The 55,606-nt window shown below is 72.9% G+C and carries 49 protein-coding genes and 5 tRNA genes (1 of these 54 only partly in view); 17 read left to right on the forward strand and 37 right to left on the reverse strand.

All coding sequences use genetic code 11. From position 1 onward, the window contains the following. Together thiD and ACF08D_RS30585 are read right to left on the reverse strand one after the other, a co-directional pair. Positions 1-157 carry the beginning of a bifunctional hydroxymethylpyrimidine kinase/phosphomethylpyrimidine kinase gene (gene thiD, locus ACF08D_RS30580; RefSeq protein ID WP_392227348.1) on the reverse strand. 638 nt of this gene lie to the left of the window's left edge, so 157 of the gene's 795 nt are visible here — the first part of the coding sequence; the start codon lies at positions 155-157; its stop codon lies off the left edge, out of view. Then, positions 154-1,116: a thiamine-phosphate kinase gene (locus tag ACF08D_RS30585; RefSeq protein ID WP_392227350.1), complete on the reverse strand. Its 963-nt coding sequence runs from the start codon at positions 1,114-1,116 to the stop codon at positions 154-156. The genes thiD and ACF08D_RS30585 overlap by 4 nt, the downstream gene beginning before the upstream one ends. Positions 1,117-1,328: 212 nt before the next feature. On the opposite strand from ACF08D_RS30585, the gene ACF08D_RS30590 reads away from it, so the two are divergent. Beyond that, positions 1,329-1,562 carry an Lrp/AsnC family transcriptional regulator gene (locus ACF08D_RS30590; protein WP_028802415.1) on the forward strand — a complete coding sequence of 78 codons (234 nt, stop codon included), beginning with the start codon at positions 1,329-1,331 and terminating at the stop codon, positions 1,560-1,562. Between the two features lie 20 nt (positions 1,563-1,582). Then, positions 1,583-2,083, forward strand: coding sequence for a DUF3515 domain-containing protein (locus ACF08D_RS30595; protein WP_392227352.1), 501 nt, complete (start codon positions 1,583-1,585; stop codon positions 2,081-2,083). A gap of 33 nt (positions 2,084-2,116) precedes the next feature. Here the strand turns inward: ACF08D_RS30595 and ACF08D_RS30600 are convergent, their stop codons facing one another. The 3 genes from ACF08D_RS30600 to ACF08D_RS30610 form a co-directional block, all read right to left on the reverse strand. Continuing rightward, positions 2,117-3,265, reverse strand: coding sequence for a D-alanine--D-alanine ligase family protein (locus tag ACF08D_RS30600; RefSeq protein WP_392227353.1), 1,149 nt, complete (start codon positions 3,263-3,265; stop codon positions 2,117-2,119). Positions 3,266-3,328: 63 nt separating this feature from the next. Further along, on the reverse strand, positions 3,329-4,366 hold the full coding sequence (locus ACF08D_RS30605) for an NAD(P)H-dependent glycerol-3-phosphate dehydrogenase (protein ID WP_392227355.1): 1,038 nt from the start codon (positions 4,364-4,366) through the stop codon (positions 3,329-3,331). Further along, positions 4,363-5,115 (reverse strand): lysophospholipid acyltransferase family protein, encoded by a 753-nt coding sequence (locus ACF08D_RS30610; RefSeq protein WP_392227357.1) that lies wholly within the window; start codon positions 5,113-5,115, stop codon positions 4,363-4,365. Before ACF08D_RS30610 ends, ACF08D_RS30605 begins: the two co-directional genes overlap by 4 nt. A 259-nt stretch (positions 5,116-5,374) precedes the next feature. Here ACF08D_RS30610 and cofC point away from each other — a divergent pair, with 259 nt between their 5' ends. Both cofC and ACF08D_RS30620 read left to right on the forward strand, forming a co-directional pair. Further along, entirely contained in the window at positions 5,375-6,013 is a 639-nt protein-coding gene (gene cofC, locus ACF08D_RS30615) for a 2-phospho-L-lactate guanylyltransferase (protein ID WP_392227451.1), read from the forward strand. 10 nt (positions 6,014-6,023) lie between these two features. Continuing rightward, positions 6,024-6,227 carry a hypothetical protein gene (locus ACF08D_RS30620; RefSeq protein ID WP_392227359.1) on the forward strand — a complete coding sequence of 68 codons (204 nt, stop codon included), beginning with the start codon at positions 6,024-6,026 and terminating at the stop codon, positions 6,225-6,227. A gap of 131 nt (positions 6,228-6,358) precedes the next feature. On the opposite strand, the gene ACF08D_RS30625 is transcribed toward ACF08D_RS30620, so the two are convergent. From ACF08D_RS30625 to leuC, 4 genes are all read right to left on the reverse strand, one after another. Then, positions 6,359-7,033: an HU family DNA-binding protein gene (locus ACF08D_RS30625; protein ID WP_392227361.1), complete on the reverse strand. Its 675-nt coding sequence runs from the start codon at positions 7,031-7,033 to the stop codon at positions 6,359-6,361. Between the two features lie 140 nt (positions 7,034-7,173). After that, entirely contained in the window at positions 7,174-7,401 is a 228-nt protein-coding gene (locus ACF08D_RS30630; RefSeq protein WP_392227363.1) for a hypothetical protein, read from the reverse strand. A gap of 410 nt (positions 7,402-7,811) precedes the next feature. Continuing rightward, entirely contained in the window at positions 7,812-8,405 is a 594-nt protein-coding gene (leuD, locus tag ACF08D_RS30635) for a 3-isopropylmalate dehydratase small subunit (protein ID WP_392227365.1), read from the reverse strand. 6 nt (positions 8,406-8,411) lie between these two features. Then, positions 8,412-9,836 carry a 3-isopropylmalate dehydratase large subunit gene (gene leuC / locus ACF08D_RS30640; protein ID WP_392227367.1) on the reverse strand — a complete coding sequence of 475 codons (1,425 nt, stop codon included), beginning with the start codon at positions 9,834-9,836 and terminating at the stop codon, positions 8,412-8,414. 187 nt (positions 9,837-10,023) lie between these two features. Between leuC and ndgR the strand changes: the two genes are divergently transcribed. Further along, entirely contained in the window at positions 10,024-10,737 is a 714-nt protein-coding gene (ndgR, locus tag ACF08D_RS30645) for an IclR family transcriptional regulator NdgR (RefSeq protein WP_392227369.1), read from the forward strand. 161 nt (positions 10,738-10,898) lie between these two features. Here the strand turns inward: ndgR and ACF08D_RS30650 are convergent. The 9 genes from ACF08D_RS30650 to ACF08D_RS30690 all read right to left on the reverse strand — a co-directional run bounded on the left by ACF08D_RS30650 (position 10,899) and on the right by ACF08D_RS30690 (position 14,786). After that, positions 10,899-10,971, reverse strand: a tRNA-Glu gene (locus ACF08D_RS30650). Positions 10,972-10,989: 18 nt separating this feature from the next. Continuing rightward, positions 10,990-11,061 (reverse strand) — tRNA-Gln (locus ACF08D_RS30655). A gap of 18 nt (positions 11,062-11,079) precedes the next feature. After that, positions 11,080-11,155 (reverse strand) — tRNA-Glu (locus tag ACF08D_RS30660). Between the two features lie 61 nt (positions 11,156-11,216). Then, positions 11,217-11,289 (reverse strand) — tRNA-Glu (locus ACF08D_RS30665). A gap of 40 nt (positions 11,290-11,329) precedes the next feature. Beyond that, positions 11,330-11,401, reverse strand: a tRNA-Gln gene (locus ACF08D_RS30670). Between the two features lie 89 nt (positions 11,402-11,490). Continuing rightward, positions 11,491-12,210: an HAD family hydrolase gene (locus ACF08D_RS30675; protein WP_392227371.1), complete on the reverse strand. Its 720-nt coding sequence runs from the start codon at positions 12,208-12,210 to the stop codon at positions 11,491-11,493. 59 nt (positions 12,211-12,269) lie between these two features. After that, positions 12,270-13,742 (reverse strand): glutamate--tRNA ligase, encoded by a 1,473-nt coding sequence (gene gltX / locus ACF08D_RS30680; RefSeq protein ID WP_392227372.1) that lies wholly within the window; start codon positions 13,740-13,742, stop codon positions 12,270-12,272. After that, positions 13,735-14,523 (reverse strand): fumarylacetoacetate hydrolase family protein, encoded by a 789-nt coding sequence (locus ACF08D_RS30685; RefSeq protein ID WP_392227374.1) that lies wholly within the window; start codon positions 14,521-14,523, stop codon positions 13,735-13,737. The genes gltX and ACF08D_RS30685 overlap by 8 nt, the downstream gene beginning before the upstream one ends. A gap of 80 nt (positions 14,524-14,603) precedes the next feature. Beyond that, positions 14,604-14,786 carry a hypothetical protein gene (locus ACF08D_RS30690; protein ID WP_392227376.1) on the reverse strand — a complete coding sequence of 61 codons (183 nt, stop codon included), beginning with the start codon at positions 14,784-14,786 and terminating at the stop codon, positions 14,604-14,606. Positions 14,787-15,374: 588 nt separating this feature from the next. Here ACF08D_RS30690 and ACF08D_RS30695 point away from each other — a divergent pair. The 8 genes from ACF08D_RS30695 to ACF08D_RS30730 all read left to right on the forward strand — a co-directional run bounded on the left by ACF08D_RS30695 (position 15,375) and on the right by ACF08D_RS30730 (position 26,084). Beyond that, on the forward strand, positions 15,375-19,163 hold the full coding sequence (locus tag ACF08D_RS30695) for a nitrate- and nitrite sensing domain-containing protein (protein ID WP_392227377.1): 3,789 nt from the start codon (positions 15,375-15,377) through the stop codon (positions 19,161-19,163). A gap of 9 nt (positions 19,164-19,172) precedes the next feature. Next, on the forward strand, positions 19,173-19,586 hold the full coding sequence (locus ACF08D_RS30700; RefSeq protein ID WP_392227453.1) for a roadblock/LC7 domain-containing protein: 414 nt from the start codon (positions 19,173-19,175) through the stop codon (positions 19,584-19,586). 118 nt (positions 19,587-19,704) lie between these two features. After that, a complete protein-coding gene (locus ACF08D_RS30705) occupies positions 19,705-20,112 on the forward strand; it encodes a DUF742 domain-containing protein (protein WP_392227379.1) in 408 nt (135 codons plus the stop codon). Further along, on the forward strand, positions 20,093-20,680 hold the full coding sequence (locus tag ACF08D_RS30710) for an ATP/GTP-binding protein (protein ID WP_392227380.1): 588 nt from the start codon (positions 20,093-20,095) through the stop codon (positions 20,678-20,680). The genes ACF08D_RS30705 and ACF08D_RS30710 overlap by 20 nt, the downstream gene beginning before the upstream one ends. Before the next feature lie 341 nt (positions 20,681-21,021). Continuing rightward, positions 21,022-24,429: a nitrate- and nitrite sensing domain-containing protein gene (locus ACF08D_RS30715; RefSeq protein ID WP_392227382.1), complete on the forward strand. Its 3,408-nt coding sequence runs from the start codon at positions 21,022-21,024 to the stop codon at positions 24,427-24,429. Between the two features lie 10 nt (positions 24,430-24,439). Continuing rightward, positions 24,440-24,853 (forward strand): roadblock/LC7 domain-containing protein, encoded by a 414-nt coding sequence (locus ACF08D_RS30720; RefSeq protein ID WP_030980891.1) that lies wholly within the window; start codon positions 24,440-24,442, stop codon positions 24,851-24,853. Positions 24,854-24,949: 96 nt separating this feature from the next. Continuing rightward, entirely contained in the window at positions 24,950-25,522 is a 573-nt protein-coding gene (locus ACF08D_RS30725) for a DUF742 domain-containing protein (RefSeq protein ID WP_392227384.1), read from the forward strand. Next, positions 25,503-26,084, forward strand: coding sequence for an ATP/GTP-binding protein (locus ACF08D_RS30730; RefSeq protein ID WP_069978110.1), 582 nt, complete (start codon positions 25,503-25,505; stop codon positions 26,082-26,084). Before ACF08D_RS30725 ends, ACF08D_RS30730 begins: the two co-directional genes overlap by 20 nt. A 150-nt stretch (positions 26,085-26,234) precedes the next feature. On the opposite strand, the gene ACF08D_RS30735 is transcribed toward ACF08D_RS30730, so the two are convergent. From ACF08D_RS30735 to ACF08D_RS30750, 4 genes are all read right to left on the reverse strand, one after another. Continuing rightward, on the reverse strand, positions 26,235-26,429 hold the full coding sequence (locus tag ACF08D_RS30735) for an acyl-CoA carboxylase subunit epsilon (RefSeq protein ID WP_392227385.1): 195 nt from the start codon (positions 26,427-26,429) through the stop codon (positions 26,235-26,237). An 11-nt stretch (positions 26,430-26,440) separates the two neighbouring features. Continuing rightward, positions 26,441-28,039, reverse strand: a complete 1,599-nt coding sequence (locus ACF08D_RS30740; RefSeq protein WP_392227387.1) for an acyl-CoA carboxylase subunit beta — start codon at positions 28,037-28,039, stop codon at positions 26,441-26,443. Positions 28,040-28,193: 154 nt separating this feature from the next. Next, on the reverse strand, positions 28,194-30,581 hold the full coding sequence (locus ACF08D_RS30745) for a polysaccharide lyase 8 family protein (protein WP_392227389.1): 2,388 nt from the start codon (positions 30,579-30,581) through the stop codon (positions 28,194-28,196). A 181-nt stretch (positions 30,582-30,762) separates the two neighbouring features. Then, on the reverse strand, positions 30,763-33,837 hold the full coding sequence (locus ACF08D_RS30750) for an endo-alpha-N-acetylgalactosaminidase family protein (RefSeq protein ID WP_392227390.1): 3,075 nt from the start codon (positions 33,835-33,837) through the stop codon (positions 30,763-30,765). A 278-nt stretch (positions 33,838-34,115) separates the two neighbouring features. Here ACF08D_RS30750 and ACF08D_RS30755 point away from each other — a divergent pair, with 278 nt between their 5' ends. Further along, entirely contained in the window at positions 34,116-35,366 is a 1,251-nt protein-coding gene (locus tag ACF08D_RS30755) for a serine hydrolase domain-containing protein (protein WP_392227391.1), read from the forward strand. Between the two features lie 69 nt (positions 35,367-35,435). Here the strand turns inward: ACF08D_RS30755 and ACF08D_RS30760 are convergent, their stop codons facing one another. The 5 genes from ACF08D_RS30760 to ACF08D_RS30780 form a co-directional block, all read right to left on the reverse strand. Continuing rightward, entirely contained in the window at positions 35,436-36,863 is a 1,428-nt protein-coding gene (locus ACF08D_RS30760; protein WP_392227393.1) for a hypothetical protein, read from the reverse strand. Between the two features lie 73 nt (positions 36,864-36,936). Further along, positions 36,937-38,418: a VWA-like domain-containing protein gene (locus ACF08D_RS30765; RefSeq protein WP_392227395.1), complete on the reverse strand. Its 1,482-nt coding sequence runs from the start codon at positions 38,416-38,418 to the stop codon at positions 36,937-36,939. Further along, entirely contained in the window at positions 38,415-39,647 is a 1,233-nt protein-coding gene (locus ACF08D_RS30770; protein ID WP_392227396.1) for an AAA family ATPase, read from the reverse strand. Before ACF08D_RS30770 ends, ACF08D_RS30765 begins: the two co-directional genes overlap by 4 nt. A gap of 102 nt (positions 39,648-39,749) precedes the next feature. Then, positions 39,750-41,120: a hypothetical protein gene (locus tag ACF08D_RS30775; protein ID WP_392227398.1), complete on the reverse strand. Its 1,371-nt coding sequence runs from the start codon at positions 41,118-41,120 to the stop codon at positions 39,750-39,752. Between the two features lie 86 nt (positions 41,121-41,206). Then, entirely contained in the window at positions 41,207-41,719 is a 513-nt protein-coding gene (locus tag ACF08D_RS30780; RefSeq protein ID WP_392227400.1) for a hypothetical protein, read from the reverse strand. A 212-nt stretch (positions 41,720-41,931) separates the two neighbouring features. Here ACF08D_RS30780 and ACF08D_RS30785 point away from each other — a divergent pair, with 212 nt between their 5' ends. Continuing rightward, entirely contained in the window at positions 41,932-42,549 is a 618-nt protein-coding gene (locus ACF08D_RS30785; RefSeq protein ID WP_392227402.1) for a YceI family protein, read from the forward strand. On the opposite strand, the gene ACF08D_RS30790 is transcribed toward ACF08D_RS30785, so the two are convergent. The 3 genes from ACF08D_RS30790 to ACF08D_RS30800 form a co-directional block, all read right to left on the reverse strand. Continuing rightward, positions 42,533-43,306 carry a class I SAM-dependent methyltransferase gene (locus tag ACF08D_RS30790; protein ID WP_392227404.1) on the reverse strand — a complete coding sequence of 258 codons (774 nt, stop codon included), beginning with the start codon at positions 43,304-43,306 and terminating at the stop codon, positions 42,533-42,535. The two genes, ACF08D_RS30785 and ACF08D_RS30790, sit on opposite strands and share 17 nt — an antisense overlap. Before the next feature lie 4 nt (positions 43,307-43,310). Next, positions 43,311-43,715: an ATP-binding protein gene (locus ACF08D_RS30795; protein WP_392227406.1), complete on the reverse strand. Its 405-nt coding sequence runs from the start codon at positions 43,713-43,715 to the stop codon at positions 43,311-43,313. A gap of 144 nt (positions 43,716-43,859) precedes the next feature. After that, positions 43,860-45,065, reverse strand: coding sequence for an acyltransferase family protein (locus ACF08D_RS30800; protein WP_392227408.1), 1,206 nt, complete (start codon positions 45,063-45,065; stop codon positions 43,860-43,862). Positions 45,066-45,313: 248 nt separating this feature from the next. Between ACF08D_RS30800 and ACF08D_RS30805 the strand changes: the two genes are divergently transcribed. Next, positions 45,314-46,072 carry a transglutaminase domain-containing protein gene (locus tag ACF08D_RS30805; protein WP_392227410.1) on the forward strand — a complete coding sequence of 253 codons (759 nt, stop codon included), beginning with the start codon at positions 45,314-45,316 and terminating at the stop codon, positions 46,070-46,072. Here the strand turns inward: ACF08D_RS30805 and ACF08D_RS30810 are convergent. The 7 genes from ACF08D_RS30810 to ureA all read right to left on the reverse strand — a co-directional run bounded on the left by ACF08D_RS30810 (position 46,050) and on the right by ureA (position 54,005). After that, positions 46,050-46,454: a nuclear transport factor 2 family protein gene (locus ACF08D_RS30810; RefSeq protein WP_392227412.1), complete on the reverse strand. Its 405-nt coding sequence runs from the start codon at positions 46,452-46,454 to the stop codon at positions 46,050-46,052. The genes ACF08D_RS30805 and ACF08D_RS30810 overlap by 23 nt on opposite strands. After that, positions 46,438-47,784 (reverse strand): hypothetical protein, encoded by a 1,347-nt coding sequence (locus ACF08D_RS30815; protein ID WP_392227414.1) that lies wholly within the window; start codon positions 47,782-47,784, stop codon positions 46,438-46,440. Before ACF08D_RS30815 ends, ACF08D_RS30810 begins: the two co-directional genes overlap by 17 nt. Positions 47,785-47,925: 141 nt before the next feature. Beyond that, entirely contained in the window at positions 47,926-49,584 is a 1,659-nt protein-coding gene (cimA, locus tag ACF08D_RS30820) for a citramalate synthase (RefSeq protein ID WP_392227416.1), read from the reverse strand. Positions 49,585-49,864: 280 nt separating this feature from the next. After that, the gene (locus ACF08D_RS30825) at positions 49,865-50,437 is read right to left on the reverse strand and encodes a TetR/AcrR family transcriptional regulator (protein ID WP_392227456.1); all 573 of its coding nucleotides are present in this window, start codon (positions 50,435-50,437) and stop codon (positions 49,865-49,867) included. 115 nt (positions 50,438-50,552) lie between these two features. Then, the gene (locus ACF08D_RS30830) at positions 50,553-51,569 is read right to left on the reverse strand and encodes an agmatine/peptidylarginine deiminase (RefSeq protein WP_392227418.1); all 1,017 of its coding nucleotides are present in this window, start codon (positions 51,567-51,569) and stop codon (positions 50,553-50,555) included. Positions 51,570-51,579: 10 nt separating this feature from the next. Continuing rightward, positions 51,580-53,301 carry an urease subunit alpha gene (locus ACF08D_RS30835; protein WP_392227420.1) on the reverse strand — a complete coding sequence of 574 codons (1,722 nt, stop codon included), beginning with the start codon at positions 53,299-53,301 and terminating at the stop codon, positions 51,580-51,582. Then, entirely contained in the window at positions 53,298-54,005 is a 708-nt protein-coding gene (ureA, locus tag ACF08D_RS30840) for an urease subunit gamma (protein ID WP_392227422.1), read from the reverse strand. The genes ACF08D_RS30835 and ureA overlap by 4 nt, the downstream gene beginning before the upstream one ends. 133 nt (positions 54,006-54,138) lie before the next feature. Here ureA and ACF08D_RS30845 point away from each other — a divergent pair, with 133 nt between their 5' ends. Then, the gene (locus ACF08D_RS30845) at positions 54,139-55,575 is read left to right on the forward strand and encodes a cytosine permease (RefSeq protein WP_392227424.1); all 1,437 of its coding nucleotides are present in this window, start codon (positions 54,139-54,141) and stop codon (positions 55,573-55,575) included. The last annotated feature ends 31 nt before the right edge of the window (positions 55,576-55,606 follow it).

Raw genomic sequence — 55,606 nt, forward strand, 5'->3', positions numbered from 1 at the left:
GGACGCCGAGGGAGTTCTGCGCGGTGACGGCGGTGATCACGCTCATGCCGTGGACGCCGAGCGCGAGCATGGTCTTCAGGTCGGCCTGGATGCCGGCGCCGCCGCCGGAGTCGGAACCGGCGACGGTGAGGACGTTGGGGAGCGGGCGGTGGGTCACTCGCCCTCCCCGAAGTGGTCCCAGCCGCCCTGGGTGTGCCAGGGCGCGCCGTCGACGGTCACCTGGGGCAGGGCGGAGGGGTTGAGCACCTCGCCGATCACCTTCCAGCGGGCGGGGAGCTTCACGTCGGGCGGGAAGGTGGCGACGATGGCGTGGTCCTCGCCGCCGGTGAGGACCCACTGCATGGGGTCGACGCCGACGGCCTGGCCGATGTCGTTCATCTGGGTGGGGATGTCGATGAGCCCGGAGCGCAGGTCGATGCGGACCTTGCTGGCCTCGGCGATGTGCCCGAGGTCGGCGATCAGGCCGTCGCTGACGTCGCACATGGCGGTGGCGCCGAGCCCGGCCGCCGCGGGGCCCGCGTGGTAGGGCGGTTCGGGGCGGCGGTGGGCCTCGACGAAGGCGCGGGGCGAGCGGAACCCCCGGGACAGCACCGCGTATCCGGCGGCGGACCAGCCGAGCCAGCCGGTGTACGCGACGACGTCGCCGGAGCGGGCGCCGCCCCGGGTGACGGGTTCGTGGTTGCGCAGGTCGCCGAGGGCGGTGATGGAGACGGTGATGGTCTCGCCGCGGACGACGTCGCCGCCGACGACGGCCGCTCCGGCGACCTGGCACTCGTCGCGCAGGCCGTCCATCAGCTCCGTGGGCCAGGTGACGGGGAGTTCGGCGGGGACGACCAGGCCGAGCAGCAGCGCGGTGGGGACGGCGCCCATGGCGGCGATGTCCGCGAGGTTCTGCGCGGCGGCCTTGCGGCCGACGTCGTACGCGGTGGACCAGTCGCGGCGGAAGTGCCGTCCCTCCAGCAGGATGTCCGTGCTGGCGACCACGCGCCGGTCGGGTGCGGCCACGACCGCGGCGTCGTCGCCGGGGCCGATCCGTACCGCCGGGGTGGAGGTGAGCCGGGAGGTGAGCTCCCTGATCAGCCCGAACTCCCCCAACTCGCCGACAGTGCCCTTCATCGCTGTGCCCCTTCTGCCCCAGTGCGGCCGCGGTCGCGCACCGTCACTGCTGTAGGTACCGTCAAGTGGACCGTCCACACCGCCGGCCCGGTGCTTCGTGCGGCGGCCTCGCGCGCCACCGGCCGCGAGGGTCTCCCCGCCGCCCGCGGCGACGCGGTACCGTGGCGTCCCTTTCTTCCCCACAAGATCCTCGTGGCCGCCCTGGAGGTTCCGTGGTACAGGCGTACATCCTCATCCAGACCGAGGTGGGCAAGGCGTCGACGGTCGCCGAGACCATCTCCAAGATCCCGGGGGTGATCCAGGCCGAGGACGTCACGGGTCCGTACGACGTGATCGTGCGGGCCCAGGCCGACACGGTCGACGAGCTGGGCCGCATGGTGGTCGCCAAGGTCCAGCAAGTGGACGGGATCACACGGACCCTGACCTGCCCGGTCGTACACCTGTAGCCCCCGTCTACCCTGGGCCGGTGACGTCTTCGCCCCGGCCTCGCCGCCTGTCAGCCCCGCTGCTCCCCGCCGTGGCCGCCCTGGCCGCCGCCGTCCTGCCGGTGGTCGCGGGCTGTTCCACGACGGACGCGCGGGCCTCCGTCCCGGTTCCCAGCCCGCCGTCGGAGGAGGCGGCCCTGTGCGGCGCACTGCACGAGGAGCTTCCCGGGACCGTCGCGGGACTCGGCCGGAGTGATCCGGAGCCGGGTTCCGATCTGACCGCCGGCTGGGGGGACGGGGCGATCGTACTGCGCTGCGGTGTCCCCCGGCCCCCCGCGATGAGCGACGTGAAGGCGCTCGGCGCGGAGGTGGGCGGTGTGGAGTGGCTGACGGAGCTGCGCGAGGGCGACGGGCCGCGGTTCACCTCCACGTACCGCAAGGCGTACGTGGAGGTGTCGCTGGACGAGCGGTTCGCGCACGACGCCACCCCGCTCACGGATCTCGCCGCGGCCGTGAAGAAGGCCGTCCCCCCAAGTCTCTGAGTCGTCGCCCGGGGCCCGGGGGGCGCGGCGGTGTCAGCGCAGCCCGGTGGGGCGGCGCAGCGCGGCCTGGATGAGGCGGTCGACCAGCTCGGGGTAGGCGACGCCGCTCTCCTGCCACATGCGCGGGAACATGGAGATCGGCGTGAAGCCCGGCATGGTATTGATCTCGTTGATGACGAACTCGCCGTCGTCGGTGAGGAAGAAGTCGGCCCGGACCAGGCCCTCGCAGGACGCCGCCTCGAAGGCCGCGACGGCGAGGCGCTGCACCTCGGCGGTCTGCTCGGGGGTGATGGGCGCGGGGACGACGCCGGAGGCCGAGTCGATGTACTTGGCCTCGAAGTCGTAGAAGTCGTGGTCGGTGACGGGCGGGATCCAGGCGGGTACGGAGGCGCGCGGGCCGTCCTCGAACTCCAGCACGCCGCACTCGATCTCGCGGCCGGTGAGCAGCGACTCGACGATGATCTTGGGGTCGTGGCGGCGGGCCTCCTCGATCGCGGCCTCCAGGCCGGAGAGGTCGTCGACCTTGGTGATGCCCATGGAGGAGCCGCCGCGGGCCGGCTTCACGAAGAGCGGCCAGCCGTGGTCGGCGGCGAAGCCGACGATCCGCTCGCGGGCGGCGGAAGGATCCTGCTCCCACTCGCGGGGGCGGATCACCTCGTACGGGCCGACGGGCAGCCCGAAGGAGACGAAGACCCGCTTCATGTACTCCTTGTCCTGGCCGACGGCCGAGGAGAGCACCCCGGCGCCCACGTAGGGCACTCCGGCGAGCTCCAGCAGCCCCTGGAGGGTGCCGTCCTCGCCGTACGGGCCGTGCAGCATCGGGAAGACGACGTCCACGTCGCCGAGGACCTTGGGGACCGTGCCGGGCTCGCTGTAGACGACCTCGCGGCTGCCGGGGTCGACGGAGAGGACGACGCTGCCCTCGTCGGACTCGGCGAGGTCGGCGACGGTCGGCAGCGCGCGGTCGGCGATGGCCATCCGCTCCGGTTCGTCGGCGGTCAGCGCCCAGCGGCCGTCGGTGGTGATGCCGATGGGCAGCACGTCGTACTTGGTCCGGTCGATGGCGCGCAGGACGGCGCCGGCCGTGACGACGGAGATGGCGTGCTCGGAGCTGCGGCCGCCGAAGACGACGGCCACGCGCGGCTTGCGCCCGGTGCTGGTGGGGAGGTTCTCGCTGCTCATATCGCGATGAGCGTACCTGCTCCCCCGGGCCGCGTCAGCGACCGAGTGGTCGTCTGTTCGGTGTCATCGCCGTTCGGGCTTGGCGGCGCGCGACATCAGCTCCTTGAGGGCGACCATGGGCGGCTTGCCCTCGTGGACGATGCCGACGACGGTCTCGGTGATGGGCATGTCGACGCCGTGCCGGCGGGCCAGATCGAGCACCGACTCGCAGGACTTGACGCCCTCGGCGGTCTGCCGGGTGACGGCGATGGTCTCCTGGAGGGTCATGCCCCGGCCGAGGTTGGTGCCGAAGGTGTGGTTGCGGGAGAGCGGCGAGGAGCAGGTGGCGACGAGGTCGCCGAGGCCGGCGAGGCCGGAGAAGGTGAGCGGGTCGGCGCCCATCGCCAGGCCGAGGCGGGTGGTCTCGGCGAGGCCGCGGGTGATGAGGGAGCCCTTGGCGTTGTCGCCGAGGCCCATGCCGTCCGCGATGCCGACGGCGAGCCCGATGACGTTCTTCACCGCGCCGCCCAGTTCGCAGCCGACGACGTCGGTGTTGGTGTAGGGGCGGAAGTAGGGGGTGTGGCAGGCGGCCTGGAGGCGCCGGGCGACGTCCTCGTCGCTGCAGGCGACGACGGCCGCGGCGGGCATGCGGGCGACGATCTCCTTGGCGAGGTTGGGTCCGGTGACCACGGCGACGCGTTCCCCGGGGACCTCGGCGACCTCCCGTACGACCTCGCTCATCCGCTTGGCGGTGCCCAGTTCGACGCCCTTCATCAGGGAGACGAGGACGGTGCCGGGGGCGAGCAGCGGCTTCCAGGCGGCGAGGTTGCCGCGGAGGGTCTGCGAGGGGACGGCGAGGACGGTGAAGTCGGCGTCCCGCGCGGCCTCGGCCGGGTCGGTGGTGGCGCGCAGCGACTCGGGCAGCCGGGTGCCGGGGAAGTAGTCCGGGTTCTCGCGGGTGGTGTTGATGGCGTCGGCCAGTTCCTGGCGCCGGCCCCAGAGCGTCACCCGGCAGCCGGCGTCGGCGAGCACCATGCCGAAGGCGGTGCCCCAGGACCCGGTGCCGAAGACGGCGGCCTTGACGGGCCGGCCCTCGGGGCCGGACGTGTCGGGGCGTGTCACTTCGCTTCCTCCCCTGCGGCCTTGCGCCGCTGCTCCAGGCGGGCCTTGCGGTGGTCGTACGGCTCGACCGGGGCCTGCTCGCCGCGGATCTCCTCCAGCAGGGAGGTGATCGCGGCCATGATGACCTCGGTCGCCTCGCGCAGCACCTCGGGTGTCGGCTCCTCGCCGTAGAAGCGGCTGAGGTCGACGGGCGGGCCTGCCTGCACGGTCAGGGTCTTGCGCGGGAGGAGGCGGACCTTGTTCTCCTTGGCGTACGGCGGCATCGCCAGGTTGGCGCCCCACTGGGCGACGGGGATGACGGGCGCCTTGGTGAGGAGCGCGACGCGGGCGGCGCCGGTCTTGCCGGCCATGGGCCACATCGCGGGGTCGCGGGTGAGGGTGCCCTCGGGGTAGAAGGCGACGCACTCGCCCCGCTCGATGGCGGCGACGGCGGCGCGGAAGGCGTCCAGCGCGTTGGTGGTCTCCCGGTAGACGGGGATCTGTCCGGTGTTGGTCAGCATCATGCCGACGAACGAGCTCTTGAACAGGGCGGCTTTCGCCAGGAAGCGCGGGACCCGTCCGGTGTTGTACTGGTAGTGCGCGTACGACAGCGGGTCGAGGTACGAGTTGTGGTTGACCGCGGTGATGAATCCGCCGTCGGCCGGAATGTGTTCCATTCCCCGCCAGTCCCGCTTGAACAGAACCACCAGCGGCGGTTTTGCGATGACCGCCGCCAGGCGGTACCAGAAGCCGATTCTGCGGCGGGACACTCGGACACCTTCCTCTGGGACTGGCTTGCCGGGGGTCAAGTGTCGCCCCGGGCCCCTGGTCTGTCGAGAACACCGTACGCCCCGCCAGGGACGGCGTGGCCACGGGTCGCGCCGGTGCCGCGCCCGGGCGGTGCCCGCGCCGCGCCACAATGGGGCCCGCGGGCGCGGTCCGCCACAGGTACCGCCGGGGCAGCCGGGACCCCGGCGCCGCACGGAAGGAGAGCCCGCCACGAACGCCGATCCGACCGGCGGCTGGTCGCTGGTCGTTCCGTTGAAGCCGCTGGGCAGGGCCAAGAGCAGGCTGGCCGGTGCCGCCGAGCCGCCGGTGCGGCGGCGGCTGGCGCTGGCGTTCGCCGAGGACACGGTGGCGGCGGCGCTGGCCTGCCCGGCGGTGCGGGATGTGTCGGTCGTCACGGACGACCCGGTGGCGGCGCGGGCGCTGGGGGCGCTGGGCGCGCTGGTCGTGCCGGACGCCCCGGCCGCCGGGCTGAACGCCGCGCTGGCGTACGGGGCGGCGGCGGTACGCGGGCGGCGGCCGGGTGCTCCGGTGGCGACGCTGAACGCGGACCTCCCGGCGCTGCGGCCCGGGGAACTGGCGCGGGTGCTGGCGGTGGCCGGGGAATTCCCGCGGGCTTTTCTCGCGGATGCCGCGGATATCGGGACGACATTGCTGTCGGCGGGGCCGGGGACGGAATTGCGGCCCGCTTTCGGCGGGGCGTCGCGGCGCCGGCATTTGTCGTCGGGCGCGGTGGAAATCCGGCTGGGCGGTGTCCGCTCGGTACGGCTGGACGTGGACACGGGGGACGATCTGCGGGCGGCCGGGGAGCTGGGCCTGGGGCCGCGGACGGCCGGGCTGTGGGCGGTGGACGCGCCCGCGGCGGGCGGGGCGTGCGGATAAGCTGCGGTGCATGCAGGCCACCGCGTACACCTACGATCCCGACTCCCGCAGCGGGAGCGTGCTGCTCGACGACGGGACCCCGGTGGACTTCTCCGCCGACGCCTTCGACGCGGGCGGGCTGCGGCTGCTGCGGCCCGGGCAGCGGGTGCGGATCGAGACGGAGGGACGCGGCGAGTCCCTGCGGATCACGCTGGTGACGCTGCAGACGTTCTGACGGCTGCTCTCTCCGGTGCGCCGAGGTGGACCTGAGGCGTACTGGGACGGGCCGGCGCGCGCCGCGGGCCGGGCTCCCCCGCGGTGGGGAGCCCGGCCCGGCGTGTGAGTGGCCCTGGGGCCCCGTGCCGCTTACTTGCTGCGCGAGGCGGTCTTCTTGGCGGTGGTCTTGCGCGCCGTGGTCTTCTTGGCGGGCGCCTTCTTCGCCGTGGCCTTCTTCGCCGGCGCGGTCTTCTTCGCGGTGGTCTTCTTGGCCGCCGTGGAGGTGGCCTTCTTGGCCGGCGTGGCCTTCTTGGCGGTGGTCTTCTTGGCCGCGGTGGAGGTGGCCTTCTTCGCCGTGGTCTTCTTCGCGGCGGTGGTGGTCTTCTTCGCCGGGGTGGCCTTCTTGGCGGTGGCCTTCTTCGCCGCGGCGGCGGTGGTCTTCTTGGCGGCGGCCTTCTTGCCGACGGCCTTGGAGATGGTGGCGGGAGCCCCCGAAAGGCTGCCCTTGGGCGCCTTCTTGACGGCGACCTCGCCGCCCTTCGGCAGCTTCTTCGAGCCGCTGACCAGGTCCTTGAAGCCCTGACCGGCACGGAAGCGCGGCACGGAGGTCTTCTTGACCCGCACGCGCTCGCCCGTCTGCGGGTTACGGGCGTAGCGGGCCGGACGGTCGACCTTCTCGAACGAGCCGAAGCCGGTGACCGAGACCCGGTCACCACCGACCACGGCACGGACGATCGCGTCGAGCACCGCGTCGACAGCATCGGCGGCCTGCTGGCGGCCGCCCATCTTGTCGGCAATCGCTTCTACGAGCTGCGCCTTGTTCACGTCTTCCCCTTCGGAGACATTGCCGGAACGAAAGTGTTCAAGCTTTTCGCACGTTAGGCAGATATATACCGCAAATCAAACACGAAACGGGCTAATCACCCTAGTGCCGCAACGAAGTCGGCCGTCACGGAGTTCGAGTGTCAGTCGCCATCAGGGAATCGGCCCTCGTCGAGGTCCTTCATCAACCGGTCCAGCCGCGTTGCCGCGCCTGCGAGATCGTGCTTCGCCACGGCCGTGACGGCCAGCAGCTTCCGGGACAGCGCCATCCTTACGCCCTCCGGGACTTGCAGTGCGCGCACTCGGGTGTGCGCTTCTTTCAGTCGGGCTGCGACGGCCTGATAGAGCTCGAGTTGGCTGTCGCGTTCCATGCACCGATTGTGCCATCTGGGGCGAGTTGTCGCCTCCGTAGGGGGCAACTGGCGTGCGGCGGAGGGCTGTAGGGGCCGTCGTACAGCCTCCCCACCCCAGGAGCCCCGAAACCACAAAACCCCAGCTCGCCGGGCGAGTTGGGGTGTCCGTACGCGGGTGGCGGGGCCGCCGGGAAGGGGGCGCCGAGAAGGCCGAACAGCGTCAGCCGGATGGCCCCTTGGGGTCCCCCGAGACGCCGGGCAAGGGCACTTTCGGCCATCGTCCCCGCCCGCGGCACGCGGCAGCCGCCGGGCCCCGGACGGCGGTGCCCCGCAGTACGGCGGCGCCGCACAGCACGACGGTGCCCCCGGCCGGGGATCGGCCGGGGGCACCGGATGGTGGAACGCGGAGAGGCGACCTGCCAGACGTGTCAGACCTGGAGGGTGCGGGGCTTGTGGGCCGGGCGCTTGGCCTCGTAGGCGGCGATGTCGGCTTCGTTCTGGAGGGTGATGCTGATGTCGTCGAGGCCGTTGAGGAGCCGCCAGCGGGCGTTCTCGTCGAGTTCGAAGGCAGCGGTGACGCCCTGGGCGCGGACCTCGCGGGTGGTGAGGTCGACGGTGATCTCGGCCTGGGGGTCGGTCTCCGTCAGCGCCCACAGGGCGTCGACGACATCCTGGTCCAGGACGACGGTGAGCAGGCCGTTCTTCAGTGAGTTGCCGCGGAAGATGTCGGCGAAGCGGGAGGAGATGACGGTTTTGAAGCCGTAGTTCTGCAGGGCCCAGACGGCGTGTTCGCGGGAGGAACCGGTGCCGAAGTCGGGTCCGGCGACCAGGACCGTGGCGCCCTGCCGCTCGGGACGGTTGAGGATGAAGTCGGGGTCCTTGCGCCATGCCTCGAACAGGCCGTCCTCGAAACCGTCGCGGGTGACCTTCTTCAGCCAGTGCGCGGGGATGATCTGGTCGGTGTCGACATTGCTGCGGCGCAGCGGGACGGCGCGGCCGGTGTGGGTGGTGAAGGCTTCCATGATGGCTCAGACTCCGGCGGTCGCGGGGGCTTCGGTCAGGTCGGCGGGGGAGGCGAGGTGGCCCAGGACCGCGGTGGCGGCGGCGACCTGGGGGGAGACCAGGTGGGTGCGGCCGCCCTTGCCCTGCCGGCCCTCGAAGTTGCGGTTGGAGGTGGAGGCGGAGCGCTCGCCGGGGGCGAGCTGGTCGGGGTTCATGCCCAGGCACATCGAGCAGCCCGCGTGCCGCCATTCGGCCCCGGCCTCCTTGAAGACCTTGTCCAGACCCTCTTCCACGGCCTGCAGGGCGACCCGGACGGAACCGGGGACGACCAGCATCCGTACGCCGTCGGCGACTTTGCGGCCGTCCAGGATGCCGGCTGCCGAGCGCAGGTCCTCGATGCGGCCGTTGGTGCACGAGCCTACGAAGACGGTGTCGACGGTGATGTCCCGCAGCGGCTGCCCGGCGGTCAACCCCATGTACTTCAGGGCGTTTTCGGCGGCCAGGCGCTCCGATGCGTCTTCGTACGAAGCGGGGTCGGGGACGTTCGCGGAAAGCGGCGCGCCCTGGCCGGGGTTGGTGCCCCAGGTGACGAAGGGCGCCAGCTCGGCGGCGTCGATGACCACCTCGGCGTCGAAGACGGCATCGTCGTCGGTGCGCAGGGTCTGCCAGTAGGCCACGGCCGCGTCCCAGTCCGCGCCCTCGGGCGCGTGGGGGCGGTCCTTGAGGTAGGCGAAGGTGGTGGCATCCGGGGCGATCATGCCCGCCCGGGCACCGGCCTCGATCGACATGTTGCAGATCGTCATCCGCGCTTCCATCGACAGCTTCTCGATCGCGCTGCCGCGGTACTCCAGCACATATCCCTGGCCGCCGCCGGTGCCGATCCTCGCGATGATCGCCAGGATCAGGTCCTTGGCGGTGACGTCCTCGGGCAGCTCACCCTCGACGGTGATCGCCATCGTCCGGGGGCGGGCCATCGGCAGCGTCTGCGTCGCCAGCACATGCTCCACCTGCGAGGTACCGATACCGAAGGCCAGCGCCCCGAACGCACCATGCGTGGACGTGTGCGAGTCACCGCACACCACCGTGGTACCCGGCTGGGTCAGCCCCAGCTGCGGCCCCACAACGTGGACGACACCCTGCTCGACGTCGCCCAGCGGGTGCAGGCGGACACCGAACTCGGCGCAGTTCTTGCGCAGCGTCTCCAGCTGCGCGCGGGAGACCGGGTCGGCGATGGGCTTGTCGATGTCGAGGGTGGGGGTGTTGTGGTCCTCGGTCGCGATCGTGAGGTCGAGCCGCCGCACCTGCCGGCCGCTCTTGCGCAGACCGTCGAAAGCCTGCGGGCTGGTCACCTCGTGCAGCAGGTGCAGATCGATGAAGAGCAGGTCGGGCTCGCCTTCGGCGCGCCGGACGACGTGATCGTCCCAGACCTTCTCCGCGAGAGTCCTACCCATCGCTTTCCCTCCGGCCGACGTGGTGTGCCGGCTCCTCTAGAGATCTGTGGGCCCACGCCCGTAATCCCACGTTTCACGTGCTGGACGTCGACATCGGACCCGGTGTCGTCGGTCCGTACGTACAGGGTGGCAAGTTCCTGGAGAAATTGAACTTGCGTTTCACAGAGTGAGACGTGAGTATCGTTGCATGGACAACTCTAGCGGCGTCGGCGTTCTCGACAAGGCTGCTCTGGTATTGAGCGCCCTGGAGTCCGGTCCGGCCACCCTCGCCGGGCTGGTCGCGGCGACAGGGCTCGCACGACCCACGGCACATCGCCTTGCCGTGGCACTGGAACACCACCGGATGGTGGCGAGGGACATGCAGGGCCGGTTCATCCTGGGCCCGCGGCTGGCGGAGCTCGCCGCCGCGGCCGGCGAGGACCGGCTGCTGGCCACGGCAGGACCGGTACTGACACATCTGCGGGACGTGACCGGCGAGAGCGCGCAGCTCTACCGGCGCCAGGGCGACATGCGCATCTGCGTCGCCGCGGCGGAGCGGCTGTCCGGTCTGCGGGACACCGTGCCGGTCGGCTCCACGCTCACCATGAAGGCCGGCTCGTCGGCCCAGATCCTGATGGCCTGGGAAGAGCCGGAGCGGCTGCACCGGGGCCTCCAGGGGGCGCGCTTCACGGCGACGGCCCTGTCGGGCGTGCGGCGCCGCGGCTGGGCCCAGTCGATCGGTGAGCGCGAGCCGGGCGTGGCCTCCGTCTCGGCGCCCGTGCGGGGCCCCTCGAACCGCGTGGTGGCCGCCGTGTCGGTCTCCGGGCCGATCGAGCGCCTGACCCGTCACCCCGGCCGGATGCACGCCCAGGCGGTCATCGACGCCGCCGGCCGCCTGTCGGAGGCGCTGCGGCGCGGCTGATCTCCCCCGTACCTGCTGCCGACTCCCGGCCCACCGCTTCAACGCCGCAGCGGTGGGCCGGAGTTGTGTCCCCCGTCCCCCCGCCCCCGTCCCCACGCACTCGCGCATGCTTCGCGCACACGAAGAAGCCCTCCCCTGCTGGGGAGGGCTTCTTCTTCGCGTACCCCCGACCGGATTCGAACCGGCGCTACCGCCTTGAGAGGGCGGCGTGCTAGGCCGCTACACAACGGGGGCAAGATCAGTGAAGATCCGCTGGCCTACCAGGACTCGAACCTAGACTAACTGAACCAGAATCAGTCGTGCTGCCAATTACACCATAGGCCACTGGTGGTTTAGACCAGTTGGTACCCCCGACCGGATTCGAACCGGCGCTACCGCCTTGAGAGGGCGGCGTGCTAGGCCGCTACACAACGGGGGCCCTAGCGATCCTGCATCGTGTTCATCGGGAGCGACCCTGATGATCACGCGGGAAGGATCTGTACCCCCGACCGGATTCGAACCGGCGCTACCGCCTTGAGAGGGCGGCGTGCTAGGCCGCTACACAACGGGGGCTTCGCGGATGCCATCCGCGAGTGCAGATAAGCTCTGCGAGCTGGCCTACCAGGACTCGAACCTAGACTAACTGAACCAGAATCAGTCGTGCTGCCAATTACACCATAGGCCACCAAAACGCAACCCCCGGTGGGGATTTTGTTCGGGTTACGCTTCCGGGTTCCGGCCTTTCGGCTTGCTCCCCTCGGCGCAGGAAGAACATTACCCGAAGGAGTCCGGGGCTCCAAAACGGGTATCGCCGCGCAGCAGTCCGGGGAGCTGGTCGAGGCCGGTGATCCGGGTCAGCTCGGGCCGGCCGCCCGCACCGGCGCGGTCCAGCCAGATGCCGGTGAGCCCCGCCTCCACGGCGCCCCGGGCGTCGATGTCCGGCTGGTCGCCGACGTACGCCACCTCGGCGGGGCGCAGCCGGAGGGCGTCGCAGGCGGCGTGGAAGGCCGCGGGGTCGGGCTTGGCCACGCCCAGCTCGGCCGCGCAGAGCAGCGCCTCGAACCGGTCCCGTACCCCGAGGACCCGCAGCTTGCGGTCCTGGTTGTGGACGGAGGAGTTCGACAGGGCGGCGTGCCGGTAGTCGGCGGCCAGCAGCTCCAGGGCGGGCAGGGTGTCGGGGAACAGCTCCCACGCGGCCTCGTAGTGCCGCAGGTACCGCTGGAACCAGGCGTCGGCCTCGGGGTCGGTCAGGGGTACGCCCAGGAAGTCCCGCACCCGGTCCCGGCGCTGCTCCTCGAAGCCGACGCCCCCGGCCTCGAAGCGCCGCCAGTGCAGGAGGGTCAGCTCCTTCCACCGCGTGAGGGCCTGGTCGACGGATACGTATCCGTCGGCCAGGCCCTCGGCCCGCAGGTGGTCCCGCATGCCGGCGCGGTCGGCGCTGGCGTAGTCGAAGATCGTGTCATCGATGTCCCAGAGGACGGCGCGGATCGGCATGGGGCGACCGTACCGCCGGGTGACCGGCGGTGGCCGCCCCTTTCCCTGCGTACGCGGTGTTACGCGGCCAGCCTGGCCAGCGCGGCGTCGATGCGGGCGAGCGTGCGGTCCTTGCCGAGGATCTCCAGCGACTCGAAGAGCGGCAGGCCGACCGTACGGCCGGTGACGGCGACGCGGACCGGTGCCTGGGCCTTGCCGAGCTTGAGTCCGTGCTCCTCGCCGGCCGCGAGGACGGCGCCCTTGAGGGACTCGGGGCTGGTCCAGTCGGCGTCCTCCAGCTTGGCGCGGGCCGTGCGCAGGAGGGCGTCGGACCCCTCCTTCATGGCCTTCTGCCAGGAGGCGTCGTCCTGGACCGGCTCCTTGAGGAACAGGAAGTCGACGTTGGCCGTGATGTCGGAGAGGACGGTCAGCCGGGTCTGGGCGTGCGGGGCGATGGCCTCCCACGCGGTCCGGTCGAAGTCCTCGGGCGCCCAGGGGGCGTGCGGGGCGCGCAGCCAGGGCTCGCAGGCGGCGGTGAACGCCTTCACGTCGAGCATGCGGATGTGGTCGGCGTTGATCGCCTCGGCCTTCTTGAGGTCGAAGCGGGCCGGGTTGGCGTTGACGTCGGTGATGTCGAACGCGGCGACCATCTCGGGGATCGTGAAGACGTCCTGGTCGGCGGAGAAGGACCAGCCGAGGAGCGAGAGGTAGTTGAGCAGGCCCTCGGGGAGGAAGCCGCGCTCCCGGTAGAGGTTGAGGGAGGACTGCGGGTCGCGCTTGGAGAGCTTCTTGTTGCCCTCGCCCATCACGTACGGCAGGTGGCCGAAGGACGGGATGTCCTTGGCGACACCGAGTTCGATCAGCGCCTTGTAGAGGGCGATCTGGCGCGGGGTGGAGGAGAGCAGGTCCTCGCCGCGCAGGACGTGGGTGATCTCCATCAGCGCGTCGTCGACGGGGTTGACGAGCGTGTAGAGCGGGGCGCCGTTGGCGCGGACGATGCCGTAGTCCGGGACGTTGTCCGGGGTGAAGGTCAGCTCGCCGCGCACCAGGTCGGTGAAGGTGATCGGCTCGTCGGGCATGCGGAAGCGGACGATGGACTCGCGGCCCTCCGCCTCGTACGCGGCCTTCTGCTCGTCGGTGAGGTCGCGGCAGGTGCCGTCGTAGCCGGAGGGGCGGCCGGCGGCACGGGCGGCCTCGCGGCGCTCGTCCAGCTCGGTGGCGGTGCAGTAGCAGCGGTACGCGTGGCCGCCGGCGAGCAGCCGGTCGGCGACGTCCTTGTAGAGGTCCATGCGCTGCGACTGGCGGTAGGGGGCGTGGGGGCCGCCGACCTCGGGGCCCTCGTCCCAGTCGAGGCCGAGCCAGCGCAGCGAGTCCAGGAGCTGCTGGTAGGACTCCTCCGAGTCGCGGGCCGCGTCGGTGTCCTCGATGCGGAAGACCATGGTGCCCTGGTGGTGCCGGGCGAAGGCCCAGTTGAACAGGGCGGTGCGGACCAGGCCCACGTGGGGGTTGCCGGTCGGCGAGGGACAGAAACGTACGCGGATCGCGTTAGCCACGCTTGATCACCTTGTTGGTGAGAGTGCCGATGCCTTCGATGGTGACGGCGACCTCGTCGCCGACGTTGAGCGGTCCGACTCCGGCGGGGGTGCCGGTGAGGATGACGTCGCCCGGGAGCAGGGTCATGGCCTCGGTGATGTGGACGACCAGGTCCTCGACGGACCGGACCATGTCGCTCGTACGACCCAGCTGGCGCTGTTCTCCGTTGACGGTGCACTGGATCGTGACGTCGGCGGGGTCGAGGTCGGTCTCCACCCAGGGGCCCAGGGGGCAGGAGGTGTCGAAGCCCTTGGCGCGGGCCCACTGGTTCTCGCGCCGCTGGACGTCGCGGGCGGTGACGTCGTTGGCGCAGGTGTAGCCGAGGACGACGTCCTTGACGCGCTCGCGGGGGACCTCGCGGCACATGCGCCCGATCACGACGGCGAGCTCCGCCTCGTGGTGGAGCTCGGTCGAGAAGGAGGGGTACTCGATGGCGTCGCCGGAGCCGATCACCGAGGTGGTGGGCTTGAAGAAGGCGACGGGGGTGTCGGGGACCTCGTGGCCGAGCTCCGCGGCGTGCTCCGCGTAGTTGCGGCCGATGGCCACGACCTTGTTGGGGAGCACGGGCGGGAGCAGCCGGACCTTGCTCAGCGGGACCTTGGTCCCGCTGAGTTCGAAGTCGCCGTACGGAATACCCTTGATGATGTCGAGGACGAGGCCGCCCTCGTCGCCGGGGGCGTCATGGCCCTCGACCGCGCCGAAGGCGACGTTGCCGTCGATGGAGAACCTGGCGATGCGCACGGGATGCCGTGCCCCTTACTTCCGCTGGCTGGAGTCTGACGCTCCAGGCTAACGCGGGAGGCGCACGCCGTCCGCCGAGGTCAGCGCGCGGCCTGGACCGGGGCGTCCATCAGGGTCGTACGGCGCGGGTTGGCGGTGCTGGCGGGGAGGTCCGCGGGGTGCTCCGGCCGCACGCCCTGGTCGAGCTCACCGGCGTCGGCCAGGTGCATCAGGGTGGTGCGGCGGGGGTTGGCGATGCTGCGCATGGTCATCGTCGTCTTCATCGGTGGTGGCAGACCTCGGGGTGCGGGCGCCGCCTGGGCGCCTGGTTGACGTTTCTTCCTTGTTTGTAAAGCGTCAGGCTAAACATGTGATTCCCCGCGAATGACGGTGGATGGCAACGATCTATATGTGAGTTTGCTCACGAAGGTAGGGATGTTTTCGACAAACCGGACGTCCGGCAGGGGCCCGGGAATCGGACATTGCGTACCTGAACGCTAGATTCCGCTGCTGATCATCGCTACTGGGACACCCCCCACCCCCAGGGGGCTCACCAGCGACTCGTAGGCGAACGTCCGTTTCCTCCCCGATCCTCTTCTACGGCGGGTGACACGCCCTTCACATCACGTCACCGGTGCGGGGGCCGTGCCTGTCGGCCTTGTTGGAGATCCGGCACTGTGCTGGAATTCCACGCACCGCCGCGGATTCCAGACCGGCGCGCTGGGGCGCGACACAGCGCCGGGCGGCGGTGAGGAAGGGGGATCTGCGCCGGTCACTCACGACCACCACTGGAGCGCGCTCGCGCTCCACGACGCCGACACCGTCCTCACCGTTCACGCGGGAGGACGCCTGGTCCAGAGGTTGCGACGCTAGTGCAGGGACGTTTCAAGAGGGATGGCAACGGGTCTCCCCAGACCCGCCAGGGCCGAGGGGATGCTGCGGCGGAGCAGGAGCCGCTCGGCGGGACCGACCACGGCTCCTCGCCCCAGCACACCCAGAGCCAGGGCCCGGCCGCCGGTGGCGGCGACCGCGCGGGACGCCCGGGAGCGGGGAAGGGCGGCGACGCCGGTTCCCCGGCCGGCAGGTCCCGGACGGTGAGGGGCGCGCGGAGCACCAAGGGCGCCTCGTCCGGCAAGGACGCGCCCGCCGCGCCGTCCGCCGCCAAGGGCCCCACCGACGTCGGGTCGCGAATAGCCCTGCGCAACTGGCGCATCTCCACGCGTCTGGTCTCGCTGCTCGCCCTCCCCGTGGTCGCCGCGACCACCCTGGGCGGCATCCGTATCAACGAGTCCATGAACGACATGGAGCAGCTGGACCACATGCAGCTGCTGACCAAGCTGACCCAGGAGGCGACCAACCTCGCCCAGGCGCTCCAGGACGAGCGCGACCTGACGGCCGGTCCCCTCTCCAACAAGCTCCCCCCGACCCACCCCCGGGTCGACCAGCCGCGCAAGGAAGTCGACACGGCGCAGAAGGCCTTCCTCGACGCCACCAACGACATCGGCGACACCCAGGGCGACGAGGCCCTCACCAGCATCCGCTCCAACGTCGAGCAGATCGCCCGGCAGGTCGTGACCATCGGCGAGATCCGCACCGGCGCGTACCGGGACGGCTCGCAGGACTTCCAGACGATCGAGCGCTACAGCCGTCTGATCAACTCGCTGCTCAGCCTCTCCCAGGACATGGCGCAGGCGACCAGCAACCCCGAGATGATCAAGCGGACCCGCGCGCTGTCGGCGTTCTCGTCCGCCAAGGAGTACGCCTCCATCCAGCGCGCGATCATCGCGGGCGCCCTGCCCGCCACCAGCCGTGAGAAGGGCGCGCTCGACACCAACGACCGCGAGTACGGCGCGGCGGCCAAGGAGAACGAGCGGGTGGCCCTCGACTCGTTCACCCGGAGCTACGCCTCCCTCGGCGGTGACGCGACGGAGCTGCTGGCGCCGCTGACCAGCGAGAGCAACCCCACCATCACCAAGGCCGACTCGTACGCCGACGTCGTCCTGCGCACCGACAAGGGCATGGAGCAGGAGAAGCCCCGCGGCTACCTCGAGTGGACCGACGCCTACGCGCCCAAGATGCAGGTGATGAACACCATCGAGGCGACGCTGCTGGGCGACATGGACAGCACCGCCCGCGAGCTGCGCCAGGAGGAGCAGCGCGACGCGATCATCAACGGTGCCCTGATCCTGCTCGTCCTCGGTGTCTCCCTCGTCGGCGCCTTCGTGGTGGCCCGCTCCATGATCCGGTCGCTGCGCCGCCTCCAGGACACGGCCACCCGGGTCGCCCAGGACCGGCTGCCCGAGCTGGTCAAGCAGCTCTCCGAGGCGGACCCGCAGGACGTGGACACGTCCGTGGAGTCCGTGGGCGTGCACTCCCGGGACGAGATCGGCCAGGTGGCCGCGGCCTTCGACGACGTGCACCGCGAGGCGGTCCGCCTCGCCGCAGAGCAGGCCCTGCTCCGGGGCAACGTCAACGCGATGTTCACCAACCTCTCGCGCCGCTCCCAGGGCCTCATCCAGCGCCAGCTGTCGCTGATCTCCGAGCTGGAGTCCCGCGAGGCGGACCCCGACCAGCTCGCCTCGCTGTTCAAGCTGGACCACCTCGCCACGCGTATGCGCCGTAACGGTGAGAACCTGCTCGTCCTCGCGGGTGAGGAGCCCGGCCGCCGGTGGACCCGGCCCGTGCCGCTCGTCGACGTGCTCCGTGCCGCCGCCTCCGAGGTGGAGCAGTACGAGCGCATCGAACTCGCCTCCGTGCCGGCGACCGAGGTCGCGGGCCGCGTCGTCAACGACCTCGTGCACCTGCTCGCCGAGCTGCTGGAGAACGCCACGTCGTTCTCCTCGCCGCAGACCAAGGTCCGGGTCACCGGTCACGCCCTGCCCGACGGCCGGGTGCTCGTCGAGATCCACGACACCGGCATCGGCCTGTCCCCCGAGGACCTGGCCGCGATCAACGAGCGGCTCGCCTCGCCGCCCACCGTGGACGTCTCGGTGTCCCGCCGCATGGGTCTGTTCGTGGTCGGCCGCCTGTCCCTGCGGCACGGCATCCGCATCCAGCTGCGCCCCTCCGACTCGGGCGGTACGACCGCGCTGGTCATGCTCCCGGTGGACGTCGCCCAGGGCAACAAGAAGGCCCCCGGCAAGCCCGGTCCGGGCGGGCAGGGCGCTCAGGGCGCCGTCCCGCAGGGCCCCGCGGGCTCCGGCGGCCGGCTGACCGGCGGGCCCGGCGCGGCCGGTGGCGGCCGCCCCGGCCTGGCCGGCGGCCCCGGTGGCGGCGGTCCGGGCGGTGCGCCCGGTGGCCGTCAGGGTCTCGGCGCGGGCGCCGGTGCGCGCCCGGCGCTGCCCGGCACCGGCCGGGACGGCGCGGCGAACCGTCAGGGCGCCCCGGGTGCGCAGGGCGGACCGCAGGGCGGCGCCCAGGGGCCGCAGGGCGGCGGGCAGCAGGGCCGCCAGGGTCAGGGTGGTCAGGGCCAGGGCGCCCTGGCCGGCCGGCCCCAGCAGCCGGTGCCCCCGCAGGGGCGGCAGCCCCAGGGCGCCGGTGTCGCGGGCGCCTTCGGCGGTGGCCCGCGCCCGACGCAGGACAACGGCATCCCCACCCGCTCGGACGTCTGGCAGAACGGCCCCGACGAGCGCGGCGCCCGCCCCGGCGCGCAGGTCCCGCCCTCGGGCGGCCCGCGGGCCGAACTGCCCGGCGCCGCACCGCAGCAGCGCGGTCCCGCCCGGCAGCAGCCCGCACCGCAGCAGCCCGGGCAGGGGCAGGACGCCCGGCGCCGGCCGGCTTCCGCGCCGCAGCAGCCGCAGCAGCCGGGACAGCCCGGCCGGCCGCAGCGCCCGCAGACCACCAGCTGGGGCGCCGACGCGCCGCGCGGCCACGAGGAGCCGGACACCACCGGGCAGTACGCCCGCCCCGGGACCGGGCAGCAGGGCCGGAGCCAGGGCCACGGCGGCCAGGGGCACCAGGACCCCGCGTCCACGGCGCAGTTCGCCCGCCCCGACTACGACGCCGGGCGCCCGCAGGCCGAGGCGCTGCCTCCGGCGCCGGACGCCGGGGACGGCCGTACGCCGCTGTACGACACGCTGGAGACCAACTGGTTCCACCAGCAGAACGGGCAGGCCCAGCAGCCGCAGCAGCAGCCGCAGGCCCCGTCCGGACAGGGCGCCGGCGGCCCGTACCCGGCGCACGACCAGACCGCGCCGCTGCCGGCCGTGTCGCAGCAGCCCGCGCAGCCGTCCCGGCCCGCCCCGGCCCGCCCCGCCCCGTCGCTGCCCTCCCGGCGCGACGGCCAGGGTGCCGGACAGGGCCCGGCCAGTGGCCAGGGTGCCGGACAGAACCCGGCCGGTGGCCAGGGGGACCCCGCCACGACCGGCTCGTGGCGCACCTCCCCCAACGACGAGCTGGTGCGCCAGGCCGAGCGGGTCCGCAAGCCCGCCGCGGGCGGCATCACCACCTCCGGGCTCCCGCGCCGGGTGCCGCGCGCCAACCTGGTGCCCGGGACCGCGCAGGAGGCCGGCAGCCAGTCCGGTCCGCAGGTCTCGCGCGCGCCCGACGACGTGCGCGGCCGCCTGACCAACCTCCGCCGCGGCATCCAGCAGGGACGCCAGGCGGGCAGCTCCGCCACGGGCAGCTTCCCCACCGGCCCCACTCACCAGCAGGAGCGTTAGTTGAGACCGATGAGCCAGGCGGCCCAGAACCTGAACTGGTTGATCACCAATTTCGTGAGCAACACCCCCGGGGTGTCGCACACAGTGGTGGTCTCCGCCGACGGACTCCTGCTCGCCATGTCCGAGGGCTTCCCCCGCGACCGCGCCGATCAGCTCGCGGCCGTCGCGTCCGGGCTGACCTCGCTGACCGCGGGCGCGTCCCGGATCTTCGAGGGCGGCACCGTCGCCCAGACCGTGGTGGAGATGGAGCGCGGCTTCCTCTTCATCATGTCCATCTCGGACGGTTCCTCACTGGCCGTGCTCGCGCACCCGGACGCGGACATCGGCCTCGTCGGATACGAGATGACGCTGCTCGTCGACCGCGCGGGCAGCGTGCTCACTCCGGACCTGCGTGCGGAGTTGCAGGGAAGTTTGCTCCACTGAGGCGGTACGCCCCATCCGTACCTCCCCTCATCGCCTTGTTCATCGTCGGCCGCCCCTCCGGCCCCCCACCGGCCCAGTCAGACGACAGGCAGACCACCTGCTGTCACTGGAGGATCAAATGACCCCGCCCCCCGCCTCTCATGATCCATACGGCGTCCCCGTGGACGCCGGGTACGGCTATGAGGGCGACCAGCCGCTGGTCCGGCCCTACGCCATGACCGGCGGCCGGACCAGGCCGCGCTACCAGCTCGCCATAGAAGCGCTGGTCAGCACCACGGCCGACCCGGCCCACCTGGGCACACTGCTTCCCGAGCACCAGCGGATCTGCCACCTGTGCCGTGAGGTGAAGTCGGTGGCGGAGGTGTCGGCACTGCTGTCGATGCCGCTGGGTGTCGCCCGGATCCTCGTCGCCGACCTGGCGGAGGCCGGCATGGTGGCGATCCACCAGCCGGGCAATGGAGAGGCCGGCGGAACGCCGGACGTGACGCTGCTCGAAAGGGTGCTCAGTGGACTTCGCAAGCTCTAGCGGCGGTTCGGGAGCCGGGCGCTCGACCACCTCGGCCAAGATCGTGGTGGCGGGCGGGTTCGGCGTGGGCAAGACCACGTTCGTGGGCGCCGTCTCGGAGATCAACCCGCTGCGTACCGAGGCCGTGATGACGTCCGCTTCGGCGGGCATCGACGACCTCACCCACACCGGCGACAAGAAGACCACCACGGTCGCCATGGACTTCGGCCGCATCACGCTGGACCAGGACCTGATCCTGTACCTCTTCGGTACGCCCGGTCAGGACCGCTTCTGGTTCATGTGGGACGACCTGGTCCGCGGCGCGATCGGCGCCGTCGTCCTCGTCGACACGAGAAGGCTCGCCGACTGCTTCCCGGCGGTCGACTACTTCGAGAACAGCGGCCTGCCGTTCGTCATCGCCCTCAACGGCTTCGACGGCCACCAGCCGTACACGCCCGAAGAGGTCCGCGAGGCCCTCCAGATCGGTCCCGACGCCCCGATCATCACCACCGACGCCCGCCACCGCGCGGACGCCAAGAGCGCCCTGATCACGCTGGTGGAGCACGCGCTGATGGCCCGTCTCAAGTAGTCCGGGCCGTACGGCAGTTGCCACCGGAGATCACTCCGGGCCGGGTGTGTCCTGCGACACGGCCGGTCCGGGGGTTCATAACATTTCGACAGAGAATTACGGGGTCTCGGACACGAGACGCATCCGTACGGTGCCACTGTGCTCACATGAGCCCCGCCTTTTGGCGGGGCTCGCTCTTTATGCCCGTTTTATCTGAGGTCTGAACCACTGGTACCGCCCCGAACGGGGGGTTTGGAACGCGGCCGCTTCACGTGCTGCAATGCGACGAACTCCCGAGTAGTACGGCCCCTGAAAGAAAAACGGCACAACGTAGGTGCCGGCGCCGAGAGGTTGTTGGTCGAGTGAGGCGAAGCACGAAAAGCGCCGCAGAGCAGCAGGCGCGGGGCAATTTCACCCCGCCCGCGCGCACAGCGGCGCCGCCTGCCGATACGCCCGGAACACCGTCGCCCGCCTCCGGCGGCAGCGGTGCCGCGGGCAGCTCCAGCAAGCTGTCGCCACGCAACTGGCGTGTGGCGACCCGCCTGAACGCGATCCTCCTCATACCCGTGCTCGTCGGGCTCGTCATGGGCGGCTTCCAGGTGAAGACGTCCATCGACACCTGGCGAGAGGCCCAGGACGCCGAGAAGACGGCGCTCATCGTGCGCGCCGCCTCGGAGTACGGGCAGGCGCTGCTCAACGAGCGGGACCTCACGGCGGAGCCGCTGCTGAAGGCGCAGTCCGCCTCCGTCCGGGAGTCCGACAAGGTCACCAAGTACTACGAGGCGACCGAAGCCGCCAAGAAGAAGTTCGACGAGGCCGTCAGGGACCTGCCGTCCGGGCAGGGCCTGGAGCGCCGGCTGAAGCTGTTCCGGGCCGAGGAACCGAACCTGGAAAAGGTCCGCAGGTCCGCCTACGCCAAGGCGAAGGACCCGATGGGTACTCAGGACGAGTACACCAGGGTCCAGCACTACCTGATGGAGTTCGCCAACGAGCTCGGGCTCGGCACCGGCAACGTCACCTCCTACGGCCGCATGGTCTACGCCGTCCAGCTCGCCCAGGCCGCCCAGTCGCTCCAGCGCTCGCTCGGCACGCACATGCTGGTCCGGCCGAGCCGGGACGAGGCGACGTTCACCCAGCAGTCCAAGGCGTTCAACTCGTACAACTACCTGGAGCAGATCGCCCTCGGCGAGTTCCGGTCCGCGGGCAGCGACGAGGACGTCAACAACCTGCTGGCGGTGATGGAGAGGCGCGCCCTGGAGGGGGACAAGAAGCTCCAGGCCAAGGGCATCACCCTGAAGAAGGACGAGAACGGCTCGGTCCTCGGCCCGATGGCCGTCGCCATCGGCACCGCCGAGGACGCCGACGCCATGGAGGGCCTGGCGGAGAAGGGCACCACGGTCGACACCTTCCTGCCGGCCTCCTCCTCCAAGTACGACGGGTACGGCGAGGTCAGCAGCGACCTGGTGAACAAGGCCGTGACCGAGGCCGCCGAGATCTCCGGCGACGCCAAGACCGACGCCATCATCAACGGCGCCATCGTCGTCGTCGCCCTGCTCGCCGCGTTCATCCTGGCCGGGATGATGGCCCGGCAGATGAGCACCTCGATGAGCCGGCTGCGCACCGCCGCCTTCGGCATCGCCGAGCAGCGCCTGCCGATGCTGGTCGACCAGCTCTCCCGTACCGACCCGGGCCGGGTCGACACCCGGGTGCAGCCCATCCCGATCGACTCCCAGGACGAGATCGGTGAGGTCGCCCGCGCCTTCGACCAGGTGCACCGCGAGGCCGTCCGGCTCGCCGCCGAGCAGGCCCTGCTGCGGGGCAACGTCAACGCGATCTTCACCAACCTCTCGCAGCGCAACCAGTCGCTGATCGAGGGCCAGCTGACCCTGATCACCGAGCTGGAGAACAACGAGGCCGACCCGGACCAGCTGGAGAACCTCTTCCGGCTGGACCACCTGGCCACCCGTATGCGCCGCAACGGCGAGAACCTCCTGATCCTCGCGGGCGAGGAGCCCGGCCGCCGCTGGAACCAGCCGGTGCCCCTGGTGGACGTGCTGCGCGCCGCCTCGTCCGAGGTGGAGCAGTACGAGCGCATCGAGCTGACCGGCGTACCGGAGTCGGAGATCCACGGCCAGGCCGTGACCGACCTCGTGCACCTGCTGGCCGAGCTGCTGGAGAACGCCACCACGTTCTCCTCGCCGCAGACCAAGGTGCGGGTGACCGCGACCCGGCTGCCCGACGGCCGCGTGATGGTGGAGATCCACGACAAGGGCATCGGCCTCACCGCCGAGGACTTCGCCGACATCAACCACAAGCTGGCCAACCCGCCGACCGTGGACGCCGCGATCTCGCAGCGCATGGGCCTGTTCGTGGTCGGCCGGCTGGCCGACCGGCACGGCATCCGGGTCCAGCTCCGCCCCTCGGGCGAGCAGGCCGGTACGACGTCGCTGGTCATGCTGCCGGACGCGATCACCCACGGTGGTGGTGGCGAGCCGGGCATGGAGGACGACTTCACCGTCTCGCAGATCATCCCGGAGCAGCAGCAGCAGGCGTTCGAGGCCGCTCCGATGCGGACGGCGGCGGAGCTGGGCTTCGACGACTCCCGCTACGAGCAGCCGTCCGGCGACGGCACCACGATGGACCCGGTGGGCCGCTCCCGGATGCGCGAGGAGCGCCGTGCGGCGCTGGGCGCGCAGCTCCAGGGCGCCCAGGGCGGGGCGGAGGCCGAGCGGCCGCTGTTCCGCGACGAGGCGGCCCAGGAGCAGCGGGACGGCGCGTACGAGGGCCGGGGCGGCCAGGAGCAGTACGGCTACGAGCAGCCCGCGTACGAGCAGCAGCAGGCGCCGTACGCCGAGGACGGCTACGAGGGCTACCAGCAGGGGTACGCGGGCGGCGACTACGCCACGGGCGAGTACGCGACCGGGGAGTACCCGAACGGCGAGCGGGCCGGTGACGGCCATGCGACGGGCGAGTACGCGAACGGCGACTACGCGACCGGCGAGCACCCGGCGGGCGAGTACGCGACCGGGGAGTACGCGACGGGCGAGCACCCGGCGGGCGAGTACGCGACCGGGGAGTACGCGACGGGTGAGTATGCCACCGGCGAGTACCCCGAGCCCGGCTATGCGGAATCCGGTTTTCCGGCTCAGGAGACCCAGCAGCCGCGCTACGACAACCAGTTCGACGCCCAGCCCCACCAGGGCGAGTGGGCCGAGCAGGGCTCGTACGAGGGCGGTTTCCAGCCCGGTTTCGGGACGGAATCGGAATCTTCGCAGGGCGCTCCCGCGAACGGCTCGGAGCGCGTAGGCTTCTCCTCGGGCCCCACCCCGAGCACCGGTCATGAGCTGACCGACGCCGGTCTGCCGCGCCGTGGCAGCCGGCAGCAGGCTCCGGCCCCGCAGCAGCAGGTTCCTCAGGCGGAGCAGACGCAGCCGGTCCGGCGGGACTCGCCGGGCAGCGGTGAGGACGGCGGTTCCGAGGGCTGGCGCTCGACCAACGACGAGCGCTGGCAGCGGGCCGAGAAGCTCCGCGAGCCGAAGGCCGGCGGGGTCACCCCGTCCGGACTCCCGCGGCGGGTGCCCAAGGCCAACCTGGTCGAGGGTACGGCGGAGCAGACCCCGCAGGGCGGCCCACAGGTCTCCCGCGCCCCGGAGGACGTGCGTGGCAGGTTGAGCAACCTGCGGCGCGGCGTCCAGAGGGGGCGCAGCGCGGGAACGGACACGAACGGATCGGGCCTCGGCCCGGGTAGTACCTACAACCAGGAGCGTTAGTGTGAGCCCGATGAGCCAGGCGGCGCAGAATCTGAACTGGTTGATCACCAACTTCGTGGACAACACCCCCGGGGTGTCCCACACGGTGGTGGTCTCCGCCGACGGACTCCTGCTGGCGATGTCCGAGGGTTTCCCGCGGGACCGTGCCGATCAGCTCGCCGCGGTGGCGTCCGGGCTGACGTCGCTGACGGCCGGCGCGTCCCGGATCTTCGAGGGCGGCGCCGTCAACCAGACCGTGGTGGAGATGGAGCGCGGCTTCCTCTTCATCATGTCGATCTCGGACGGTTCCTCGCTGGCCGTCCTCGCCCACCCGGACGCCGACATCGGTCTCGTCGGCTACGAGATGGCTCTGCTGGTGGACCGCGCGGGCACCGTCCTCACCCCGGACCTCCGCGCCGAACTCCAGGGAAGTCTTCTCAACTAGCAAACAGACCGTGCGTTTCTCGCCACCGCACCATAGGGTGCGGTGGCGCGGCTCCACAGGGACATGGAACCGGTGAACGGCAGTCGAGGAGGAAAAGTGGCAACACCCCCAGGCGGACACCGCCCGTACGACGGTGCGCACCAGTCGCAGGGTGACAACGCCCAGAACCGCTTCAACTTCCCCTCCGCGCCGAGCGGTCCGGGCGGTGCGCAGCCGCCCTACCAGCAGCCTCAGCCGGGTCCGCCGTATGTGCAGCCGCAGGCGCCGCGCACCCAGCAGGTGCGGCAGCAGCGCCGGCGGCCGGAGTCGTCGCCCACGTCGGGCAACCACAATCCCCTGGTCCGTCCGTACGCCATGACCGGCGGCCGGACGAGGCCCCGGTACCAGCTCGCCATCGAGGCGCTGGTGTCCACCACGGCCGATCCGTCCCGGCTGCAGGGGCAGTTGCCCGAGCACCAGCGGATCTGCCGGCTGTGCTTCGAGATCAAGTCGGTCGCCGAGATCTCGGCACTCCTCTCCATCCCCCTCGGCGTTGCCCGGATCCTCGTCGCCGACCTGGCGGAGGCCGGACTTGTCGCCATCCACCAGCCCGGCGGCGACGAGTCCGCCGGCGGCCAGCCAGACGTGACACTGCTCGAAAGGGTGCTCAGTGGACTTCGCAAGCTCTAGCGGCGGTGCAGCCCGCTCAACCACCAGCGCGAAGATCGTGGTGGCGGGCGGATTCGGCGTGGGCAAGACCACGTTCGTGGGCGCCGTCTCGGAGATCAACCCGCTGCGTACCGAGGCCGTCATGACGTCTGCGTCCGCGGGCATCGACGACCTCACCCACACCGGCGACAAGACGACGACCACGGTCGCCATGGACTTCGGCCGTATCACCCTGGACCAGGACCTGATCCTGTACCTCTTCGGTACGCCGGGCCAGGACCGTTTCTGGTTCATGTGGGACGACCTGGTCCGCGGCGCCATCGGCGCGGTGGTGCTGGTCGACACCCGCCGGCTGGCGGACTGCTTCCCGGCGGTCGACTACTTCGAGAACAGCGGCCTGCCGTTCGTGATCGCCCTCAACGGCTTCGACGGCCACCAGCCGTACACGCCGGACGAGGTCCGCGAGGCCCTCCAGATCGGCCCGGACACGCCGATCATCACCACCGACGCCCGCCACCGCGCGGACGCCAAGAGCGCGCTCATCACGCTGGTCGAGCACGCGCTGATGGCCCGCCTGCGGTAGGGCGGACCGTCCCGCGTCCCCCGTACACCGGTGAGAGGCCCGTACACCCGAGGGTGTGCGGGCCTCCGTCGTCCTGCCCCTCCGGGTACGGCGAAGGGCCCCGTACCGGGTCGGTACGGGGCCCTTCGGGGTGCGGGCGCGCCGGTGGGGTCAGCCCTGCCAGGAGTGCGGGGCGCGGAAGCCGGACTGGCGCTCCAGGCGGCGCCAGCCGGCGGTGGAGCGGACGCGGCGGGCGGGGGCGGCGGGCCGGGCGCTCGCGCGGGCGAGGAGGACGGCGGTGATGGCCGCCAGCTCCTCGGCCTCGGCGTGGCCCTTCTCGACGCGGAGCAGGTTGGTGTCGGTCACGGGGGCTCCTGTCACTGGGGCGGGTTGCCGTGCTTGCGGGACGGCAGGTCGGCGTGCTTGGTGCGGAGCATCGCCAGCGCGGCGATGAGCACGGAGCGGGTCTCGGACGGGTCGATGACGTCGTCGACGAGGCCGCGCTCGGCGGCGTAGTACGGGTGCATCAGCTCGGCCTTGTACTCCTTGACCATGCGGGCGCGCATGGCCTCGGGGTCCTCGGCGTCGGCGATCTGCCGGCGGAAGATGACGTTGGCGGCGCCCTCGGCGCCCATCACGGCGATCTCGTTCGTCGGCCAGGCGTAGGTGAGGTCGGCGCCGATGGACTGGGAGTCCATGACGATGTACGCGCCGCCGTACGCCTTGCGCAGGATCAGCGAGATGCGCGGCACGGTGGCGTTGCAGTACGCGTACAGCAGCTTGGCGCCGTGGCGGATGATGCCGCCGTGCTCCTGGTCGACGCCCGGCAGGAAGCCGGGGACGTCCAGCAGCGTGACGATCGGGATGTTGAAGGCGTCGCACATCTGGACGAAGCGGGCGGCCTTCTCGCTGGCCTCGATGTCCAGCACGCCGGCCAGCGACTGGGGCTGGTTGGCGACGATGCCGACGACCTGGCCGTCGAGCCGGGCCAGGGCGCAGATGATGTTGCGGGCCCAGCGCTCGTGGACCTCCAGGTAGTCGCCGTCGTCGACGAGCTCCTCGATGACCTTGGCCATGTCGTAGGGGCGGTTGCCGTCGGCGGGGACGAGGTCCAGCAGGACGTCGGAGCGGCGGTCGGCCGGGTCCTCGCTGGGGTGCGCGGGCGGGTTCTCGCGGTTGTTGGAGGGCAGCAGCGACAGGAGGTAGCGGACCTCCGCGATGCAGGTCTCCTCGTCGTCGTACGCGAAGTGCGCCACGCCGGAGGTCTCGGCGTGCACGTCGGCGCCGCCCAGGCCGTTCTGGGTGATCTCCTCGCCGGTGACCGCCTTGACGACGTCCGGGCCGGTGATGAACATCTGCGAGGTGTCGCGGACCATGAAGACGAAGTCGGTCAGCGCGGGGCTGTACGCGGCGCCGCCGGCGCACGGGCCGAGCATCACGCTGATCTGCGGGATGACACCGGAGGCGCGGGTGTTGCGCTGGAAGATGCCGCCGTAGCCGGCGAGGGCGGAGACGCCCTCCTGGATACGGGCGCCGGCGCCGTCGTTCAGCGAGACGAGGGGCGCGCCGGCCGCGATGGCCATGTCCATGATCTTGTGGATCTTGGTGGCGTGGGCCTCGCCCAGCGCGCCGCCGAAGATCCGGAAGTCGTGGGCGTAGACGAAGACCGTACGGCCCTCGACGGTGCCCCAGCCGGTGATGACGCCGTCGGTGTACGGGCGCTTGGCCTCCAGGCCGAAGCCGGTGGCCCGGTGCCTGCGGAGCTGCTCGACCTCGTGGAACGAGCCCGGGTCCAGCAGCAGCTCGATGCGCTCACGGGCGGTCAGCTTGCCCTTGGCGTGCTGGGCCTCGGTGGCGCGGTCGCTCGGGCCGCGCAGGGCCTCCTCGCGCAGGGCGTGCAGCTCGGCCACGCGCCCGCGGGCGTCGGTCGGCTCGCCCTGAGTGTGCTCGCCCTGGGTTTCGTCCACAACGGTCATGCATCGACCCTACGAAGTCGACCAAGAAAAACCCGCCGTCGACTCCGTACAGTCTCGTGCCGCTTCTGCTGTGAGCCTCGGACAGAACCGTGGCCCGATGCAGCCGAAGTGCCAGCCGTGGACCCCCGCTGGTTGTGGGGGTTCTACAAGAGGCTCAGAGGGCGACCGTGCAGTGGTGGCCGGTGCACGCCACGCCGGGGGTCACCCGCAGCCGGAGCGCGGAGCCCGTCGCGAGCACCTCCACACCGGGGTCCCGGGCGATCACGCGCCGGGCCGGACCGTGCCAGGTGATCTCCAGGGGCCGCCCGGTGCGCGGTGGCTCGGCGACGGAGACCGTCACCGTCCGGCCGCGCCGGCGGACCAGCACGCTCGCGGGCGCGCTCGCCGTGAGCGGCCCCACCGTACCCGGTTGCCAGAAGTTCGCGGCGGTCAGGCCCAGGGAGGGCACCGCGACGGCCTGGCGGGCGGCGGTGTTGTCGAGGATCTCCAGCCAGCGGGGGTCGTGGGCGCGGGCGGCGACCGTCCGGAGGGAGGCGCCGGGCATCAGCAGCCAGGCGTACGCGGCGTCCGCCGGATCGGTGCCGTGGTCGAGCCAGAGGGTCTGGTACCGGCGGGTGCGGCGCTCGGCGCTCGACGTCGTGTTGATGTCCCGCCAGGCGCCGGTGCGGTCCTCGCGCAGGGTGCGCAGTGCCGTGGTCCCGCCGGGGAAGACCCAGCCGCCGTGGCCCTCCAGGTGGGCCCAGCGCCCGCCGGGGCCGGTGGTGAACCGCGCGCCGCCCGCCTCGCCCAGGTTCCGGTTGTCGACGGTCGTCTCGACGGGGACGCCGTCCGCGCAGCCGATGCCCGCGCCGAGGCAGACGACCGTGTCGGCGGCGCAGAACCAGGACTTGCGGGCCTCCAGGGTGGAGCCGAGGCCCTTGAGGTGCTGGCCGACGGCGGCGAACTCGCCGTCGGTCACTCCCCCGACCCAGGCCGCCGCCGGGCGGGGCTCGCCCCACTCGCCGCCGGCCCGGTCGGGCAGCCGCTTGGTGGAGACGGTCGTGCCGGGCAGCCGGTAGAAGTCGACGGTGGGCCAGAACCAGTCGGTGTACTGGGCGTCGTTGCGGGTGCCGGGGCCCCACCAGTAGAGCATCCCGGCGCCGGTGTGCCAGCCGCGCGGGTTCTCGCCGTTGCCGCACTCGTAGTACGCGATCCGGTCCGACGCCATGGCGATGTTGGCCGTCCAGCCGGGGCGCCGGTGCACGGCCCGGTCCATGGCGGCGAACAGGGTGTGGCCGACCGGTTCGGGCGCCGCGGGGACGGGTGAGGCGGCGACGGCGTGCAGCCGGGCGAGGTCGGCGACGCCGAACTGCGGGGCGGTGAGGACCGGGCTGACGGTGTCCCGCTCGATCCAGCCCTTCACGCGCGCGTGCCACCGGTCCCGTTCGGCGGCCGACGCTCCCCCGGCGAGCAGGGCGACGGCCGCGATGACGCCCTGGCCGTGGTAGTGGTCGCCGCGCAGGGTGGCGCGCGGGTCGTTGCGCAGGATGCCCCGGCTGATGGCGCGTCCGCTGACGCTGTCCATCATCAGGCCGTTGAGGAGGAGCGGCGCGTAGGCCCGTTCGACGCTGTCGAGGACGATCTGGCGGTTCGGGTCGGTGACGGCCCACGGCGACCCGGCGAGCAGCGCGAACAGCCGCCCCAGCCCGTCCAGCATCACCTGTCCGTACGTGCCCGAGTAGGCGACCCGGGTGTGCTGGACGAACGAGCCGTCGGCGTACAGCCCGTCCCCCCGGGTGACGTACGGGAAGACCGGCGAGAGGGCGTCCCGCGCGAGGGCGAGCTTGGCGGGGCTGCGCCCGAGGACGCCCCGCAGCGCCACGGAACGGCACAGGTCGACGCGGTTGGCCCCGGTGGACGTGCCGCTGTAGTCGCCGAGCATCGTGTCGGGGACGAAGTGGTCGACGGCCGCGCAGGCCGCCTCCACCCGGGCGGGGCCGGCGGCGGCGTACAGGGTGGCGACGATGTCCATGAGCAGGCGGGGGCTGCCGATCTGCCACTCCCACCAGTTGCCGTAGCGGGTGGTGCCGGGGTGGTAGACGCGCTCGGAGAGGTGGTCGGTCCCGTGCAGGACGTCGGCGAGCAGGCCGGGGTCCCCGGTGTGCCCGGTGCCGGGCTGGGCGTACGCCTGGGTCATCGTCCACAGGCGGTGGTAGCTCTGGGTGATCCCGGAGGGCGGGTCGAAGGGGTACCCGGGCCACAGGGAGGTGACGGTGGGGGCCATCGAGGCGCGGTACCGGGCGGCGAGGTCGCCGGTCTCCGCGAGCCGGGAGGCGTACGGCTCGGCGGCCGGGTCGTACCCGGTGCCGAGCTGGAGGCCGAGCCAGCGCAGCCGGAGCGCCTCGAAGTCGTCGGCGGGGGCGGGGTCGGGGACGGCCGGGGTGGGGGCCTGTGCGGGCACGGTGCGTCCCAGGGCTGTGGCGGAGGTGGCGGTGGTCGCGGCGGTGACGGTGGCCGCGGCGAGGAAGGTGCGGCGGGACCAGGCGGGTGGGGCCGGTGGCACGGGGGCCTCCTGGGGTGCTGGAGCGTCGACGTCACGGTGTCACGCGGTGAGCGGGTTGTCTCACAGGAACCAACAAACCGTCAAGGAATCGCACACGACGCAACGCAGCTGACGGCGCCGGTACGTCCCGGGCGGCCCACCCGCCCCGATCACCCCAGGAGATACGGGTGTTGACCACCTCTCAGCAGGCAGGGGGGCCGGTGGGGGCCGGGCCCAGGTCGGTGACGGTGAACCGGTCGAGCACGAAGTCGGCGCCCTCCGGGGCGCCCTCGCGCTTGCGCAGCCCGGTCCAGGTGTCGCCGCAGCCGGCCGTGACCGTCTCGGTGAAGCGTCCGGTGGTGAGCCGCTGCCCGATCGGGGTGCGCCGGGTCTCGACGGGGCCTCCGGGGCGGTCGTCCCCGGTGACCCACTCGTACGCGCCCGCGTGGCTGGACTGGTAGGCGTACTCCACCCGGTAGCGGTGCCCGGCCTTCATGGGCACGGTCCAGGGCGCCGTGCGGTAGACGAGGCCCGCGTTCTCGTCGTGGGACTTCAGGGACTCGTGGCCGTCCAGGACGTCGTCGACGAGCTTGCCGTTCCAGCCCGCCTGTGTGTACGGGGCGTGCATCTGGCTCACATGGGTGCGCGGGTCGGTGGTGCCGCCCGCGTCGCCCTTCAGGAACGGTCCCCAGCCCTGGTCGACGGCCTCGAAGTCCTCGTACGCCCGCCCCTCCTGCCAGGTCGGCGCGTTCTCCACCACCCGGACGTCGTCCACCCGCACCCGGGCGCCGCTGCCGCCCTCCGCCGTGACCGACAGGGTCGCCGTGCCGCCGGCCGGCGCCGTGAAGTGGACCTTGGCGCGCTGCATCGAGGTGCCGTGCCAGTCGGAGGCCGCGATCCGGTTGGGCACCGTGGACCGCTCGACGGCCACGGACGCGCCCCCGGCCGCCAGCGTGGTGCGCCGGGTCGCGCCGGGCTCCACCTCGATCCAGGCGGACGCGCTGTACCGCTTCCCCGGGGTCAGCCCGCCGACGCGCTGCGCCACACCGGCGCGCGCCTCCCCGGTGAGCGCCGCGCTGTTGCGGCCCCGCTCGTCGGTGTGGCGCGCGACCGCCCCGGTGGTGCGCCAGGCGCCGAGCCGCGCGTCGTTGAAGCCGGGGTCGCCCACGGGCGTGCCCTCGCCCCACCGTACGGGCGGCTGCGCGGGCGCTCGGCCCGGGTACAGGACGTACGCCTGGCCGGCGGTGGCGGTCAGCGTGATCCGGCCGTCCTTCCCGGCCCGTACGGTCCCGGCGGCGACCCGCCCGTTGTCGGTCAGCCGGTGGACGGTGTACGTGCCCGGCGGCACCTCCCAGGTACTCGTACCGCCCGCCGTGTTGTAGTGGTACAGCTTGCGCCCGCCGTCCCAGGGCAGCAGGTAGCGGTCCCCGTCCAGGACCTTGCGGCCGTGGTCGTAGAAGGTCCGCCTGCCGTCCTCGACGGTGCCGCGCACCCCGCCCGCGAAGGTGATGTCGTCGCCGTCCCAGCGGAGGATCGGGTGGTGCTGGAGGTACTTGGCGGGCAGGTTCTTCTGCCAGATGTTGGCGAGAAAGGCGGTGTAGTCGTTCTCGCCGGTCCAGCCCTGGAAGTCCTCCAGGGCGGTCTGGCCGAGGACCGGGTGGGCGTTCCAGACGTCCTTCTCGCCGTTGCGGATGAACCGGATGATCCGCGAGTTGAGGCCCTTGTTGGTCGCGCCGCCGTAGTCCAGGTCGTTGGCCCAGTGCGACCACAGCGACGCCCGCTCGAACTTGTCGGACCACTCGGTGGTGACGTTCCAGCCCTGGTCGCGCACGATCCGCAGCGTCCTGTCGGCGATCCAGCCGTGGGTGTAGTAGACGTCGATGTAGAGGAGGCTCAGATTGCGGTGGGTCTCGTCGCGCAGCCGCTGCAGCCGGCGGGCCAGGTCACCGCTGTTGAGGTCCCGGCGCTGGTCGATGTAGTAGCTCTGGTTGAGCCAGTTCCAGCCGGGCCGGGTCTTGTCGACCAGGGTCTCGCTGAAGGCGCGCGCCTCCGGGTACGCCTCGGTGGCGTTGACGTGCACCCCGAAGGTGGCGCCCCACTGCGCGCCGCCGCGCAGCAGCGCGTTCAGGTCCTTCAGGCCGCCCGCCCGCTTGTTGTAGTTGCCGCCGTAGTCGGGGTGGGCGGAGTCGTGACCCTCGGAGCCGTAGCCCTTCAGCACCGCGAGCTGGCCGAGCCCGTCGGTGGACAGGGAGATCCGCTTGACGTCGTCGAGGGTGCGGGCGAAGGGGTGGGTGGCCTGGCTGGCGAAGTTGAACGGGATGTGCGTGACGACCCGGTCGGGCGTGTCCTCGCTGCCCGGCGCCCGGACGCCGATCGTACGGAAGGTGATGGCGCCGTCCTGCCAGTCGACCCGCCGGTCGCCGTTGGCGTCGGGCGTGACGACGACCTTGGCCCACGGCATTCCGGTGCCGGTCTCGGGGCGGGGCGCGCCCGCGCCCCGGTGGGTCCACTGCCCGGACCGGACGCCCACCCGGACGCTGCCGTCCGGTGCCCTGCGGGCCTGGTGCCAGAAGCGGGCGTCGTCGCCATTCGTGGGCCCGGCCGGCGCGTCGTAGCCGGAGTTCGACTCGACGGCCGCGGCCAGGGCGGCGGTGCTGACGATCGCGTAGCTCGCCCCGACCTCCGCCGGGTCGGCGGCCGTGTCCGGCGTCACCGTGCCGAAGATGTCGGCGGTACGCGTCGAGTCGGGGTCCAGCCGGGTGAAGGCGGTGGCGGCGCCGGGTTCGGTGGAGCCGACCGACACCAGGTCGTGCCCGGGGACGTCGATGGTGCCGACCCGGAAGGCGGCGGTGTCCCGGACGCCCGTCACCCGGAACGTGGTGGCCCGGCCGGAGACGGTGAGCGACGCGTCGATCGCGACACCCGGCAGGCCGGGGAAGCCGAGCGTGTAGCGGGCGCTCGTGGCGGTGACGACGGGACCGGCGGTGAGCCGGACCGGGTACGCCGTGCCGTTGAGGGTGACGGCGGTGACCGGGCCCGTACTGCCGAGGAGCCGCGCGCCGCTCGCGCGGTCGGTGTACGAGACGACCCGCGGGAAGTCCCGGGCGACGGCGACGGCCAGTTCGGGCGAGCCGATCACGGCCGTCCCCCGGGGCGCCGCGGACGGCGTCGGCCGCGCGGCGGGCCCCGCGGTTGCCGGTCCCGCCAGGGCGAACACGGCGGACGAGACGGCAGTGAGGGCGCACACCGCACGCCGGGAGCGGAATCGAGGCGACATGACCACTGGCGTAACGGCCGCGCCGCGGGACCGTCAACGGAACGGTCGCGGTGCGGCGACACCAGTCCAACCACGCTCTCGGTCAGTCCAACTGGCGCTGTGTGACGCATGTCCTTCCGCATCCCCCGCCGCAGCTTCCTCGCCGGTACGGCCGCCGCCACCGCCCTCGGGCTGCGCACCGGCGCGACCGCCGAGCGGCTTGCCCCACATGGGCGGGTTGCCGGGGCGTACAGGCGTTTTGTCGGCCTTGGCGACATTCGTCCCGTCATAGTGCGGGCATGACACGCACCTCCCGCCGTACGCGCCCGCGCACCACCGTCCGCGCCTGCGGTGCCCTCCTGTCCGCCGCCCTCCTCGCCGCCGCGCTCCAGGCCACGGCCGCCCCGCCCGCGTCGGCCGCGAAGCCCGACGGGCGCGGCGGCCCCGAGTGCGTGAGGACCGAGGGCCCCCTCCGCGGCGACGCCGCCCGGGTCATGGACATCGTGCGCAAGGCCAAGGGCGAACTCCGGCTCAAAGCCGTGAACGTACGGGTCGTCGACGACGGGCGCGAGGTCGTCACCGACGCGCTCGGCGAGTCCATGACGAACGTCCCGGCCGAACCGGACATGCACTTCCGGGCCGGCTCGGTGGTGTTCTCCTACCTCGGCACGATCCTTCTCCAGCTGGTCGAGGAGGGGAAGATCGGTCTCGACGACACCGTGGACCGCTGGCTTCCGAGCCTGCCGCACGCCGACAAGATCACCCTGCGGATGCTGGGCAGCGCCACCAGCGGCCTGCACGACTACGTCACCGACCCGAAGTTCGGGGCCGCGCTGACGGCGCACCCCTTCCGCCAGTGGACGCCGAAGGAGCTGGTCGGCTACTCCCTGAGCCACCCGCTCTGGTACAAGCCCGGCACCAACTGGAGCTACTCGCACGCCAACTTCGTCCTCCTCGTCGCCGCGCTGGAGAAGATCACCGGCACCCGGGTGGACGAACTGGTGCGGCAGCGCGTCACCGGGCCGCTGGGGCTGCACAACACCCGCAACAACTTCACCCCCGACATCCCGGGGCCGGTCCTGCACGCCTTCACCAGTGACCGCGGCCTGTACGAGGAATCCACCTTCTGGAACCCCTCCTGGACCACCGCGCCCGGCGCCGTCATCACCAGCCACATCTGCGACCTGGCGCGGTCGGCCGAGGGCATCGGCAGCGGCGAACTCCTGTCGCGCCGCGCCTACCGCACCCTGCTCGACCCGGGCACGGTCGGCCTCGGCCGCGCGACCAAGACCTGCCCGGCCACCGTCTGCGTGAAGCAGACCAAGGACCACCACTTCGGGCTCGGGGTCCTCGTGGTGAACGGCTGGGTGGTCCAGAACCCGTCGTTCTCCGGCTACGCGGCGATCAAGGCGTACCTGCCGTCCGAGCGGCTCGCCATCGCCGTCGCCGCCTCGCAGACCGCGACGACGCCCGACGGCAACACGGCGGAGGTGGTCGCCGAGCGCATCGCCGCCGAGCTGGCGCCCGGCGTCCCCCTGACCGTGCAGTGACGGCCGGCTGACGGGGGCCGGCCCGATCGCCCGCCGCCCCGGCCGGGGCGGCGGGCCGGGCCGTAGCGGTCAGCCCGCGGACGGGAACACGAAGAAGCCCTGGTCCGTGCTGATGTAGCCGTACCCCGAGGGCTGCGAGAACAGCGGCACGTACTGCTCCGGCAGGCTCTTGGCGAGCACCTTCTTCGTACGGCCGTCGACGGCCAGGTACACCGTCTCGCCGGACTGGTCCTCCTTCGGGATGCCGTACAGCACCCCGCCCGGGGAGAACCGCACCGGCTGCAACGCGTTCTCGTCCTGCTTCTGCTTCCAGACCTCCTTGCCGTCGGCGGGCTGCCACACGGCGGTGCCCTCCTTGGTCTCCGCGGCGGCCAGGGTGCGGTCCGGGGACAGCACGGACCGGCCCTCGGTGTCGATGGTGTCGTGCGGGCTGTCGGCGTAGGAGTACGTCGTGGAGCCGCCGACCTGCTTGCCGCTCGCGATGTCGTACGTCGCCGTCACCCAGGTGTCCGGCGACAGGGCGCCGACCCCCCAGGCGGTGAGGACCTTGCCGTCGCGGACCTCCATGACGCGGAGGTTGCCGCTGGTCCGCTTGCCCTCCTCCAGCTCCACGCCCGCCGGCGGGGTGACGTCGGCGGTGCTCCACACCTTCTTTCCGGTGGCCAGCTCCGTCATGACGAGCTGCTCCGGGTTGTTCTCGTAGTTCGACGCGTTCTCCACGTGGAAGGCGTACTTCCCGGTGATCAGCGGGGCGTGGGCCTGGCTGCCGTCGATCTGGTTGGCGCGCGGGTCGTACGAGCACGACGCCAGCTGCCCGGTGCAGGTGACCTTCCGGGCCGCCCCGCCGTCGACGGGCGTGAGCTTCAGGCTCTCGTCGCCGTCCTGCTCGATGACATGGCCCTCGGCGACGTGGAACTCGTCGCCCTCGCGCTGGGTCTTGCCCAGCTCCGCACCGTCACTGCCGTAGACGGTGACCGCGGTGGTGGTCTTCTCGGCGCTCAGGCCGTCGGACGCGGTGGTCGCCGCCGCGAACACCGCCACCGCGCGGACCCCGTCGTGCCAGGTGGTGGCGGCCACCCGGTCGGTCGTCACCTTGAGGGTCTTGCGCACCTCGCCGGTCTTCACGTCCCGGAACTCCAGGGTGGCCGGCTCGGGGTCGTCGCTGGTGTGCAGGGTGCCGACCGACCCGTCGATCGGTTCCTTGTCGTAGCCCCGCCCCAGGGCGTACTCGCCCCGGGCGTCCTTGACGAACAGCAGGGTGTCCCCGAGGTCGATCGCCCCCGCCGCGGGAGCGCTCCACGCGGCCTTGGCGGCCAGCCCCGGGATCGCGGGCCCGGTGTACGCGGGGCCCTGGGCGGCCGTGGCGCCGCCGCCCCCGTCGCCGGAACTGCCCTTGGCGGGTGCGCCCTTGGCGTCGCCGTCTCCGGAGGAGTCGCACCCGGCGACGAGGCCGAGTGACAGGACGAGTCCGGCGGCCATCACTGTGTATTTGTTCATGTCCCCGTTGTTTTCGCGGTTGTTCGCAGTTGCTCTTGAAGTGCTCACGGCAGCATAGACAACCGTCCGCCCCTCAGCCGATCGTGACCACGCGCGCCCAGGACGGCGGCGCGTCCGGGGTGTAGTGGGGGTCGTGCTCCCTGACCCGGCCGGCGGGGCGCGGGAAGAGGCCGACGACCGTACGGCAGGGCGGCGGGGCGGACGGCCAGGGCGTCTGACCGTCCGTCAGCGCGACGATCACATCGGGCCGGGGGTGGGAGCCGAGCGCCCGGTCGAAGCCGGAGCACAGGTCCGTGCCCCCGCCGCCGACCAGTTCGATGCCCTCGGCGCGGCAGAGCGGCACGGCGACCCCGGCCGCAGCGTCGCAGGAGATCACCGAGACCAGGTCGCGCCGTCCGCCGACCGCCCGGGAGATCGCCGCCACCTCCAGCAGCGCGCTGCCCAGTTCGGCGTCGCTCACCGATCCGGAGGTGTCGATGACGACGCACACCCGGGGCGGGTTGCGGCGCAGGCTCGGCAGGACCACCCCGGGGAGGGAGGCCGCGCGGCGGGACGGACGCCGGTAGCTGTGGTCCTCGCCCACCCCGGGCGCGCCGGCCGCCGTGCGGACCGCCGACCCCAGCAACTGCCGCCAGGGCTGCGGCGGGTGGAACGCCTCCTCCGCCCACCGGCGCCAGCCCTCGGGCGCGTCGCCCGGCCTGCCCCTGATGCCCTCGGCGACCCGGAAGCGCACCGCGTCCCGCTGCTGCCTGGTGAGCCCGTGCGCCCCCTCGGGCCCCAGCTCCCACGGCCGCGCCCGCCCGCCGGCGCCACTGCCGCAGTCCAGCCAGGCCAGTTCGGGTGCGAGCCCCGCCATCGACGCCGTCCGCAGGTACTCCTCCATCAGCAGCCCCGAGGGCAGCTCCAGCATCGACGGCAGCACGACCCCGGCCGGCCGGGGCAGGCCCTCCCCGTAGATGTCGTCGTTGATCTCGAAGTCACCGGCGATGTTCCGCCGCAGCCTCTCCCCCGGCCCGTGCGCGTCGTTCTCGCGCGCGTACCGCAGGCCCCGCCCGTGGTGGTCCCGCAGCAGGTGGGGCACCTCGTGCACCCAGACGCCCGCCAGCTCCTCCACCGGCATACGGGCCACGAAGGCGGGCGAGACGTACACCCGCCAGTGCGCGTCCACCGCCATGGTCGGCACGGACCGGTCCTCCACGACGTGCAGCGCGAACAGCGCGTCGGCGAGGTAGGGGCGCACCTTCACCGCGTGCAGCCGGGCGGCCAGCAGCTTCTCCCGGTCGAGGGGGGTGACGGGCAGGGGTACGGGCGCGGACTCCGGTACGCGTACGGATCCGGGTACGCGGCGGGGCGCGGCCTCCGGTACGGGTACGGGCGGCGCGGGTACGGGCGCGGGCCGTTCGGCCGCCGGCCCGCGGCGGCCGGGCACCGGACGCGGCACGGCGGCGCGTACCGGCGGCGGGCCCGGCACGGCGGCGCGTACGGACTCCGGACGCGGCACGGCGGCGCGTACCGGCGGCGGGCCCGGGAGCGGGCGGCCGGGGGCGGCCGTCATCGGTGCGCCCCGGCGGCGCGGGCGGCGTCCGCGGCGGCGGCCTGGTGCACCGACCGGTCCGCGCGCCGGGCGAGCCCGACCACCCCGGCCAGCCGCTCCACCGCGTCCGGCACCTCCCAGTCGTCCCGCCGCAGGGCGGCGAGCGTCGTCGCCGGGCCGACCAGCAGGTCCGGGGCGCCGGTCTCCAGCGCCCGTACCAGGACCGCCCAGCCCGCCTCCCAGCGCTCCTTCCCCGGCCGCGCGCCGACGGCGGACACCACCGCCTCCAGCGCGGCCTGCCGCAGGTCGCCGCGTTCCGGCAGCACGGCGGCGGCGGGATCGGCCAGCAGGGTCTCCGGGTCGGGGAGGTCCATCCGGTCCAGGTGGGCGAGCAGTTCGAGCCCGGGGCCGTCGCCGACCGTGCCGCGGATCAGCGCGGCCAGGACCTCCCGGGACGCTCCGGCCGCGGTGGCGAAGGCCAGCAGCGTCAGGGCGGCCTCCCAGCTGCGGGGCGAGGGCCAGGCGCCGCCGCGCCGCGACTCGGTGCCCGGCAGCCGGTGGATCAGCGTGGGGCGCGCCGTCAGGAAGCCGCACACCGCCCGGCGGGCGAGGTCCACCGCCTCGGGCAACCGCTCGGGCGCCAGCCGGGGCAGCTCCGCCCGGGGCCAGACGCCGCCCAGGCCGCGTACCACCACATCCTGGTCGTGCACCCAGTGCAGGTGCACGAAGCGGTTGGCCAGCGGCGGGCTCAGCTCCCAGCCGTCCGCGGCCGACGCGCGCGGGTTGGCGGCGGCCACGATCCGTACGCCCGGCGGCAGCCGGAGCGCGCCGACCCGCCGTTCCAGCACGACCCGGAGCAGCGCGGCCTGCACGGCCGGGGTGGCGGTGGACAGCTCGTCCAGGAAGAGCAGCCCCTTTCCGGCCCGCACGAGGCGGACCGCCCACTGCGGCGGCGCCATCGGCACGCCCCGCACCTCGGGGTCGTCGCCGACGACCGGGAGCCCGGAGAAGTCGGACGGTTCGTGGACGCTGGCGATGACGGTGGTCAGCGGCAGGCCGAGGGACTCGGCGAGCCGGGTCAGGGCGGCGGTCTTGCCGATGCCGGGTTCGCCCCACAGGAGGACGGGCAGGTCGGCGGCGACGGCGAGGGTGAGCGCTTCGAGCTGCTCGTCGGGGCGCGGTTCGGTGGTGGTGCGGCGCAGCCGGGTGAGGAGGTCGTCGGCGAGGGCGAGCTGGGTGGAACCGGTCATGGGATCACCTGGGTGTGTGAAGAGGGAAGCGTGAGGATCCGCGTGGCGCGGAGAGAGGGGTGCGGAGAGAGGTGCGCGGGGAGAGGTGCGGCCGGCCGCGGGTCAGCGGGCCGGATCGGTGCGGGGCAGGCCGGTACGGGGCCGGCCCCGGGCGTCGCGCTTGGCGCGGATGTCGTCGGGGGCGCGGCGGTCCGGCCGCGTCCGGCGCGCCCGGGCGGCGGGGTGCTCGGGCAGCAGCCCCGCGCGGTAGAGCCCGTGGTCGACGCGGCGGGCGGCGGCCCGGCGCAGCTCCGCCCGGAGGGGTCCGTCGCGCAGGACGGCGCGGGGGCCGAGCAGCCCCTCGACGACGGCCAGCGCGCCGGTGACGTCGCCGTGGAGCAGCCGCTCCCGTACCGCGGGCAGCGCCTCCGGGTCGCGGTGCACGGTGTCGATGGCCCGCAGGCACGGCAGCGGTGGCCCGCCGAGCGCCACCAGCAGTGCCTCGCGCCGGAGTTGGTCCGGGTGGTGGTCGACGGCGGTCAGGACGCCGTCGCGCGGCGCGATCCGGTGGACCTCGCCCCGGCACTCCACCCGGTGCGGATCACCGGGGCCGTGTACGGGTACGGGCGCGGCGTCCGGCGCCGGGGCGGCCGTGCCGAGGGCCGCCGCGACGACGGGGTGCAGCCGGTCGGGGGTGATCAGGCCGGACCGCAGGAGTTCCAGGTCGGGCAGGGGCCGGGCGGCGGCTTCGGGCAGGAGGGGCAGGGCCGCGTGCGCGTGGGGCGGCAGCGGCTCGCGCAGCGGCCGTACGGTCGGCAGGTGGGCGTCGTCGGGCGCCACCAGCTCGTACGCCGCGCCGCGGCGGGCCCCGAGCCGCACGGTGAACGGCCCCCGGGGCCCGAGGCCCTCCGCCCGCAGCAGCCGCTCGGCGTCGGCGGCCCAGTCCGCCGGGGCCCAGGCCGCCGCGGGCCGGGGATCGCCGGGCCGCGGGGCGCTCCAGAGGTGCCGGTGCAGGTCGAGCCGGAACCTCCGGTCGGGGCGCGGGTGCGGGTGGTGGCCCGCCTCCGTGCGGCCGGCCGGGTCCCAGAGGGCCAGGGACATCCGCTGCCCGGCGTCCGCCCCGGCGGGCGGGGTCCGCACCACGAGGTGGACCGTGCCGTCACCGTCGCCCCGGTAGCGGGCCAGGGAGACGGTGAGGCCGGGCCGCAGCCGCCCGTCGGGGGCGATCCGGGGCATGTGCCAGCGCAGCAGATCGGGCGCCAGGAGGCGCAGGTCGGCGCGGAGGCGGGAGAGGAGGAGGGTGCCGTGGCGGTGGCGTACGGCATGGGGATCGAGGTCGACGTCGACCCGGGCGGCGGCGCAGGCCCCCGCCCAGTCACCGGCCGCACGGCGGGCGGTCGCGGTCTCGATCATGGACGGTGGCACGGCGTACTCGCGTACGCGACGCCACATCGACAGACGGGGAGGTGTTCCGTTCGTGGGGTGATGTGCCATCAGCACTCACCTTGCACGAACGATTCCCCCATTCCACGCGAGGAGTTGTTCATCATCGCGGGCATCATAACCACACGCGGCGGCGGTCAGCACCCCCCGCAGTTGGAGTAGGTGACGTCCCAGTGGTTGCCCTCGTCGGCGTAGACGTTGCCCGAACCGGAGCGCCACTGGGGGGCGTTGTCGCCGGGGCGGTTGCCGATGCGGGTGAAGGTGCTGGTGATGTAGGTGCCGACGCAGCCGGTCTTGCCGTAGTCGAGCTTGTAGCCGTTCCAGTGCGAGTAGGTGCCGCCGGCGTGGCCGGTCTCGGTGCCTCCGGTGATGTTGAGCGCGCAGCCGCTGGCGCTCCTGAGGGTCTGGGCGCCCTGTGCGGTGGCGAGGTTGAGCTGCTCGAACGACGTGCACCTCGGGTTGTTGCGGTCGGAGCAGCCGCCGGACGAGGACCAGGTGATCCCGGACGAGCGGAACATCGAGGTCGCGGTGGCGTGGCTGATCTTGGTGGCCGCGTGGGCGTCGGTGGCGCCGGTGACGACGCCGAAACCGGGCGCGAGGAGTGCGCCGGCGGCCAGGGCCAGGGCGGTGACGGCGGAGCGGAGCTTCATGGGCGGGTCCTCCTGCGGTGCCGATACGGGTGCGGGCGGTGCGCGTGCAGGTGGAGCAGACAGATGGTGCCGCAGGGCTGTGCGCGTACGCCAGAGGGCGCCGTACCGCCGCCGGGAGAAGACCCCCACGGAGGTGGTTGAAACTTGAACGGAATAGGTCTATGGTCGTTCTCGTTGAAGGTTAAACAAACCGCACGAAGGAGACTGAGACCATGGGCATCTTCGGCCGCAGCAACACCGCCACCACCGCCGCCACCCCCACCGCCGCCACCACCGTCGACCCGGCCCTGGCCGCGCTGACCGGCACGTACACCATCGACCCGGCCCACAGCGGCATCGGCTTCACCGCCCGCCACGCCATGGTCACCAACGTCCGCGGCGCCTTCGCGGAGTACGAGGGGACCCTGGAGCTGAACGGCACCGACCCGGCCGCCTCCAGCGCCTCCATCGACGTGACGATCGCCTCCGTCGACACCGGCAGCGCCGACCGCGACGGCCACCTTCGGAGCGCCGACTTCTTCGACGCCGAGCAGTTCCCGCTGATGACCTTCCGCTCCACCCGCGCCGAGGCGCTGGGCGGCACGGACTACCGCATCACCGGCGACCTCACCATCAAGGGCGTCACCAGGCCGATCACCATCGACCTGGAGTTCAACGGCGCCGCGAAGGACCCGTTCGGCAACGAGCGCGTCGGCTTCGAGGGCAAGGCCGAGCTGCTCCGCTCCGACTGGGGCCTGACCTGGAACGCCGCGCTGGAGACCGGCGGCGTCCTGGTCAGCGACAAGATCAAGCTGACGTTCGAGATCTCCGCGATCAAGAACGCCGGGTGACCGGCTTACGGGCCTCGACGAGCGTCCGGCACGAGTGAGCGACAAAGGGACCTTCGGCCTCGATGAGGCCGTGCAGGTCCCTCAGTCGCTCCCGGTACCGCTCCACGGAGAAGTCCGGGACCGTCCAGATCACCTTCCGCAGGAAGTAGACGACCGCGCCGACGTCGAAGAACTCCATGCGCAGGCGCTCCATGCGCACGTCGGCGATCTCCAGCCCGGCCGCCCGCGCCTGCGCGGTCTCCTCCTCCGGATGCCGCTTGCGGCGCAGCTCGGCCGGCAGCGGCCCGAGGAAGAACTCGATCAGCTCGAAGACCGTCTCCGGCCCGACGTGCTGCGCGAAGTACGTCCCGCCCGGCCGCAGCACCCGAGCGATCTCGGCCCACCACACCGTCGCCGGGTGGCGGCTGGTGACCAGGTCGAAGGCGCCGTCCGCGAACGGCAGCGGCGGCTCGTCCGGGTCGGCCACCACGACCACCCCGCGCGGGTGGAGCAGCTCGGTGGCCCGGGCGACGTTCGGCGGCCAGGACTCGGTGGCCGCCATGACGGGCGGGTACGAGCCGGCCCCGGCCAGCACCTCACCGCCGCCCGTCTGGATGTCCAGCCCGGCCGACGCGGCGGCGAGCCGCTCAGCCATCAGCCGCTGGTAGCCCCAGGAGGGGCGCTCCTCGGTCGCGCGGCCGTCCAGCCAGGAGAAGTCCCAGCCGGAGACGTCGACGGCGTCGGCCTCTGCGACGAGATCGTCAAATGAACGTGCCATGCCGTCACTGTACGAACTCGCACCACACGACCTTGCCAGGGCTCCGCCCGCGCACACCCCACGTGTCGGACAGCGCGGCCACCAGGAGCAGCCCGCGCCCCGACTCCCCCTCCTCGCCGGGCGCCCCCGGGAGCACCTGCCCGTCGCCGCTGTCGTGCAGCTCCACCCGCAGCACCCGCCCGCCCCGCTCCCGCCGCAGGCACAACCGGAACCCCCGCCCCGGCGGCACCCCGTGCAGCAACGCGTTGGTGGCCAGCTCGCTCACACACAGCAGGACGTCCCCGGCCCGCTCCCGTACGCCCCACGCCCCGAGGGCCTCCGCCGCGAACCGCCGGGCCGCCGGCACGGCCCGCCGCTCACGCCGGTAGAACGCCTCGTAGGAGTGGGTGAGTTGGAGTTCCTTGTTCATACGGCCATGTCACTGCACACCACACCCCCCGACCAGCGGAAGGACCCGTACAACCACCTGGTACGGCGCCTTCTGGCTCCTGACGGGGAAGCGGAGGACTTCGTCATACGCAGTGCCGCGGCCGGCCCCCCGCCGGAGGTCGGGTCAGGAGGCCCCTGCGGGGTCCTGAGGAGCCCGGTCCGGGCGGCGGCGGGGAGGCTGTTTCGGGGCGGTGGTGCCCGGGCCCCTCCCCCGCAGCCACCGTTCCGCCGGGTGCTCCAGCCAGTGGTAGGCGGCGGCCGACAGGGCGAGGCTCGTGGTGAGGACCAGCAGCCAGAGCAGCGGGGTGTCCGGGACGCGGCCCACCGCGAGGCGGATCACGATCTCGTGCAGCAGGTACCAGGCGTACGACCAGTGGCCCAGGCGCAGCGCCCAGGGGCCGGTGAGGCCCGTGGGGCGGCCGTCCAGGTCGGCGCGGGCCGCGGCGGCGACCAGCAGGGCGAACAGGGGCGTGACGAGCAACTGGGAGGCGGAGTACGGGCCGTACCAGAGCGCGTCCGGGACGGCGGCCGACCAGGGCACCAGCGCCAGGTGCCAGGCGAGCACCAGAGCGGCCGCCGGCCACAGCCCGACGGGCGGGCGCCAGCCGCGTGCCACGGCCAGTCCGGTCACCACGCCCAGCAGGAACTGGAGGGTCCGGGTCAGGGGCAGGTAGTCCAGCGCCCACGCGCGCGTGCCCGGGTCGGTGATCAGCGCGCCGGCCGTCCATACCAGCACCACGCCGGCGCAGACCGCGCCCGCCAGCCGGCGCCGTCCGCGTGCCGAGCGCACCGCGGGCAGCGCCATGAGCAGCGGGAAGATCAGGTAGAACCACGCCTCGTCGCTGAGCGACCAGGCGGCCGGGTTGCCGCCCCGCAGCACGGCGGGGTCGGGCACCCAGGCGTTGACCAGCAGCAGGGAGGCGGCGACCGCCCTCGCGGAGACCTCCGTGCCGAGGGCGGCCCAGGCGGCGACCGACAGGGCGGTCGTGGCGGCCAGGAGCGGCCAGATGCGGGCGAAGCGCCGCCACAGGAACACCCGGGTGGGTACGCGCCTGCCGTCGTACGTCCAGGCCAGGACGAAGCCCGACAGCACGAAGAAGAACGTCACTCCGCTGCGGCCGTACCGGGTGAGGTCGCCGAGAACGGGTACCTCGCCCGCCTGCCGGGTGAGGTGGTACAGCACGACCAGCAGGGCCGCCCAGAAGCGGAGCCCGGTGAGGGACGGCAGCCGGTCCCGCCCGGGACGGTCCCTCCCGAGACCCTCCCGGCCGGGGCGGTCTCGGCCCGGGTGGTCCCTGCCTGCCGGAGGTGTGGAACTGCGGGAACACATCCCGCGATTATCGGCCCCGGCCCGGGCGGTCCCGGCCACGGGCGGCCTCCACCGGGCGGTCGCGCCAACCGCCGACGCGTGGCCCGCGCCCCGCGTCCCTCGGCTACCGCTCCAGATCGTGGCGGGCGTGTGCATCAGCGCGGCGGCGTCGGCGAGCCGGTCGGCGTCGGCGTCGTACAGGAAGCCCCGTGGCTGCTACCGCCGGGGTGCTGTCCAGCACCCGCCGGGCCTCGGCCTACCATCCCGGCATGACGAGCACTCTGCTGACGCCCTGGTGGCGCGCCCGGCGGGGCGGGGGTTCCGGGGGGCGGGGCGACGACGGGTCGGTGGCCGCGACCCGGATCCTCGACCACCGGCACCCCGCCGTACGCGCACTGCTGGCGGACGCCCGTGCGGCGGCGGGGACCGGGGGCGAGCGGGCGGTGGTGCTCGCGGCGCACGGGCTGATCAGCGCGCGGGTGCGGCCGGTGTACGCCATGGACGACACCCGGCCCGCGTCGCGGACGCTCCGGCTCGGGCGCGGGTCGTGCAGTCAGCGGCTGGCCGTGCTGGAGGCGGTCGCCCGGGCGGCCGGGGTGCCCACGCGGGTGCGCGGGCTGCTGGTCGACGGCGCGTTCTGGTACCCGCGCTTCCCGCGCCTGCGGCGCCTGGTGCCGGACACAGTGGTCCTCGCGTGGCCCGAGTTCCGGCTGGGCGGTGCCTGGGTGAACGCCTCGGAGCTGTACGCGCCGCTGGAGGTGCTGGGCGCCCGCGAGCCGCGCGGGTTCACCAACACCGGGTCGCAGACGCTGTTCGAGGCCCTGGCCTCCACGGCCGTCGACTGGGACGGCGCGGGCGCCGGGTGCGGGACGGGCGGCTGCGCGGCGTACGACCTGTCGGCGATGGTCCGCCGCGACCTGGGGCGGTTCGCCTCGCGCGACGAGCTGTTCGCCGCGCACGGCCAGACGCTGTGCCCGCCCGCCCGGATCGCCGGGGGTGTGCTGCTCAGTCGGGTGACGCCGGCGTGATGTGGCTGAGCGCGCACCGCCAGCGGCCGTCGCGGCGCAGGAAGACGTCGGTGGTCCACTCGTCGGCGTCGAAGCGTTCGCCCTGGTAGTGGGCGGTGTTCACCACGCGGGCGGTGAACAGCGCGGTGTCGCCGTGGAGGCGGACGCGGGGTTCGCCGACCGGTTCCATCATCGCGTGGGTGAGGTCGCCGGAGGCGACGAGGGACAGGAAGTGCGCGCGGGTGGAGACGCCCGTGCCGGACACGATGACCCAGTCGTCGGTCATGTACGCACCGATGCGGTCCGCATCGTTGGCGACGATCGCGGCGGCCCAGCCGGCCACGGCGTCGGCGAGGTCGTCCCCCGCCTCGCCGTGGCCGGGTGCCTCAGAAGCCGCCGCCACCGAAGTCACCGCCCCCGAAACCGCCTCCGCCGAAGTCGCCGCCGCCGAAACCTCCGCCGTCGCCGCCGAAGTCCGTGGCGTTGAAGTCGCCGCCGGAGAAGTCGCCGCCCTCGTAGCCGGCGCCGCCGTACTCCGCCGCGTACGCCGGGGTGGAGAGCATCGAGCCGAGCATGGTGCCCATCAGCAGGCCGGGCAGCAGCCCGCCGCCGTAGTAGCCGCCGGCCCAGGGGCCGTACGCCGGTCCCGCCTCCCAGTAGGGGCGGCGGCCGTGCTCGGTGTCGACCGTGCGGGCCATCGGGTCCTGCCCCTCCGCGAGGCGCGCGGCGTCCGCGGCGCAGACCGGTACCTCGCGCACCGCGCCGCCGGCCGGGGCCCACTCGACCTCGGTGTCGGCGGGGCCGTGGCGCGGATCGAAGAAGCAGGGTGCCCGCCGCTCGGGAAGCGGGCGGCCCTCGCGGCGGGCGGTCAGGACGGCCAGGGCGTACCGGCCGTCCTGGAGGGCCTCGGTCACGCCCCGTACGTCATGGGGGTGCCGGGCCTGGCCCATCAGGGACTTGGCCCTGTCGTAGGAGTCGAGGGCGCGTTCGTAGTCGGCGCGCATGGCGTCGTCGGCGCCCTTCTCGGCGGGGTGGAAGTCGAGCCGGTCCAGCTCCTCGCCGTACGCGGTGATGTCCTCGTCGACGACGACCCGCAGCTTCTCCAGGGCTTCCTGCTCCTGGCGCTGCCGGGCGAGCCGGCGCCGGCGGGTGACGGTCAGGGCGGTGGCGCCGCCGGCCGCGGCCAGGGCGCCGACGGCGATCAGGCCGGCGACCGGGGCGCGCTCGCCGGGCACGCCGGACCAGGTGCTCGGGGCCTCGCCGCGGACCTGCGGCAGGGCCTGGTCGACGAAGTTGTTCAGCTCGGTGGTGGCGTCCACACCGGGGGTGCGGACGGACTGGACGACGTTCTGCACGGCCTGGTTGGACATCACCGCGCGGTCGGCGCCGGCGGCGAAGCCGTCGCCGAGGCGCACCGCGTACAGCCCGGTGACACCGGTCTGGGTGCGGAGGTCTCGCAGGAGGTCGGCCTGCGGGAACTCCGCGGTGGCGGGCAGCACCGCCACGAACACCGGTTTGTCGGCCTCGCGGATCCGCTCGGCCAGCGCGTCGGCCTGGGCCTCGGGCAGCTGGTCGGCGGCGTCGGGGTGGACGTAGACCGGGCCCTGTTTCAGGGCGTCGGCCGCGTCCTGGAGGCCCGTGGCCCTGGCGCTCGCACCGGGGGCCAGGGCCAGGAGCAGCAGCAGCGTCAGCCCCGCCAAGGCCGACAGAAGGGTGAACGGCCTGGTCCTCATACCATCGACGCTACCCCAAGAAGGGGTAAAGGGGACATATGCCGGAGGATAACGCCGGATGTACGCGGTGCCCGCCCGGACCGGATGTACGCGGAGCCCGGCCGGGGCGGGGCGGGTACAAGGGTCCCGCCCACGGCGGGCCTACTCGGCCGGGTCCAGTCCCGCCCGCAACAGTCCGTAGGTGTACGCGTCCTCCAGCGCCTGCCAGGACGCGGCGATCACGTTCTCCCCGACGCCGACCGTCGCCCACTCCCCCTCGCCGTCCGAGGTGGTGATGAGGACGCGGGTGGTCGACTGGGTGCCGTGCTTGCCCTCCAGGATGCGGACCTTGTAGTCCACCAGCTCCAGCTTGGCGAGCTGGGGGTAGATCCGCTCCAGCCCGGCGCGCATGGCGAGGTCCAGGGCGTTGACCGGGCCGTTGCCCTCGGCGGTGGCGACGATCCGCTCGCCCTTCGCCCACAGCTTCACGGTGGCCTCGTTGGCGTGGGTGCCGTCCGGGCGGTCCTCGACGATCGCGCGCCACGACTCGGTGCGGAAGTAGCGGCGGGCGCGGCCCTCGACCTCGGTGCGCAGCAGCAGCTCGAAGGAGGCGTCGGCGGCCTCGTACGTGTAGCCCTTCAGCTCCCGCTCCTTGACGCGCTCGACGACCCGGGCGACCAGGGTCCGGTCGCCGCCGAGGTCGACGCCCAGCTCCTTGCCCTTGAGCTCGATGGAGGCGCGCCCGGCCATGTCGGAGACGAGCATCCGCATGGTGTTGCCGACCCGCTCGGGGTCGATGTGCTGGTACAGGTCGGGGTCGACCTTGATGGCGGAGGCGTGCAGTCCGGCCTTGTGGGCGAAGGCGGAGACACCGACGTACGGCTGGTGGGTGGAGGGGGTCAGGTTGACCACCTCGGCGATGGCGTGGGAGATGCGGGTCATCTCCGTGAGCGAGCCCTCGGGGAGGACCTTCTTGCCGTACTTCAGCTCCAGCGCGGCGACGACGGGGAAGAGGTTGGCGTTGCCGACCCGCTCGCCGTAGCCGTTGGCGGTGCACTGGACGTGGGTGGCGCCCGCGTCGACGGCGGCGAGGGTGTTGGCGACGGCGCAGCCGGTGTCGTCCTGGGCGTGGATGCCGAGGCGGGCGCCGGTGTCGGCGAGGACGGTGGAGACCACGGCCTGGATCTGGGCGGGGAGCATGCCGCCGTTGGTGTCGCACAGGATGACGACGTCGGCGCCCGCCTCGTGGGCGGCGCGGACGACGGCCTTGGCGTACCCGGGGTTGGCGCGGTAGCCGTCGAAGAAGTGCTCGCAGTCGACGAACACCCGCCGGCCCTGGGCGCGCAGGTGGGAGACGGTGTCGCGGACCATCGCGATGTTCTCGTCGAGGGTGGTGCGCAGGGCCAGCTCGACATGGCGGTCGTGGGCCTTGGCGACCAGCGTGATGACCGGGGCGCCGGACTCCAGGAGCGCCTTGACCTGCTGGTCCTCGGCGGCGGTGGCGCCGGCCCGGCGAGTGGCGCCGAAGGCGACGAGCTGGGCGTGCCGGAAGCGGACCTCCTGCTTGGCGCGGGCGAAGAACTCGGTGTCCCGGGGGTTGGCGCCCGGCCAGCCGCCCTCGATGAAGCCGACGCCGAAGTCGTCCAGGTGCCGGGCGATGGTCAGCTTGTCGGCGACGGTGAGGTTGATGCCCTCGCGCTGGGCGCCGTCGCGCAGCGTGGTGTCGAAGACGTGGAAGCTGTCGTCGACGCCGGATCCGCCGTCGGCGGTGCCGGCCGCGCCGGTGGCGGCGGGGTGAAGACTGTCGGTCTCCGTGGTCATGACTGTCTTGGCTCCTGTCGGATGTGGCTCCGGGCTTCCTGGCTCCACCTGCCCCCATTCTCGCGCGCCGCCGTCCCGGCCCTGGTGGGGCCGGAAAACGAAAAGACCCCTCGCGGGTGCGAGAGGTCTGCGCGCGGGTCTGAGACACGGTGTCCACTGCCGCGGGGGTGCTGCCGCGGTTCAGTGGTCACTGCGGACCGGCGCGCTGCTGTCCATAATCATGGCGGTAGCAAGCACGTCCGCAGTGTGCCACAGACGGAGGGCCCGGTGGACCCGGGTCTCACGATGCGGGCGGGTCCGCGCCGTGGGTCGCGTGCGGGACGAGGGTGTCCTCGATGAACTCTCGTACGTGGGCGAGGACCGCCGCCCGGCCGGTGCCCGGTATGCCCACCGCCACATGGACGCTGAAGCCGTCCAGCAGGGCGCGCAGCCGGGCGGCGACGCGGTCGGGGTCCAGGGTGCGCAGCTCGCCGCGCGAGACGCCCTCGGCGAGCAGGGCGACCAGGTCGCGGTGCCAGGCGCCCTCGATGGCCGCCTGGCGGGCGCGGGCGTCGTCGTCGGCGTTCTGCGACCGGTTCCAGACCTCCAGCCAGAGCGTCCAGTGCGGGTCGCGCGGGCCGTCGGGGACGTACAGGTCGACGTAGGCGCCGAGCCGCTCCCGTACCGGGGCGGGACGGGAGAGCAGCGCGCGGCGTTCGGCGCCGAGCCGGCCCTCGCTCCACTCCAGGGTCTGGAGCAGCAGTTCGTCCTTGGTGCGGAAGTAGTAGAGCAGGTGCCCGCTGCTCATGCCGACCTCCCGGCCGAGGCCCGCCATGGTGAGCCCGTCGAGCCCGCGCTCGGCGATGGTCGCCATGGCGGCGGCGAGGACCTCTTCCCGGGGCGGCGCGGTGTTGCGCCGCCGGGCGGCCGGTGTCGTGGCAGGTTCGTTCACTCGTACGTTGTACCTGATCCTGGGCGGCCCGCCGGGGTCAGACCCTGGGCTGCTGCTGGGTGATGCAGTGGATGCCGCCGCCGCCGGCGAAGATGGTCCGCGCGTCGACCAGGGTGACGGTGCGGTCCGGGAAGAGGCGGCGGAAGATGCCCGCGGCGATCTCGTCGCGCGGGTCGTCGAAGGCGCACAGCACCACACCGCCGTTGCAGATGTAGTGGTTGATGTAGGAGTAGTCGACCCACTCGCCGTCCTCCTGGAGGACGGTGGGGGCGGGGACCTCCACGACCTCCAGCCGGCGGCCCTTGGCGTCGGTCTGCCTGCGCAGCAGTTCGACGTTGGCCTTGCACAGCTCGTGGTCGGGGTGGGAGGGGTCGGGCTGGGTGTGGGCGACCACGACGCCGGGGCGGGCGAAGGCGGCGACGATGTCGACGTGGCCGCGGGTGCCGTACATGCCGTAGTCGCCGGTCAGGCCGCGGGGCAGCCAGATCGCCTTGGTGGTGCCGAGCCTGGCGTGGATCTCCGCCTCGACCTGCTCGCGGGTCCACTCGGGGTTGCGCTCCGGGCCGAGCTGGACGGTGTCGGTGAGCAGGACGGTGCCCTCGCCGTCGACGTGGATGGCGCCGCCCTCGTTGACGAGGGTGGAGCCGTGCACGGGGACGCCCGCGAGGTCGGCCACATGCCGGGCGATCTTCGCGTCGTGCTCCCAGCGCGCCCAGTCGGCGGCGCCCCAGCCGTTGAACACCCAGTCGACGGCGGCCAGTTCCGAGCCGTTGCTGACGAAGGTGGGGCCGATGTCGCGCATCCAGGCGTCGTCCAGGTCCCGCTCGACCAGGTCGATGTCCGGGCCGAGCAGCTCACGGGCGGACGCCTGGTCGCCGGGGGCGTGGACCACGGTCACCGGCTCGAAGCGGCGTACGGCGCGGGCGACCGACGCCCACGCCTCGCGCGCCTCGCGCAGCTCCTCGTCGTTGGTGAAGGTCGGGTTGGGGCCCGGCCAGGCCATCCAGGTGCGCTCGTGCGGGGCCCACTCGGCGGGCATGCGGAAGGTACTCATGGGTGGGTCCTCAGAGGAAGTAGAGGCGGTTGAGGGAGACGGAGTCGGCGGGGTCCGAGCGGACCGGGTCGCCGTCGAGGGTGACGAGCCCGGTGCGGCCGTCGACGCCGACCTGGCCGATGCGGGAGTTGAGGAGCAGGTTCCCGGGGCCGATGCCCCGGGTGCCGCGTACGGCGACCCGGCGGCGGCGGGTGGGCATCAGGTCGTTGCCGGCCTGGGCGGCGGCGCCGGAGACGAACGCCACGGAGATGTCGGCGGCGGTGGCCCCGAAGGCGCCGAACTGCGGTCCGAGCACCAGGGGTTCGCAGGTGTCGGTGGCGGCGTTCGGGTCGCCCACGACCCCGTACGCGGGGAAACCCGCCTTCAGGACGAGCTGCGGCTTGGCGCCGAAGTACTCCGGCCGCCACAGCACGACGTCGGCGAGCTTGCCGACCTCCAGCGAGCCGACCTCGTGCGCGAGGCCGTGGGCGATCGCCGGGTTGATGGTGAGCTTGGCCATGTAGCGCAGGACGCGCGCGTTGTCGTCGCCGTCCCCGTCGCCCTCCAGCGGGCCCAGCTCGGCCTTCATCTTCCCGGCCATGGCGAAGGTCCGGCGTACGGTCTCGCCGGCCCTTCCCATGCCCTGCGCGTCCGACGACGTGATCCCGATCGCGCCGAGGTCGTGCAGGACGTCCTCCGCGCCCATCGTCCCGGCCCTGATCCGGTCGCGGGCCATGGCCGCGTCGCCGGGCAGGTCGGTCTTCAGGTCGTGTACAGAGACGATCATTCCGTAGTGCTCGGCGACCGCGTCCCGCCCGAAGGGGAGGGTGGGGTTGGTGGACGAGCCGATGACGTTGGGGACGCCCGCCATCTTCAGGACGTTGGGGACGTGCCCGCCGCCGCAGCCCTCGATGTGGAAGGCGTGGATGGTGCGCCCCTCCAGCACCTTGAGGGTGTCCTCCACGGACAGGCACTCGTTGAGGCCGTCGCTGTGCAGGGCGACCTGGACGTCGTACTCCTCGGCGACCCGCAGCGCGGTGTCGAGGGCGCGGGTGTGGGCGCCCATGTCCTCGTGGACCTTGAAGCCGGACGCCCCGCCCTCGGCGAGCGCCTCGACCAGGGGCGCGTCGTGGGAGGAGGAGCCGCGGCCGAGGAAGCCGATGTTGACGGGCCAGGCGTCGAAGGCGTTGAACGCGTGGCGCAGCGCCCAGGGCGAGTTGACGCCGACGCCCCAGACGGGGCCGAACTCCTGGCCGATGATCGTGGTGACCCCGGAGGCGAGGGACGCCTCCATGATCCGCGGCGACAGCAGGTGGACGTGGGTGTCGACGGCTCCGGCGGTGGCGATGAGGCCCTCGCCGGACACGATGGAGGTGCCGGTGCCGACGACCACGTCGACGCCGTCGAGGGTGTCGGGGTTGCCGGCGCGGCCGATGGCGTGGATGCGGCCCTCGCGGATGCCGATGGACACCTTGCGGATGCCCTGGACGGCGTCGATGACCAGTACGTTGCTGATGACGACGTCGCAGGTGTCGCGGACGGCGGCGGCCTTGAGGTGCAGTCCGTCGCGGGCGGTCTTGCCGAAGCCGGCGAGGAACTCGTCGCCGGGCTTCTGGGCGTCGGACTCGACGCGGACCGTGAGGCCCGAGTCGCCGAGGCGGACGCGGTCGCCGGCGCGGGGGCCGTGGGTGGCGGCGTACTCGTAGGGGGTGAGGCGGCGCGCTTCGGCGGGGTGGCCTCCGGGGCGGCTCATCGCTGGACCTCCTGGTCGGTCGTGTCCGGTACGCCGAGGTAGCCGCAGGCGGCGGCGCGGCGCAGGGCCTCTTCGCGGGCGCCGGGGGCGTCGAGCGGGCCGTCGACCAGCCCGGCGAAGCCGATCGCGATCCGGTCGCCGCCGATGGGCAGCAGGCCGACCTCCTCGCTCTCGCCCGGCCCGAAGCGGACGGACGATCCGGCGGGGACGGCGAGGCGCATGCCGTAGGCGCGGGCGCGGTCGAAGTCGAGCCGGGGGTTGGCCTCGAAGAAGTGGTAGTGCGAGGTGACGGAGACGGGCACGCTCGCGGTGTTGGTGACCCGCAGCCGTACCGCCGGCTCGGGGTCGTCGTGCATCGGCCCGGGCAGCAGGGCGCCGGGCGCGCCGGCCTCCTGGCTGCCGCCGCCGATGGGGTCGCTCACCACGGCGAGGCGGGAGCCGTCGTCGAAGACGGCCTCGACGTGCACCTCGGTGACGACGTCGGCGACGCCGGGCAGGACGTCGCCGGGGCCGAGCACCGAGCGGGCGGCCTCGATGGCCTCGGCGAGCCGCCGCCCGTCGCGGGCCGCCTCGCAGACGGTGTCCGCGATCAGGGCGGTCGCCTCGGGGACGTTGAGCCGCAGACCGCGGGCCCGGCGGGCCCGCGCCAGCTCGGCAGCGCCGAAGATCAGCAGCCGGTCGCGTTCCGTGGGGGTCAGTCGCACGTAAACCACACCTCCATGTTTGAGCACCACTCTAACCATAGAAATCCAGCCACGAAACCATTGACGTGGCCGTGAAGCATCAGTCACATTGAGCGTCACTCTAAAAGTCGACAAGCACAGCGGGGAGACGCCCATGCCGATTGAACAGCGCGGAGTCGACACCATCCCGGAGGCGGAACGCACCAGCGGGCCGCGGGACGTCGTCACGATCCTGCTCGGCTCGAACCTGTGCCTGGGCGTGATCGTGTTCGGCTGGCTGCCGGTGTCCTTCGGGCTGGGGCTGTGGCCCGCGATCACCTCCGTGGTCGCCGGCACGGTCGTCGGTGTGGCCTTCACCGCCCCGCTCGCGCTGGTCTCGCTGCGCACCGGCACCAACCTGTCGACGTCCAGCGGCGCCTTCTTCGGCGTACGCGGCCGGCTCGTCGGCTCGGTCGTCGGCCTGCTGCTGTCGCTGGGCTACACCGCGCTGACGCTGTGGATCGGCGGGGACGTGATGCTGGGCACGCTCGCCCGGCTCTTCGACGTGCCGACCGGCCCGGTGGCGCACACCCTGGTGTACGTCCTGCTCGCCGGCTGCACCGTCGTCGCCGCCGTGTACGGCTACCGGCTGCTGCTGCGGCTCAGCCGGTGCCTCGCCGTGGGCATGACCCTGCTCCTCGCGCTGGGCCTGCTGGCGTACGCGGGCGACTTCACCGCCGCGCCGCCGCCGGACACCCCCTACCTGCTGGGCTCCTTCTGGCCGACCTGGCTGCTCTCCGCCGTGGCGGCGGGGCTCAGCGGCCCGGTCGCCTTCATCACCCTGCTCGGCGACTACACGCGGTACGTCTCCCCCCGGCGGCACAGCGGCCGGTCGGTGCTGCGGGCCACCTGGGCGGGCCTCTTCCTCGGGCTGCTGGTGCCGCAGCTCTTCGGCGTGTTCACCGCGCTGGCCTCGCGCGCCTCGCTCGACTACGCCGGGCCGCTGGTGGCGACCGCCGCGCCCTGGTACCTGCTGCCGCTGCTGGTCGCCGCGAGCGCCGGTTCGGTCGGCAACGCGGGCCTGATGCTCTACTCGATGGGGCTGGACCTGGACGCCATCGTGCCGCGCGCCACCCGCGCCGCCTCCACCCTGGTGGTGGCCGCCGTGGCGACCGCGTTCGTGTTCGCCGGCCACTTCGCCTGGGACGCCCAGTCGGCGATGACGTCCTTCGTGCTGCTGCTGACCGCGATCGGCACGCCCTGGGCGGTGATCACCCTGATCGGCCACGCCCGGTGCGGCGGCCGGTACGACCCCGAGGCGCTCCAGGTCTACAACCGGCGGGCCCGGGGCGGGATCTACTGGTTCCGGGCCGGCTGGCACCCGCGCGCCACGCTGTCCTGGACGGTGGGCGCCGCCGTGGGCCTGGCGGGCGTCTCGACCCCGCTGTACGAGGGGCCGCTGCTGGCCCTGACCGGCGGGGTCGACCTGAGCTTCGTGCTGTCCGGGCTGGCCGGGGGCGCGGTGTACGCCGCGCTGACGGCCGGTTCCCGGGCCCCGGTCCCGGCCGGTGCCGCCGTCCCGGCGCCGGAACCCGAGACCGCCGCGTCCTGACGTCGCGGCGACACACGGCGGCGCCCGCGCC

Source organism: Streptomyces sp. NPDC015131 (genome assembly GCF_043079975.1).
Classification (GTDB): Bacteria; Actinomycetota; Actinomycetes; order Streptomycetales; family Streptomycetaceae; genus Streptomyces.

What these genes read in the sequence shown, in the direction of transcription:
- ACF08D_RS30815 (WP_392227414.1), bottom strand. Translation starts at nt 47,784, where the DNA reads ATGAGGACCAGGCCGTTCACCCTTCTGTCGGCCTTGGCGGGGCTGACG.
- ACF08D_RS30770 (WP_392227396.1), bottom strand. Translation starts at nt 39,647, where the DNA reads ATGACCGGTTCCACCCAGCTCGCCCTCGCCGACGACCTCCTCACCCGG.
- ACF08D_RS30765 (WP_392227395.1), bottom strand. Translation starts at nt 38,418, where the DNA reads ATGACGGCCGCCCCCGGCCGCCCGCTCCCGGGCCCGCCGCCGGTACGC.
- ACF08D_RS30830 (WP_392227418.1), bottom strand. Translation starts at nt 51,569, where the DNA reads ATGAGTACCTTCCGCATGCCCGCCGAGTGGGCCCCGCACGAGCGCACC.
- ndgR (WP_392227369.1), top strand. Translation starts at nt 10,024, where the DNA reads ATGGACAACTCTAGCGGCGTCGGCGTTCTCGACAAGGCTGCTCTGGTA.
- ACF08D_RS30800 (WP_392227408.1), bottom strand. Translation starts at nt 45,065, where the DNA reads ATGTGTTCCCGCAGTTCCACACCTCCGGCAGGCAGGGACCACCCGGGC.
- ACF08D_RS30780 (WP_392227400.1), bottom strand. Translation starts at nt 41,719, where the DNA reads ATGAAGCTCCGCTCCGCCGTCACCGCCCTGGCCCTGGCCGCCGGCGCA.
- ACF08D_RS30790 (WP_392227404.1), bottom strand. Translation starts at nt 43,306, where the DNA reads ATGGCACGTTCATTTGACGATCTCGTCGCAGAGGCCGACGCCGTCGAC.
- ACF08D_RS30740 (WP_392227387.1), bottom strand. Translation starts at nt 28,039, where the DNA reads ATGACCGTTGTGGACGAAACCCAGGGCGAGCACACTCAGGGCGAGCCG.
- ACF08D_RS30760 (WP_392227393.1), bottom strand. Translation starts at nt 36,863, where the DNA reads ATGAACAAATACACAGTGATGGCCGCCGGACTCGTCCTGTCACTCGGC.
- ACF08D_RS30705 (WP_392227379.1), top strand. Translation starts at nt 19,705, where the DNA reads ATGACCCCGCCCCCCGCCTCTCATGATCCATACGGCGTCCCCGTGGAC.
- cimA (WP_392227416.1), bottom strand. Translation starts at nt 49,584, where the DNA reads ATGACCACGGAGACCGACAGTCTTCACCCCGCCGCCACCGGCGCGGCC.
- ACF08D_RS30600 (WP_392227353.1), bottom strand. Translation starts at nt 3,265, where the DNA reads ATGAGCAGCGAGAACCTCCCCACCAGCACCGGGCGCAAGCCGCGCGTG.
- ACF08D_RS30690 (WP_392227376.1), bottom strand. Translation starts at nt 14,786, where the DNA reads ATGAAGACGACGATGACCATGCGCAGCATCGCCAACCCCCGCCGCACC.
- leuC (WP_392227367.1), bottom strand. Translation starts at nt 9,836, where the DNA reads ATGGGTAGGACTCTCGCGGAGAAGGTCTGGGACGATCACGTCGTCCGG.
- ACF08D_RS30585 (WP_392227350.1), bottom strand. Translation starts at nt 1,116, where the DNA reads ATGAAGGGCACTGTCGGCGAGTTGGGGGAGTTCGGGCTGATCAGGGAG.
- ACF08D_RS30675 (WP_392227371.1), bottom strand. Translation starts at nt 12,210, where the DNA reads ATGCCGATCCGCGCCGTCCTCTGGGACATCGATGACACGATCTTCGAC.
- ACF08D_RS30775 (WP_392227398.1), bottom strand. Translation starts at nt 41,120, where the DNA reads ATGGCACATCACCCCACGAACGGAACACCTCCCCGTCTGTCGATGTGG.
- ACF08D_RS30750 (WP_392227390.1), bottom strand. Translation starts at nt 33,837, where the DNA reads ATGTCGCCTCGATTCCGCTCCCGGCGTGCGGTGTGCGCCCTCACTGCC.
- ACF08D_RS30755 (WP_392227391.1), top strand. Translation starts at nt 34,116, where the DNA reads ATGACACGCACCTCCCGCCGTACGCGCCCGCGCACCACCGTCCGCGCC.
- ACF08D_RS30835 (WP_392227420.1), bottom strand. Translation starts at nt 53,301, where the DNA reads ATGAGCCGCCCCGGAGGCCACCCCGCCGAAGCGCGCCGCCTCACCCCC.
- ACF08D_RS30795 (WP_392227406.1), bottom strand. Translation starts at nt 43,715, where the DNA reads ATGAACAAGGAACTCCAACTCACCCACTCCTACGAGGCGTTCTACCGG.
- ACF08D_RS30620 (WP_392227359.1), top strand. Translation starts at nt 6,024, where the DNA reads ATGCAGGCCACCGCGTACACCTACGATCCCGACTCCCGCAGCGGGAGC.
- ACF08D_RS30825 (WP_392227456.1), bottom strand. Translation starts at nt 50,437, where the DNA reads ATGGCGACCATCGCCGAGCGCGGGCTCGACGGGCTCACCATGGCGGGC.
- ACF08D_RS30700 (WP_392227453.1), top strand. Translation starts at nt 19,173, where the DNA reads ATGAGCCAGGCGGCCCAGAACCTGAACTGGTTGATCACCAATTTCGTG.
- ACF08D_RS30785 (WP_392227402.1), top strand. Translation starts at nt 41,932, where the DNA reads ATGGGCATCTTCGGCCGCAGCAACACCGCCACCACCGCCGCCACCCCC.
- ACF08D_RS30845 (WP_392227424.1), top strand. Translation starts at nt 54,139, where the DNA reads ATGCCGATTGAACAGCGCGGAGTCGACACCATCCCGGAGGCGGAACGC.
- leuD (WP_392227365.1), bottom strand. Translation starts at nt 8,405, where the DNA reads ATGGAAGCCTTCACCACCCACACCGGCCGCGCCGTCCCGCTGCGCCGC.
- ACF08D_RS30720 (WP_030980891.1), top strand. Translation starts at nt 24,440, where the DNA reads ATGAGCCAGGCGGCGCAGAATCTGAACTGGTTGATCACCAACTTCGTG.
- ACF08D_RS30805 (WP_392227410.1), top strand. Translation starts at nt 45,314, where the DNA reads ATGACGAGCACTCTGCTGACGCCCTGGTGGCGCGCCCGGCGGGGCGGG.
- ACF08D_RS30630 (WP_392227363.1), bottom strand. Translation starts at nt 7,401, where the DNA reads ATGGAACGCGACAGCCAACTCGAGCTCTATCAGGCCGTCGCAGCCCGA.